We start from the raw sequence: 56,707 nt of genomic DNA on the forward strand, positions 1-56,707 counted from the left end.
CGAGGGGGCCGAACTGGTCGCGGGTTCGTGGTGGCCCGAGGATTACAGCGGGCCGCCCTTGCTGTCGTTTGACGCCGAACTCGCCGCGGGCTACGGGCTGGAGATCGGCGATACGCTGACCGTCAACATCCTCGGCCGCGAGATCACCGCCGAGATCGCCAACCTGCGGCGGATCGACTGGACGACCATGGGCATCAACTTCACCCTGGTCTACGCGCCGGGCTTCCTCGAGAGCGCGCCCCACACGCACATTGCCACGGTCTATGCGGAGCGTACCGCCGAGTCGCCCCTGCGCGGTGCGGTCGCCCGGGCCTTTCCCAATGTCTCGGCGATCGGCGTGCGCGACGTGCTCGACGATGTGCTGGCCATTCTGGGCAGGATTGACGCAGCCATCGGCGGCATCGCCGCCCTGGCGCTGGTCGCGGGCGTGGTCGTGCTGGCCGAATCGATTGCCGCCGCCCAGCGTCGGCGGCTCTATGACTCCGTCGTGATGAAGGTCCTGGGCGCGAGCCGGGGACTGCTCGCCACCGTCTTCACCCTGGAACACCTGCTGCTCGGGTTCGCCACGTCAGCCCTCGCGCTCTGCGCCGGCACCGTGGCGGCCTGGGCGGTCGTGCGATACGTGCTCTTCACCGCCTGGACGATGCCATGGGGCCCCGTCCTGGCGATCGGTGCGCTCGCGATGACCGTCTCGCTCATCGCAGGCCTGGTTGCCAGCTGGCGGGCTCTTTCACCGCCTGCGGCCTCGGTTTTGCGTGCAGAATGAGCAAGAACCGTCATATTCTGCAGTTCGAATTGCCTTGACGGCGGGCAACTCGCCATCCACATAGATACCCGAACTGGTCCGGTCCAAGCTCGGCCAGAAGGCAAAACTAGAGAGGGTTCAGAACAATGGCGTTCGGGAACGTCGATCCGCGCACGGCAAGCCATACGCAATCCGGTGTCCTTTACGATGAGGGCCTGCGGAGCTATATGCTGCGCGTCTACAACTACATGGGCGTGGGCCTTGCGATCACGGGCATCCTGGCCTTCGTGACCGCGCAGCTTTCGGTCGTCACCAACGACGCCGGCCAGATCGTGGGTCTGACCTCGCTCGGCAACATGCTTTATGCGAGCCCGCTGAAGTGGGTCGTCATGCTGGCACCGCTCGCCATCGTGTTCGCTTTCGCGGCGACCGTGAACAGGATGTCCGCCGTCATGGCCCAGGGTGTCTTCTGGCTCTTCGCCGGCCTGATGGGCGTGTCGCTCTCGTCGATCCTGATCGTCTTCACCTCCGAGAGTGTGGCGCAGGTGTTCTTCATCACCGCCGCCACCTTCGGTGCGATGAGCCTCTTCGGCTACACGACCAGGCGGTCGCTCGCGAACTGGGGTTCGTTCCTGTTCATGGGCCTGATCGGCATCATCATCGCGATGATTGTCAACATCTTCATGCAGAGCGAGATGTTGCACTTCGTGATCTCGGTCATCGGCGTGCTCGTGTTCACCGGCCTGACGGCCTACGACACGCAGCGCATCAAGGAGAGCTACAGCGTCCACATGTCGGGCGAGATGGCGAGCAAGTCAGCCATACACGGCGCGCTGCGTCTCTATCTCGACTTCATCAACCTCTTCGTCATGCTGATCCAGCTTCTGGGCGTCGCCCGCGGCGAGTGATCGCAGACGAAGCATGATCCCGAAGGGCCCGGTGACAACACCGGGTCCTTTGTCTTGTCGGATCGCCCGCACGCATACGCATCGGAAATTCCTGGCGACGAGGATCGCGGCTGCGACGAAGGCAAGCCGTTGGATCGCCTCCTTGAGGACACCTCTCCAGCCTTCGAGCAGCCACAGGATGCAGGTTCTGATCGCCATCCGGCCGGCAGGGAACACACGATTGCCGGAGCGCGGCCTGTGCTCGTCGTCATTCCTGTGATCGTGCCTGTGATCTCGTGCATGAGACGCTTTCGAAGCCTGACAACACCGCTCGGGTCGGCTACAAGCGCGCCCGTTACGTCGAGTTGGAGTTCCTGTGTCGCATGATTTTCTGCGGATGTCGGCCATGCCCTGGCGCATAGCGGCCGCCGCGCTCGTGGGCTGCGGCGTGACAGCCGCCGGTCTGATCGCCGTGCAGCGCTCCCTGATCTACCAGAGTGGCCGGGAAGCGCCCGAGATCGAACGCTCGGCCATTCCGGGCTTCCGGGAGGTCACCGTCACGACCGCCGACGGTCTCGATCTCATTGCCTGGTATCTCGGGGCGTCCGACGGCAAGCCGGTCATCGTCATGTTCCACGGGAACGCCGGTCACATCGGTCATCGCACGGGCAAGCTGGCGGCCCTGGCCGAGGCCGGTCACGGCCTCTTCCTCATGGAGTATCGGGGCTACGGCGGCAATCCCGGCAAGCCCGACGAAGACGGCCTCTATGCCGACGGACGGGCCGCACTCGACTGGCTGGCGGCAGAGGGCATCGCGGGTGACGGGATCGTCGTTTACGGCGAATCGCTCGGCACCGGCGTCGCTGTGGCCATGGCGGCCGAACACGACATTGCCGCCCTGGTTCTGGAGGCTCCCTTCGATTCCCTCGCCAGCGTGGCCGGCCATCATTACTGGTTCGTGCCGTTTGCCGGCCATGCGGTGTTCGACCGTTATGCCTCCGACGAAAAGATCGCCGGGATCGGTGCACCGGTTCTGATGATGCACGGCACGAAGGATCCGACGATCCCGCTCAAGTTCGCCGAGGCGCTCCATGAGGCGGCGGTCGAACCCAGGGAGCTCTGGATCGCGCCCGAAGCCGGACACAACGATCTCTACGATCATGGTGCCGCCGAGGTTGTTCTCGACTTCCTCGGCACCCATGTGGGGAACAACCCCGCAAACTGAGCCCTGCGTCTCGTGCTCCGGACCAGCCTTGCCACACCGCGCCAACGCATCCTCGCCATTGTCGAGGACCGGCGCTTCACGCGCACGATCACCGTGCTGATCATGATCAACGCGATCCTGCTGGGGCTGGAGACGGTGCCTTCGGTGATGACCCCCTGGGGTTGGCTGATCGTCGGGCTCGACACCGTGATCCTTGCCATCTTCGTGTTCGAGATTGCGCTGCGCATGATTGCCCACGGCAAGGTCTTCTGGCGCGATCCCTGGAGCCTCTTCGACACCGCCGTGGTCGCCGTCGCGCTCGTGCCTTCGGGCGGATCGCTCTCGGTCCTGCGCGCCCTGAGGATCCTGCGTGTGCTGCGTCTGATCTCCGTCGTGCCGCGCTTGCGGAAGGTGGTCGAGACGCTGATGCGCTCGCTGCCGGGCATGGGCTCGATCGCCCTGTTGCTCGTCATGCTGTTCTATGTCTTCGCGGTGATGGCCACCAAGCTCTTCGGCCAGAACTTCCCCGAGTGGTTCGGCTCGATCGGTCAGTCGATGTACTCGCTCTTCCAGATCATGACGCTGGAGAGCTGGTCGATGGGCATCGTGCGCCCGGTCATGGCGGTTCACCCCATGGCCTGGGCCTTCTTCGTGCCCTTCATCCTGGTCGTCAGCTTCGCTGTGCTGAACCTCTTCATCGCCGTCGTTGTCGACTCGATGCAGCAGGTTCACCAGGAAGAGCAGGACAGCCTGATCAAGAGCGCCGAGGAGATTGCCCAGCGCGAGCGCGCCGCCCTGCACGACGACATCCGCACCCTGCGCGAGGAAATCAGCCACTTGCGCGCCGACCTCGACCGCAGGGACGATCGCGCCGCCCGCTCCAGCGGGTCATACCGGGCAGGACCCGCAAGGCCGCCGATCCGGGTGCCCGGGAGCCCCGAACCTGACGGTTGAGGTCCCGGCTCGCGCTTCGCTTGGCCGGGCTGACACGATCCCGGGTCTAGGAACCCGCTCGCCACGCGGCCAGCGCCCGGTCGAAGCGGTCGCGGTTTTCGGCCGTGTAGGCGACGTAGTCGACATCAAGGTCGGAATGGACCTCCTGAACCATCGACCACATGGCCTCGCGCAAGAGCGAGGCACACATCATCGCACCCAGGCGGCGGCGATCCGCTTCGGTCACCTCGCGGTCCAGCAGCAGCGCCATCAGCCGGTCGCACGGGCCTGCATCGAGCTGGTTGTTCGAGGCCAGGTTGGCGATGTCGAAGAGCGGCGTGTCGTAGCCCGCATACTCCCAGTCGACCAGCCACAGGCGGCTGCCGTCGTCGATGAAGTTCGCGGGCAGAAGATCGTTGTGGCAGAGCGCCAGTTCGACCGGCCCGAGCGCCGTCTCGAGTTCATCGGCGATCGCCATCAGCCCGGGCACATCGTCCTTCAGGCGATGGTCGTCGTCGATCATGCGATGGCCGTAGTCACGCACGACATGAAACACCCAGAAGAGCGGTGCCCGGCCACGCAGGTGCCGCGCGCCCTCATCATGCAGCCGGCGCAGCAAATCGGTGATGCGTTCGAGGTTCGCGTGTTCCCGAACGTCGTCTTCGCCGAAGGTCTTGCCGTCGATCCAGTCCAGAACCAGGGCACCCCTGGCGGTGAATACCACGGCGGGCGCCACGCCGACCGCCTGGGCCGCGCGGCTGCACGCGGTCTCGTATGTTCGGCGGATGCCATGGACGGGAATGTTCCCGCCGATGCGGACCATGTAGCTCCTGTCGGCATCGTCGATGCGGAAATTCGTGTTGGTGATGCCGCCCGGGACCGGTTGCGGATCGACCGGCCCGCTCCAGCACGGCAGGGCGGCGGCCTTTGCGGCGGCGTCATCAATCGACATGGAGGCGGCTCCCGACGGTTTCAGATGCCCAATCTAGTCCGCCGCCGCAAGCCTTCAAGCGCCCGGGAACTCTGCTATAACAGCCTCGACTTCTGCGTTGGCGGACATCCATGGCGTTGCTGGCTCCCACGAACGAATGTTAGAAGCAATCTCAAGGCCCATATGGAGAAGGGCCGTCACGAACAACCTTTGAGGAAGGGCATGTCATGAGTGACGACGTGAAAATGTGGGGTGAGGAGGCGTACTTCGGCATCGGCTACGAGTACGATCCGCAGTTTTTCCTGACCGACAGGCAGAAAGGGATTCAGAAGGACCTGATCGAGCTGTGCCGCACGACGCTGAGCGTCAACGCGATCGAGTCCGACAAGGGTTACATCTTCCCGCGCAAGAACTTCGAGGCGCTGGCATCCAGGGGTCTGCTCGGCCTCTTCGTTCCCGAAGAGCTCGGCGGCATGGGCGAGAACCATGTCTGCATGGCGATGGTCGTCGAGACCGTCGCGCGCTACGGCTGCCCGTCGACCGCCATGTGCCTGACCATGCACTACGGCGCCTGCTCGGCGGCGCTGTTCCGCTACCACGACAATCCCGCGATCCAGGACATCATGCGCCGGATCGACAGGGACTGCCTGATCGGCACCCTGAGCTACTCCGACCCCGAGACCGGTTCGCACTTCTGGTATCCGATCTCGTCGGGTGCCGAGGAAACCGAAGACGGCTGGAAGGTCATGAAGAAGGCCTCGTGGACGACCTCGGGCGGCTTCGCCGACTGGTACGTTGTGCAGACCACGAGCCCCGGCTTCGGCGGTGACTTCTCCGATCTCTCGGTCTGGCTGATCATGGCCGACGAGGTGCAGGCCGATGTGGCCGGCTGGGATGGCATGGGTATGCGCGGCAACCAGTCCGGCGCGCTTCTGGTCGACAACGTCACCATTCCTAGGAACCGCATGGTCGGTCCGAAGGGCGACGGCGCGGTCTCGAACGACGAGACGGTCGACCCGTTTTTCCTGATCAACTCGTCCTGCGCCTGGAACGGCATCGGCATGGCGATGATCGATCTCGCCAAGCGCCACACCACCCGCAAGCGCCACGTCGACGTCGGTCTTCGGGTTTGTGACTACCCGACCATCCAGGACTATATCGGCGAAGCGATCATCGGCACCAATGCCAGCCGCATGAACGTCTTCGGCATGGCCAGGGCTCTCGATGAGCTGACCGACAACTGCGACTGGTCGATGCACAGCGATCTGGAGGCTGTGCCGCGTTCGGCGCTGCTGAACCAGCTCTGGCAGATCAAGTTCCAGGCGGCCAAGCAGGTCCACGAGACCTCCGACAAGATGCTGCACGCCTGCGGCGGCACTGCCTACAAGGCGGGCCTGGGCATGGAGCGCCTGCTGCGTGACGCCAAGGCCGGCTGGGTCATGGGCCCGACAAACGAGGTGCTGCGCCAGTTCGTCGGCAAACACGCGCTGCTCGGCTTCGACTCGCTCGACTACTGGAATACCGCGATCAACCACCGTTCGATCGATAACGAGGTCAGGAAGATGTCGCCCGACGAGAAGCGCGCCCTGGCCGACCGCCTGCTCTCGGAGGCCACCGCGACCGCCGCCGAGTAAGGCGTCCGACAGATATTCACAGATATTCACAGATATTCAGGGGCCGGTTCGAAAGGGCCGGCCCTCTTTACTTTGGGGGATTATAGGGAATAGTGCCATTTTCTTGTTGTCCCCGGCCCGAACTCGTCATAGGGTAGTGCCAATAGAGGACGAGCGATGAGCAACAAAGCATCGGGCAAAGCCTACCGCAAGGGCATCAGCCTCAAGAAGCTGGGCAAGATGTTTCCGGACGACGACAAGGCGCGGGAGTGGCTCGAAAAGCAGATATGGCCGGACGGGCCGCACTGTCCGCATTGCGGGTCGTTCAATGTCCAGTGCGGGATCGCGCACAAGACGATGACGCATCGCTGCCGGGACTGCCCGAACCGGCCGCGTTTCAGCCTCAAGATGGGGACCATCATGCAGGCGTCGAACCTTGGCTATCGGGATTGGGCCATCGCCATCTACCTTCTGACGACGAACCTCAAGAGCGTGTCGGCCATGAAGCTGCACCGCGACTTGGAAATCTCCTATACCAGCGCATGGCATTTGGCGCACAGGCTTCGGGAAGCGTTCGCGGGCGACGCCGCCGCGCCCTTCCACGGCCCCGCCGAGACGGATGAGACCTACATGGGCGGGAAGCGGAAGAATATGAGCAAGGCAAAGCGGGCCGAGCTCAAGGAGGAAGGCGCGGGCCGGGGAACGGTGGGGAAGACCATCGTGGCCGGCGTGAAGGACCGAGAGACAGGCCAGATTGTCGCCCGTAAGGTTCCGGGAACGGACAAGCCTACGCTGCAAGCCTTCGTGCGGGAGAATGTCGAGGAAGGCGCGACGTTCTACACCGATGAGCATGGCGCTTACACCGGAATGCCGGAATACGACCACGAGGCCGTGAACCACAGCGTCGGGGAATATGTCCGCGACATGGCACACACGAACGGCATTGCGTCGTTCTGGTCGATGCTGAAGCGGGGTTATCAGGGAACCTTCCACCACTTCAGCGAAAAGCACATGGACCGCTACATCGGGGAGTTTGCGGGGCGGCACAATATCCGCGAGGCGGACACCGAAGACATGATGGCGGCCATTGCCCGGCAGGGTGTCGGCAAGCGGCGGCGCTACGCGGACTTGATCGCATGATGCTGGCAACGGCGGAAACACCCCTGTTTGACGAGCTTGCACCATCCACTACCGTTCTGAACGGAGACTGCCGCGAAGCCCTGAAAAGTGTCGCAGAGTCTTCTATTCAGTGTTGTGTCACGTCTCCCCCTTATTGGGGGTTGCGGGACTATGAACACGAGGCGCAAATCGGATCGGAAGATTCGCCGGTCGAGTATATTGAAAACCTTGTTGAGGTGTTTCAAGAAGTTCGGCGAGTGCTGCGGGATGACGGTCTGGTATGGCTTAATCTCGGGGACGGATACGCTCGCAACGGCGGCACGGGTAAGCACGGCCCGAATGCCATAGTTGGCAACACGCGCAAGATGATCCAGCGCCGGAATTGCAAGGTTCCGCCAGTCTGGGGCCTTAAGCCGCTCGACCTGATGGGCCTTCCCTGGCGGGTTGCTTTTGCGCTACAGGAAGACGGCTGGTTCTTGCGCTCGCATATTACATGGGTAAAGACTGCGCCTATGCCGGAGAGTGTTAAAAACCGGCCTACACGCTCGACCGAAGACATTTTTCTGCTGTCAGCTTCCCCCAAATATTTCTACAACTCGAATGGCGTCCGACAGGATTCCGGCGCTAACCTTCGGAACTGTTGGGTCATCGGCCCTGACGGCAATAGTGCGGGTCATCCGGCTGCGTTTCCGCGCGAACTTGCGCGGCGGTGCATATTGCTTGGTTCCCGAATCGGGGATACCGTTTTAGACCCTTTTGGAGGATGCGGAACAGCAGGGGTTGTCGCCAAAAGCTTAAGTCGCGATTCCGTTCTGGTGGAAATCTCGAAAAAGTGGAGCGACGTAATCGAGAGCCAGGTCAATGGCTCGTAAGGACGGCTCGAAGGCGCGCATCCTCAACTACTTTCTGGCCAATCCCGGAAAGGTTCTACAGTCGCAGGACATTCAGGAAGCAAGCGGCGGCGCGGTCGAATGGGCGCGGCGCTTGCGCGAATTGCGCTCGGCAGGCTGGCGCATTCTCACCACGAATGACCGAGCAGGCTTGAAGCCTGGCGAATACATCCTGGAAGACCCGACACCGCCGCCGCAATATCGCTTTGAGTGCCCTATATCTAAGCGGCTGCGTGCGGAGGTCTTTGAGCGAAACGGGATGACCTGCCAGATGTGTGGGATCGGTGCTGGCGATTTGACGGAAGACGGCCGCAAAGCCCGGTTGCATGTCGGCCATATCAAAGACCGCTCACACGGCGGCAGGGACGAATTGTCCAACCTTCGCGCTTTGTGCAGCGACTGCAATCAGGGGGCGAAGAACCTTGTCCAGGAGCCGCCTAGCTGGACTTGGCTGCTGGGCCAGTTGCGGCGAGCAACACAGGATGACCAGCGGGCGGCGCTCGACTGGCTCAAACGTAAATTCGGGGAGGACTGACCATGACCATCGAGCGCCGCAAGGTGCGGTTGCGGCCGCACGGCTACCAGCCGACGAAGGCCGAGCTTGAGGCCGACATGAGCATCCGCCGCGCGGACGACTCGCGCCCGACGCCGGAGGAAGTCGCCCGCGTCGCGCTGGCGCAAGTCAGGATTGTCGAGGAGTCGCGAGATTAGCAGCCACCTTGGCACTATTCTCTATAATCTCCTTTTTTGCGCGTGACTCATCTTTGCGCGTGACTCGGCGATCTCCCGGCTTCACTGCGTCACTGGCCGGGGATGAGCGTCTGTCTGCAAGAAGGGGCCTCAGGATGGCCGCATCCCGGATCGCAATCGGAGCCCCGGATCATATTGCAGATGTACCGGGGCCAGCCACGTGCTCGGGCAGAACCATCGCCGAGGCCGTCATCCACGCCGCCCCCGCTGCCCACATGCGCATGATCGGCGAGGCCGAGGCCGCACGCAGCTGACGGCAGACCCCTTGCGGCCTCGTCGGTTCAATCCTAGAAGTCGCGACGGGACACAACATCTGCTTGCAGGGGACATACGCGGCACATGGGAGAGTTACTGAGTCTGGCCGGCGATAACATCCTGTCGCCGCCGATCCTGTTCTTCGCTCTCGGGTTCGTCGCCGCCCTTCTTCGTTCCGATCTCGCCATCCCGGAAACCATCGGCAAGACGATCGCGCTCTATCTGATGTTCGCGATCGGCTTCAAGGGCGGGGCATCGCTCGCGACCGAAGGCCTCGATGTTCTCGCGCTCTGGGCCGCCCTGCTCGGCATCGCCATGAGCTTCGTCATCCCGATCGTCAGCTTCCGCTTGCTGCGCATGGTCTCGCGTCTGACACGTGTCGATGCGGCTGCGGTCTCTGCCCACTACGGTTCGGTCAGTGTCGTGACCTTCGTGACCGCGGCGAACTTCCTGGATATCGAGAACATTCCCTACGAAGCCTGGATCATCGCCGTTCTGGCGTTGATGGAAACACCCGCGATCGTGACCGGCCTGGCATTGGCCCGCGAGCGCGGCAAGCACGGCGGCCAGGCGCTGTTCTCGACCGAGGTGCTGCGCGAGGTCCTGCTGAACGGCAGCATCGTCATGCTGCTGGGTGCCTTCGCGATCGGCTGGGCGACCGGCGAACAGGGCCTCACCGATGTCGCGCCCTTCATCGTCGATCCCTTCAAGGGTGTGCTCTGCCTCTTCCTGCTCGACATGGGGCTGGTCGCCGCGCGCCAGCTCCACAAGGCCGAGGGCATGGGTCCGTCGACGGTCGCCTTCGGTCTCTACATGCCAATCGTCGGCGGCCTGTTTGGGCTGCTGGGCGCCTGGGCCATCGGCCTTTCGCTCGGCGGCACCACGCTGATCGCTGTGCTGGGTGCCAGCGCCTCCTACATCGCGGTGCCCGCCGCCCTGCGCATGACCCTGCCCCAGGCCAACGCAGCGATCTACCTGACGATGTCGCTCGGCATCACATTCCCGTTCAACGTCCTGATCGGGATCCCGCTTTACCTTGCTGCGGCGGAGTATCTCTACGGCGTGGTCTGACGCGCGTCACGATCGCGGTCGCTCCTTCTTCGGATCGTAGAACGGGAACGGCACGACCGTTGCGGGGATGCGCTTGAGGTGACCGTCCATCTTGCCGACCTCGACCTCGGTACCGACCTCCGCATGGGTCACGTCCATGCGGCAGAGCGCGATGTTCTTCCCGAGGATCGGCGAGATCGTGCCCGATGTGATGACACCGACCTGGGCGCGACCGATGCGCACGCAGTCGCCGTGGGCGGCGGGCTCGCCACCCTCGACCTCAAGGCCGACCAGCGTCTTCTGCGGGCTTGCCTTGCGCCGCTCCAGCGCCGCGCGGCCGATGAAGTCCTCGTCGGTCGACTTGAGCGCCACAGTGAAGCCGATGCCGGCCTCATAGGGGTCGGTCTGGTCGTCGAACTCGTGGCCCGCGAAGATCAGGCCCGCCTCGATACGCAGCATGTCGAGCGCGTCGAGCCCGAGCGGCACGATTCCGCAAGGCGCACCCGCCTCGAAGACAGCATCCCAGACCTGTTCGGCATGTCTGGGATGACACCAGACCTCATAGCCCAGCTCACCGGTGTAGCCGGTGCGCGAGACGACCAGAGGGATGCCGTTGTGATCACCGATGCGGCCGATGGTCGAACGGAACCAGTCGATCTCGTCGAGCGCCGGGCGTGCGGACGCGGTCCAGACGATATCCTTCAGGACGTCGCGGCTCTTCGGCCCCTGGACCGAGATGTTGTGGAGCTGGTCGGTCGAGTTGCGCACCAGGGCACGCAGGCCCCATTCGCGAGCCTTCTGGCGCAGCCATTCGGCACCATGGTCGGAGCCGCCGATCCAGCGATAACCGGTCTCCGACAGACGGAACAGCGTGCCGTCGTCGATCATGCCACCGTGCTCGTAACACATGGCGGAATAGACGACCTCGAGATCGCTGAGGCGCCGGACATTGCGCGTCAGCGTGCGCTGCATCAGCTCGGTCGCATCGGGACCGTTGATCTCGACTTTTCTGAGGGCCGAGAGATCCATCGCGATGACACCCTCGCGGGCCGCCCAGTACTCTTCGATCGCACCGTGCCTGGTGTAGCTCGTCGGCAACCAGTAGCCGTTGTAGTCGGTGATGTTGCGGGTCAGTGCAGAGGTCCGGGAATGGAACCCGGTCTCCTTGGTCGGCTGGGGATCGGAATCGGGCATGGCTCGGAACGCAATCGATGTCTTGAAGACGTTTTCGGGGCGGTAAACGCGGACCAGGATGTCGGTCGGGTTCCAGCCGTTGGCCGGATCGAGCGCGTCGCCGCAGGCGGAGCTGACACAGACCATATCCTGCATGGCGCGGCTCAGGACATAGTCTCCCGGGCGTGACCAGGGCTCCTCCAGGTAGATCTGGTTCCGGTCGTCGACCCGGGTATTGTAGAAGTAGTTCATCGCCCGCCAGCCGGCTCGCGGCCTGATGCCCCAGGAAGCGAGCGCCATGTTGAAGTTGTCCGTGCAGTTCGGATGGCCGGGATAACCGGCCTCGTCGTAGTAGCGCGACGTGCAGGCGTAGTTGAAAGCGTCGTGCCGACCGACCGTGTCCTGGATGAACTCGATGGACGGCTGCAGCGCACGGTCGAAGAGCTTCGCGTTCAACCCGGGCTTCGTGTAGAGCGTGCCGGTCAGCGTCCGGGTCGCGGTGGGGTCGAGATCGTACTCCTCGCCCTTGTCGAGCCCCTTCAGCGCAATCGCCTGGTAGTCGGTGCACTCGCGGCCCGCGACATCGATGATCTGGATGTATTCGCCCTTGTAGACCTCGTAGGCGTGCGCCGTGGCCGGCTTGATCAGATATTCGTAACGCACGTCGGCGAGCGGCTCGGGAATGGTCTTCTCGGCCGCGACCCCAGGGTCGATCCGGGTGATGAAGAACTCCAGCCCGGTTGGCGGGTTCTGGTCGGAGACCTCCATGTCCCCGCCGGGCGCCGCGACCACCATGACGCCGTCCCGCTCGACCGTGAAGCCGGTCTCCTCATGGGCCGGGGTCTCGGCGTTGAAGCGCCTGATCGACCGCTCGAACCGGGCCGGCAGGCCCCTGGCCTTCAGCGCCGCGAGCAGGCTCCCGGCATTCTCGCCACCCTGCGCCAGCGTTGTGCGCAGGCCTTCGGCGGGTCCGTCGCCGGTCTGGCCGAGAATGCCCGGTTCCTCGCGACCGTCAGCGCTCATCGCGACGACCTCGCAGACCTGGCCGCCCTCGCGGTTCACGATGCGCACGGTGTCGCCCGCGAAGATCCTGACGACGACCGAACCGCCGCCATCCATGCTGTAGCGTTCGACACCCGGCGGCAGCATCGCAAAGCCCCGGTTCAGGATCCGGGGACGGCCGCGCACAGGCTCTTCGAGGGGAAGCGTTCCAATCGTCGCCCCAGTCATGGCCCCAGTCATGGCCCCAATCGTCGCCCCAGTCATTACTATAGCCACCTCCTTGGCTGGCCGCACCTTAGAACCGGTCGCTACATCTGACAATCGCGCAACCTGGCCGCAGAACCTGCCCGCCCCGATAAGGAATCCTGACGGCCCCCCAGAATTTATCGTTTGCCGGTTCCGTCATCATGCGCTATCGCATGGTCCGAAAGCGCCGATTTGATCCTCAGCTTGCGGGCGCTCCAGAAATACGGCTAAAGCGATGGGCGCGTTGCCCATCACACGGATCGGGCGGCTTTTTGTGCCCGCGATCCGGCCGGATGACCCGCAGGCAGGCCCGGGACGGTGCCCCGACGAAACGGAGATGCGCCATGTTCCAGACCCGCCCCGGACCCCTGAGCCTTGCCGATCGTCATGACCTCTCGTTACGACCTCTGCGGTGTTTGTGCCCGCACGGGCCGCGCGATGGCCATGGGCGATATGGATATGTGTGATCGCGCGGGGAGGGTCTGACATGCTCCCCATTCAGCTCGATTCGGCGCGCCTGTCATTCGCCGTGGTGGGCCGTGGTGCCGCCGCCGCGCGCAAGGTCGAAACACTGCGGAACGCGGGAGCCCGCGATCTCACGGTCTATGCCGACCGCGCCAATGATGCCCTGACCCGCGCGGCCGGTGACGATCTCGTCCGCCACCTTCCGGGCAACGCGGAGTTGGCCCGCGCCCATGTCGCGATCTCGGCCGGTCTGGCACCTGACGAGGAGGTTGCCCTGGCCGAGCGATGCCGCGCCCTGCGCGTGCTGGTCAACATCGAGGATCGCCCGGAGTACTGCGACTGCCACCTGCCTGCCGTCGTGCGTCGGGGCGACCTGACCCTCGCGATCTCGACCAACGGAAAGGCACCGGGGCTGTCGGGCCTTCTGCGGCGTCATCTCGAAGCCCTGTTCGGTCCGGAATGGGGCGGGCGCATCGACGAGGTTGCCGAGGCGCGCAGGCGCTGGCGTGCCCAGGGTGCCGACATGGCTGCTGTCAGGCAGCGGCTGTGCCGCTTCGTGGAGGAACGGCAATGGCTGACCTGAACGGCTGGCACCACCGCCGCAGCCGGTTCGGGTCTGGCCCGCATGGCGCAGCCTTCCATCGCAGCCCTGAACCCACTGGACCTTGAACCCACTGGACCTTGAACCCACTGGACAAGAGCGCGCGCCGCAGTGGCGAGACCGATGACCTCCGGATCCCGATGACCGAGCTTTCCCTGGCCCACGGCCTGGCCTTCGACGACCTCTACGACCGCGACGGACTCGTGCGCCTCGACCGGCTTTTCGTCGACGCGCTCAGGGACCGCGACACGGCCCTCTTCAATCGCCTGATGACCGGGCGTGCCGATCCGACGGCGCTCGACGACAGGGACCACTCCGATCTGCTGACCGAACTCGGCCCCTTTGTCGAGGACTTCGTGGCCGGGCTCTTCGGCGTGACGGCGGAGGTCGCCGGGCACCGTGCCGAGCGGGATCGGCTCGATCCGATCTACAAATGCAAGCTGATCTTCGTGCGCCGTCGGGCCGCCAGGGCCTTCAGGCCCGATGAACTGGCGGCGGCCGACGGCACGGCCCTGCGCCGCGAGGTCGAGTCGCTGATCGGCGGGACGCTGAATGAACTCTCCTTCGCCCGCGCCGTCATGGCCTGGCTGGAGGACGAGGAGGCCAACGCCGACAGGCTCGACAGCGCGGCCCGCTTCGCCGCCTGGGCGACGCTCACGGCCGCCGGCCAGGAGCGCTATCGCAAGAGCCCGCTCTTCCATCTGCCGGGCAAGGTCGATCCCGCGAATCTGGTCGCCCTCGATACGGTGGTCATCGACGGTGTCACCATGCTGCGGGCGCACGATGAGCACCTGCGCCTGCGCGAGGGCTTCGGCCTGACCGACAACGGCATGGATCTGGAGCGCGCGCTCGACCACGCCAACTACTGCATCTTCTGTCACAACCAGGGCAAGGACAGCTGCTCGAAGGGCCTCAGGGAGAAAGACGGCAACGCCTTCAGGGTCTCGGCCCACGGCGTCACGCTGGCGGGATGTCCGCTCGACGAGAAGATCGGTGAGATGAACATGCTGAAGGCGCAGGGCCACGGCCTTGCCGCGCTCGCTGTCGCCATGGTCGACAACCCGCTCTGCGCCGCCACGGGCCACCGCATCTGCAACGACTGCATGAAGGCGTGCATCTACCAGCGCCAGGATCCGGTCGACATCCCGCAGATCGAGACCCGCACGCTGAAGGACATTCTGGCGCTGCCCTGGGGCTTCGAGATCTACAGCCTGCTGTCGCGCTGGAATCCGCTGAACCTCGACCGGCCTCTGCCGCGGCCCGCCACCGGGCGGCGCGTGCTGGTGGTCGGGACGGGGCCGGCCGGCTTCAACCTCTCGCACCATCTGATCAACGACGGCCACACGGTGGTCGCGGTCGACGGGCTCAGGATCGAGCCGCTCGACCCCGGGATCTCCGGCATCGACATCATGGGCCAGCGCCAGGCCTTTGCCCCGATCCGCGACGTCGAGGCGCTTTACGAAGCGCTCGACGACCGGGTCATGGCCGGTTTCGGCGGCGTTGCCGAATATGGCATCACCGTGCGCTGGGACAAGAACTTCCTGAAGCTCATCCGGCTGCAGATCGAACGTCGCCGGAGTTTCCGCATGTACGGCGGCGTACGCTTCGGTGGTACGCTGACGATCGAGGATGCCTTCGGCTACGGTTTCGATCACATCGCTCACTGTGCCGGTGCCGGACGGCCAACCTGTATCGACATGCCCAACGCCCTCGCCCGTGGTGTGCGCATGGCCTCCGACTTCCTGATGGCGCTCCAGCTGACCGGTGCGGCGCGCGCGGTCTCGGTCGCCAATCTGCAGCTCCGCCTGCCGGCGGTCGTGATCGGCGGCGGCCTCACGGCGATCGACACGGCCACCGAGGCGCTGGCCTACTACCCCGTCCAGGTCGAGAAGTTCCTCAGCCGTTACGAAACGCTCTCCGCCGAAATCGGAGAGGACGCCGTTCGCGCGGGCTGGAACGCCGAGGAGACGGAAATCGGCGACACGTTCCTCGAACACGCCCGTGCCCTTCGTGTCGAACGTACCGCCGCGCGGAACGGGAATCGCGAACCTCGCATTCTCGACCTGCTCGACGGCTGGGGCGGCGTCACCATGGCCTACAGGCGCGATCTCGTCGATGCGCCGAGCTACCGCCTCAACCACGAGGAGGTCGCGCTCGCCATGGAGGAGGGCATCCGGATTGCGCCGGGCCTGTCGCCCGTGGCGATCGACACCGACACACGCGGCCATACCGAAGCGATCCGCATGACCGATGGCGCGGGCGCAGAACACGTTCTTCCCGCACGCGCCGTTCTGGTCGCCGCAGGCACGCAGCCGAACACGGTGCTCGCGCGCGAGGATCCCGATCGTCTCGGCCTCGACGGCAGGTTCTTCCAGGCCCTCGATCTCGACGGCAACCCGGTCTCGCCCGAGCGGCTGGCCAAGCCGGTCGACACGCATGTCCTGATGCATCGCGCCGCCGACGGTCGGGCCGTGAGTTTCCACGGCGATCTCCACCCCAGCTTTGCCGGCAACGTCGTGAAGGCCATGGGCGGCACCAGGCGAGCCTACCCGGTCATCTCGCAGGTGCTCAGGCGGCTGGGGCCCCACGATGCCGTCTCCGACGACTCCTTCTTCAACCGGCTCGACGGTCGGCTGCTCGCCACCGTTGTCGCGGTCGAGCGGCTGACGCCGACCATCGTCGAGGTGGTGATCGAGGCACCGGCTGCCGCGCGCGCCTTCCGCCCCGGCCAGTTCTACCGCCTGCAGAACCACGAGCGCTTCGCACCCAGGGGAGCCGACGGCACGCTGCTCTCCATGGAACCGCTGGCCATGACCGGCGCGGCGATCCCGGTCGAGGGTGCGCAGGTCTCCGTGATCGGCCTCGAGATGGGCGGGTCGTCGGACCTCATGGCGCATCTGCATCCCGGCGAACCCGTCATCCTGATGGGTCCCACCGGCACGCCGACCGTGATTCCGTCGGACGAGACCGTTCTGCTGATCGGCGGCGGCCTCGGCAACGCCGTGCTGTTCTCGATCGGCAAGGCCATGCGCGAGGCAGGCTCCCGCGTGCTTTATGCCGCGGGCTACAGGCAGCTTGAGGACCGCTACAAGGTCGGGGAGATCGAGGCCGCATCCGACACGACGATCTGGGCCTGCGACGAGGCACCCGGCTTCACGCCGGGCCGTCCGGGCGACCATGCCATCGTCGCCAACATCGTCGAGGCCCTTGTGGCCTATCAGGAGGGCCGGCTGGGCGACAGGACGATCGACCTCCCGGACGTCGACCGTATCGTCTGCATCGGCTCCGACAGGATGATGGCCGCGGTGAAGTCAGCCCGCTTCGGCGTTCTGAAACCCTGGCTCAAGCCCGACCACATCGCGATCGGCTCCATCAACAGCCCCATGCAGTGCATGATGAAGGAGATTTGCGCCCAGTGCCTGCAGCCCCGGGTCGACCCCGGGACCGGCGAACGCCGGCCCCCGGTCTTCTCCTGCTTCAACCAGGATCAGGCGATGGACAAGGTCGACTTCGGCGGGTTGGGCGACCGGCTGGCGCAGAACGGCGTGCAGGAAAAACTTGCCGCGCTCTGGATCGACCGCACCCTGCGCGGCCTGGCCCTGCGCGACGCCGCGAAGGACGGTGCCTGCGGCGCGAACGGGCTCAGCCAGAAAAAATGAGCGCTGCAGAGAATATGGCTTGACACCCGCGCCTCGATTGGCCATACGCCCCAGTGTCAAAAACCCAGCGGGGGGTTAACCATGAACAAGTTGTCAAGCGTTGTTGCAAGTGTGCTCCTGATTGCAGGTGTTTCCGCCTGGGCTCAGGAGAGTACGACCGATCCCGCACCGCGCGTTGAAATCCAGCACGGTGCAGATGGTCGGGCAGCTACTCGGGAAACCGGTCGGAATGTAACCATCACCTCGCCCGTATATCGTCAGCAAGTCACCAACTTCGGCAGGATCGATACCGCCGTCGGTGCTGGCACTCTCGCAGCCCCGCAGGATCTCTCGGCCATGAGAGGCAGCATGACGGGATACGTGAGGATGAACTGGCACGCGGGCGGATTCGTCGCCGCCGATCGCGATATCATTGGCCATCTTCTGGTCGATGCCGATTTCAGTGCCGGTACGGTCACGACGTTTGCCGGCAATTTTCGTCAGTTCCGACGTTCCGGCGATCAGCCTGTGATCGGTGGCTGGAATGACCGTGGCAGGATTTACGGCACCCTTTCGGGTGGCGGAACCATCTCCCGAACGACAATTGCAAGCAAGCTGCAAGGTATTCTCGATGACGGTGGAGACAGGAACGTCGTCGTCAATGTCGGCATGTCAGGTCAGGTTTACGACAACGACGGTGCAACCCTGGTGCACGGGGACGTTACGGGACAGTATGACTTAACCAAACGTAACCGCCGCACAGGGGATAGCCGTGGCCCTGGACGGTACATAGAAAACGTGAGCGGTGAGTTTTTCGCCACCGCGAAGAGAAACGGTCGCGGGCCCGGTCTGGCCCTCGTCGCCGACAGGGGACCTAGGGTAAAGGCAACCATCGACCTGAGCAGGGACAGGTATCTCAGGCAAATCGGTAACTTCGCTTTGATCGATGCCGCCGTCGAATCTGGCCGTCTTGAAGCCCCGAGGTCTCTCCCGGCCGGGAGGGGCATCCTGACGGGTTATATGAGGACGGACTACTTTGCATCGTCGGAAGACGACATCTTGCCTGCCACCAGAAACTATCTCGTTGGCCGTCTCCTGGTGGGCGCCAATTTCGATGACGGTACGGTCAGGACATTTGCGGGCAATTTCCGCGAGTTTGTCGCCGGCAACCCCAGGGATCAACTGACCAGCCTGGACATTTCCCAAAGTGGTCTCGACACCAATTCTGACCACTGGCAGCAATACGTTTGGTCGGGCAGAGGTGAGGCGAAGAATGGCTGGAACGGTCGTGGCAGGATCTACGGGACCCTTTCCGGTGATGGAACCATCACTGCAACCGGGATTGCCAGCACCCTGGATGGCAAACTCAGTGACGGCAGAGTTGGTGACATAACCGTCGATGCCAACATGGCAGGCGGGGTTTACAGCAACGGCAACAAAATCCTGGTGCACGGAGATGTTACAGGAACCTACACGCCTGCGACCGAGAACAGCCTTAGAGGCAAAAAGAAGGCCTCAGGCAGAACAAACGTCAGGATCGCCAATGGAGCAGCGCCAGCACCTCTCACTCTCGGTGATGGCGACGGTGAGTTTTTCGCCATCCAGAATTACGACGTACTGCGGATTCTGAACGGTCTCAAAATCCCGTCCGGTACAGGTTCGACAATCAGGCCGCTCGCACATATCCGGCAAATCGACAATATGGGTTTCATCGATGCCGCTGTCGAGCATGGCCATCTTGAAGTCCCGGTTGCTCTCCCGGAGGGGGAAGGCACATTGACGGGATATGTCAAGGCTGACAATGCTTTCTCGGATCGCCGTGTCATTGGCAATCTCACGATCGATGCCGATTTCGGTGCAGGTACGGTCACGACATCTGCCCAGAATTTCCGCGACCCTCGCGGCGACGTGTCGGGAGGATTTCTTACGGGTACCGGAACGATCACGGCAACCGAGATCAACAGCGGCCTGAATGGTAAGATCTTCCTCGGGGCGTTGGGAGACCCCGACCGGAGGTCTACTACAGTCGACGGGACCATGGCAGGTAACGTGTACGATCACGCCGGGTCGTTGCTGGTACACGGAGACCTGACAGGAAACTTCAGGGAGGGCCCACGTCGCGGCCCTGATATCGAAGGCGGGGCGTTCTACGCTATCCAGAACGATCCCCAGAACTGAAGTGCGTTAAGGACGATTTCAGGCGGCATGGCCGCCTGAAATCCTCTGTGTCTCCCGATTCTGTGTCTCCCGATGCAGAGCGGATTGCCGCACCCGGCTGGAATCCCATCAGGTTCCAGCCGGGTGCAGTCCGTTCTGGCCCCCCGATGTTCTGGCCCCCCGATGTTCTGGCCCCCCAATGTCCTAGTCTGACAGGGATCGCAGAGGCAGGCCGCTGCTGCCCGCGCGCCGCGACGCCCGATGAAAAGACGCCTGACGACAAGCCGCCCGTCAGGGAGCCGACTCCCTGTTCGCTTGTAACCGGTGACATGTCGCAATGCTGTGGGTGGTCACAAACGTGACGTCTGGATCCAGGTGGATGCGCAGGCTTTTGACATTGTTCCCTCCCCGGAAGCAGCCCGGTCGCATCCGGCGACCGCTGGCATGGCACGCGAGGGCAGGGGAAGAGTCATGACGAATTCGCTTGCATCGGGATGGACGCGCCGCGGGGCGCTGGCCCTGGCTGCCGGCAGCATGGCTGCGGGCCTGCCGTGGCCTGCCCGATCCCAGGACATGACCTTCTTCCGTATTGCCACGGGCGGAACCGCCGGCACCTACTATCCCGTCGGCGCGCTGATCGCGAATGTCATCTCCAACCCGCCGGGCTCGCGCGCTTGCGAGGACGGCGGCAGTTGCGGCGTACCGGGTCTGGTGGCCACCGCACAGTCGTCCGAGGGGTCGGTCGCCAACATCGAAGCGATCGTATCCGGTCAGGTCGAATCGGGCTTCTGCCAGTCCGATGTCGTGTTCTGGGTCTACAACGGCACCGGCATCTTCGAGGGTGCCGCACCGAAGCGGAACCTGCGACTGATCGGCAGTCTCTATCCCGAGGTTGTCCAGATCGTCGTGCGCCACGATTCCGGCATCCGGTCGATCCCGGATATGGCCGGCAGGCGTATCTCGCTCGGTGCCGAGGGCTCGGGAACGCTGGTCGACGCGCGCATCATCCTCGACTACTTCGGGCTCTCCGACAGCGATATCGGGGCGGAGTACGTCAAGCACGGTCCCTCGGTGACCATGCTGCGCGAGGGCGACCTCGACGGCTTCTTCGTGATCGCGGGTTATCCCACCAATTCGGTGTTCGATCTCGTCCAGGACGGGATCGCCGAGGTCCTGCCGATCCCGTCCGGGGACGCCCTGCAGATCCTGATCGGCCATCCGTTCTTTTCGCTCTCGGCGATTCCGGAGGGCACCTATCCCGGCCAGGGTCACGCTTCGACACTGGCGATCGGCGCGCAGTGGATCGTCTCGCCCGATGTGCCCGACGATCTGGTCTATGGCATCGCGGCCGCACTGTGGCACGGGAACAGCCGGGCCCTGCTCGATTCCGGTCATCCCGCGGCCCGCCAGCTCAAGCTGGAAAATGCCCTGCTCGGCGCTTCGATCCCGCTCCATCCCGGGGCGCGTGCGTACTACGAAGAGGCCGGCCTCGATCTTGCGGACGTGCCGCTGCCGGTCGAAGGCGACGACATCGCCTGACACCTGAATTCTCTCGCCCGCCCGGCACCGTCGCGCGCTTCGGACCGGGGACACCGACACCTGCGCGACGCCCTTCGCCCACGTCTTCGCTCACGTCTTCGCCCGGATCTTCGCTCAGGTCGCGCTCGAGGCCGACCACAACGGGTGCGCATTTGCCGCGGCCATCAGGGTCTTCGTGTAGTCGGTCTGCGGTGCGTCGAAAATGGCGTCACTGGTGCCGCTCTCGACGACCTTGCCGTCCTTCATGACCATCACGTGGTGGCTCATGGCGCGGACCACGCGCAGGTCGTGGCTGATGAAGAGATAGGCGAGATCGTGATCCTTCTGGAGCTGGCGCAGCAACGCGACGATCTGGGCCTGCACCGACATGTCGAGCGCACTGGTCGGCTCGTCGAGCACGACGAAACGGGGGCGCAGCACCATGGCGCGGGCAATGGCGATGCGCTGGCGCTGACCGCCGGAGAACTCGTGCGGATAGCGGTCCATCATGGCGGGTTCCAGCCCGACCTCCTCCATCGCTTCGCCCACCAGTGTCCGGCGCCCGGCGTCGTTCCCGCCCATGCCGTGAACCCTCAGCCCTTCGCCGACGATATCCCTGATCGCCATGCGCGGGCTGAGCGAGCCATAGGGATCCTGGAAGACGACCTGGAGTTCCCGTCGCAGGGGGCGCAGATCGCTGAAATCGAGACCCTGCAGCGGCCGGCCGTCGAACGCGATACCCCCGTCGCTCGAAATCAGGCGCAGAATCGCCATGCCGAGCGTTGTCTTGCCGGAGCCCGACTCGCCGACGACGCCGACGGTCTCGCGCGGGCGCACGGAGAGGTCGATGCCATCGACCGCCTTCACATGGCCCTGCGTGTGACGCAGCACGCCGCGCCGGATCGGGAACCAGACCCTGAGATCGTCGGTTTCGACCAGCGTGCCGCTTCCTTCGGGCACGGGATCGGGCCTGCCGCGTGGCTCCGAGGCGATCAGGTGTCTGGTGTATTCATGCCGCGGGTTTTCGAAGACGGTCGCGACATCGCCCTGCTCGACAATGAGCCCGTCGTTCATCACGCACACCCGGTCGGCGAAGCGCTGCACGATCGTGAGGTTGTGGGTGATGAAGAGGATCGCCATGCCCATGCGTGCCTGGAGCGCCTTCAGGAGTTTCAGGATCTGGGCCTGCACGGTGACATCGAGTGCGGTGGTCGGCTCGTCCGCGATCAGCAGATCGGGTTCGTTGGCGAGCGCCATGGCGATCATCACACGCTGACGCTGGCCGCCCGAGAGTGTGTGCGGATAGTCGCGCAGGCGGTGCCTGAGATTGCCCAGGCCAACGAGCTCCAGCAGTTCACGCACCCGCTGCCGTGCCTGACCGCGCGCCATGCTCTTGTGCAGGATGAGCGACTCGGCGATCTGCCTCTCGATGCTGTGGAGCGGATTGAGCGAGGTCATCGGCTCCTGGAAGATCATCGAGACCCGGTTGCCGCGCACGCTGCGCAGCGTCTTCTCGTCCGCACCGATCATCTCATGGCCGTCGAACGCGATGGACCCCCTCGGGTGGCTTGCCATCGGCTGCGGCAGGAGCTGGAGCACCGAAAGCGCGATTGCCGATTTGCCGGACCCGGACTCACCGACGAGCGCCAGCGTCTCGCCTCTTTCGATTCCGAAGCTGACGCCACGCACCGCATCCAGGTGGCGGCCTTCGACGGTGAAGCGAATGGCGAGATCGTTGACCTCGAGCAGGGTCATGATGGCATCTTCCTCGGATCGAAAGCGTCGCGCACCGCCTCGCCGATGAAGGTCAGCAGCGAAAGCATCGCGGCCAGAACGACAAAGGCCGAAAGGCCGAGCCAGGGCGCCTGGAGATTGTTGCGGCCCTGGTTCAGCAACTCGCCCAGCGACGGCGATCCCGGAGGCATGCCGAGTCCGAGAAAATCGAGGCCGGTGAGGGTCGTGACGGAGCCGTTGAGGATGAAGGGCAGGAACGTCAGCGTGGAGACCATGGCGTTCGGCAGGACATGACGCACCATGATGACACGATCGGTGACGCCGAGCGCGCGGGCGGCCCGGACGTAATCGAAGTTGCGTGTGCGCAGGAACTCCGCACGCACCAGCCCGACCAGTGCGGTCCATGAGAACAGCACCATCAGGCCCAGAAGCGTCCAGAAGCTCGGTACGATCACGCTGGCGAGGATGATCAGGATGTAGAGCACCGGAATGCCGCTCCAGACCTCGAGCGCGCGCTGTGCCAGAAGATCGATCCAGCCGCCATAATAGCCCTGTACGGCACCCGCGGCGATGCCGATGACCGATGCGCAGAAGGTCAGGGCGAGGCCGAACAGCACCGAGATGCGGAAGCCGTAGATCAGCCGGGCCAGCACATCGCGGCCCTGATCGTCGGTGCCGAGCCAGTTGTCGGCCGACGGCGGTGACGGCGCGGGTGTCGGCAGATCGTAGTTGATGGTCTGGTAGCTGAACGGGATCGGCGGCCAGACGATCCAGCCGTCTTTCCCGGCGATGAGCTCCTGAACGAAGGGGTCGCGATAGTCGGCTTCGGTCTCGAAGTCGCCGTCGAACGCGGTCTCCGGATAGGCGACGAACACCGGGATATGGGGCGCGCCGTCGTACCAGACGAAGAGCGGCTTGTCGTTGGCGATGATCTCGGCCGGCAGGGTCAGGGCGAACAGGGCGACGAAGACCCGGAACGACCAGTAGCCCCGCCGGTTGCCCCGGAAGTTGGTCAACCGCCGCCGGTTCATCGGGTCGAGAGTGCGCAACAGGGCCATCAGCCGACGTTCCGGCTCTCGAAATCGATCCGCGGATCGACGACGACATACATGAGGTCCCCGATGAGGTTCATCAGCAGCCCCAGCAGGGTGAAGACGTAGAGGGTCGCGAACATCACCGGGTAGTCGCGATTGATCGCGGCCTCGTAGCCCAGCAGCCCCAGGCCATCGAGCGAGAAGATGATCTCGATGAACAGGGCACCGGTGAACAGGATGCCGACGATAGCACCCGGGAAACCGGCGATGATGATCAGCATCCCGTTGCGGAAAATGTGGCCGTAGAGCACGCGACGCCCGGTCAGACCCTTGGCGCGGGCGGTGACGACATACTGGCTGCGGATCTGATCGAGGAAGGAGTTCTTCGTCAGCATCGTCAGCGTCGCGAAGCCGCCGATTGCCAGCGCCGTCAGGGGCAGTGCCAGGTGCCAGAAGTAGTCACCGATCTGCTGCCACGTCGTCATGTCGTCGAAGCCCGGTGACGTCAGGCCGCGCAGCGGGAAGATTTTCCAGTAGGAGCCGCCGGCGAACAGCACGACCAGAAGGATCGCGAACAGGAAGCCGGGAATGGCGTAGCCCAGGACGATGGCACCGCTGGTCCAGACATCGAACCGGCTGCCGTCCCTTTGCGCCTTGGCGATGCCGAGCGGGATCGAGACAAGATAGACGATCAGCGTGGTCCAGAGCCCGAGCGATATCGAGACCGGCAGCTTGTCGATCACGAGATCGACCACGGCCTGATCCCGAAAGGCGCTGTCGCCGAAGTCGAGGGAGAGATAGTTTCCCATCATGAGCAGGAACCGTTCGACCGGCGGCTTGTCGAGGCCGTACATCCGTTCGAGTTCTTCGACGAACCCGTCGGGCAGGCCCTGCGCGCCGCGATAGAGGCTGCGGCCCTCGCCGCTGGTGTTCGAACCGGAACGGGACGCGAGCTCGGACGTGCTGCCGCTGACCCGCGCTGTCGCCCCGACATCAGCACCCTGCATCTGCGCCATGATCCGTTCGACCGGACCGCCCGGCACGAACTGGACGATCGCGAAGTTGATCGTCATGATCGCGAACAGCGTCGGCACGATGAACAGCAGTCGACGGACGATATAGGCGAGCATGATCGAAGAACTCCGGCGCGTATGACGACGAGCCGCTCTAGCCGTCTTCTTCCTCAAGCAGGGCGTCGAGTTCGGCCTGCTCCTCGGCGTCGATCCACCAGGTGAAGAAGACGATGCCGTCGTCGGGGATCGTCTCGGGATGGGCAAACTTGTCCCAGTAGGCCACGCGGTCATGGCGGCTGTGCCAGTTGGGAACGACATAATGGCCCGCGCGCAGCACGCGGTCGAGCGCCCGCGCTGCCGTCACCAGCGCGTCCCGGGTGTCGGAGAAGATGAGCGTCTCCACCAGGGCATCGACCGCCGGATCCCTGATGCCGATCAGGTTGCGGCTGCCTTCGATCCCGGCGGCCTCGGAAGTCCAGTATTCGCGCTGCTCGTTGCCCGGCGAACGGGACTGCCCGAAACTCGCGACGGCCATGTCGAAGTCGAAGGTCTCCAGGCGACGCTCGTACTGCGCGGCGTCGACGATGCGGATATCGACGCGCACGCCGAGGCGTTCCAGGTTGCGCGCAAAGGGCTGGACGATGCGCTCGAAGGCCGGCTGCACGAGGAGGATCTCGAAGGCCATGGCGTCGCCCTCCGGCCCGACCAGGACGCCGTCCTGCACGGTCCAGCCGGCGTCCTCAAGCAGCGCCTTGGCCTCGCGCAACTGGCTCCGGATGTTGCCGCTGCCGTCTGTGACGGACGGCATGGCGGGCTCGCCGAAGACCTCTGCGGGAAGCCGGTCGCGGAAGGGTTCGAGCAGCGCCAGTTCTGCCTCGCTCGGCATCCCCACGGCGGCGAGATCGGAGTTCGAGAAGTAGCTCGTGGTGCGAGCGTACTGGCCGTAGAACAGGTTCCTGTTCGACCATTCGAAGTCGAAGGCATGGCCCAGCGCCCGGCGCACGCGGGGATCGGCGAAGATCGCCCGGCGCGTGTTGAAGACGAAGGCCTGCATGCCGGTCGGGCGCTGGTGATGAAGTTCTTCCCTGACGATCAGACCGTTGTCGAAATCGGGTCCGTTGTAGGCCGTGGCCCAGCGCTTCGAGTTGTTCTCGATGCGGAAGTCGTACTGGTTGGCCTTGAACGCTTCGAGAGCGATGTCGAAGTCGAGATACTCGTCGTAGCGCACGGTGTCGAAATTGTTGAAACCGACGTTCACAGGGATATCGGCACCCCAGTAGTCCTCGACCCGCTCGTAGGTCACCGACCGTCCGGGATCGACGTCGATCACCCGATAGGGCCCGCTGCCGAGCGGCGGTTCCAGTGTCGTTTCGTTGAACACGCGGTCGGCCCACCAGTGTTTCGGCAGCACCTGCATCTGGCCCATGATCAGCGGCAGTTCCCGATTGCCCGGGGCGTCGAAATCGAAGCGCACCCAGCCGCCGCCGCCGTCGGTCGCGCCGACGACATTGGCGTAATAGGCAGCGTAGTAGGGATGGCCCTCGGTGGTCAGGGTCTCGAAGGTCCAGATCACATCCTCGACCGTGACCGGCATGCCGTCATGCCAGCGCGCTTCCGGGCGCAGCTTGAAGGCGACCCACGAGCGGTCCTCCGGCATGAGAATCTCCCCGGCCAGCAGGCCGTATTCGGAAAACGTTTCGTCAGACGCACTCTTCAGAAGGGTATCGTAGACTTGGCCCAGGCCCGGTGCCGCCTGGCCCTTGAGCGTGAAACCGTTCAGCGTGTCGAAACCGCCGAACGACCACATCCTGACGTCGCCGCCCTTGGGCGCATCGGGGTTGACATAGTCGAAGTGCGGGAAGTCGGCGGGATACTTGAGGTCGCCATAGATCGAGATGCCGTGGCCCCCCCGGATCTGTTCGTCCCGGATCTGTTCGTCGTATATCTGTTCGTCCTGTGCGGTCGCAGGCACGACAAGCAGCAGGCCGGCGAAAAGGGCGGTCAGGGCACGCATCGTCAATTCCTTTGGAAGAGCGGGGAGTTCGGGATCCTATCGTAGCGATTGCGGCGTTTTGTGCCACCGGCCGGGGCAAAAGATGGCGGAAGCGGTCACAGTCATGTCATCGGTCACGCGACAGCAGAGCCAGAGCCGGCTCCGGCATCGCGGGATCGCCCACCGGTGCCGCCGATGTCATCTGCCGCATCGCCTGCGACGAACAAGGATCCTGAGGTCAGACATGGCACGCACACCCGCGCGTCACCACCTTGAGGACCATCGAGCCGGGCACCATCGAGCCAGGGACTATTGAGCCAGGCACCATTCAGAAGGAACAACCGGGCATGACCGTGTTCACCACGCTCCGCCACACCGCGCCTGCCCTCGCCGCTGTCACCGTTCCGGCGCTGCCCGCCGCGGCGTCCGGTGACACCTGCGACAAGGCCTTTGAGGCGTACAATGAGGCATACAATGGTTCCGCGGAGCGTCTGAACGACGCCTGCGCCGCACTGACGGAATAGCGCCGATGGTCGATGACAGGGAGCCCAGGGGGCCAATCAACAGGTCGGTGCCGCCGGGTGACAACAGGGAACGGCTGGTCTGCAACGACTGCGGTTTCATCCTCTACGCCAACCCCAAGGTGGTGGTGGGCAGTGTCGCGCAGTGGGACGGCAGAATTCTCCTGGGTCGGCGCGCCATCGAGCCGCGCAGCGGTTTCTGGACCCTGCCCGCCGGTTACCTCGAGAACGGCGAGACGACCGAGCGGGGCGCCTTGCGCGAGGCGCGCGAGGAGACCGGTGCCGACCTGCGGCTTGATCGCCTGCTCGCCGTTTACAACATCCCGCGCATCGGCCAGGTGCAGGTGATCTATGCCGCGAGCCTGCTGTCACCGGAGATCGCCGCCCGGCAGGAAACGCTTGAGGTCGGGCTCTTCGCCTGGGACGACGTGCCATGGCAGGAGCTCGCCTTCCCGTCGGTCCACTGGGCGCTCAACCACTGGCGCGAGGCGCAGGACACCGGCGACATGACCGCCCGCACCAATCCGCCGGGCGACCTGGGCGAATTTGCCGCTTGACCCTCCTTGTCGTTTCGTGTTGTACTAGGGCTCTGGATAGTCTATATGAGGCGACACTAGAAACGGCAACTTAGGAGTATACCGATGCCAGCACTTCACGATTATCGGCTGTTCATAAGCCATGCTTGGACATATGGCGGAGCATATGACCGCATGATTTCCTTTCTTGATAATGCTAACAACTTCAAGTACAGCAACTACTCGGTACCCGTCAATAAGGCGTTCGAAGGAATGTCAAAACTCAGCTAGAGGAGCAGCTCAGACGTCAAATCAGGCCGGTTGAAGTCGTGATAATATTATCTGGCATGTATGTTTCTTACAGTGACTGGATTCAGTTTGAAATCGACTTTGCTGAATATCTCGGCAAACCGATCCTGGGCGTGCGGCCATGGAGTTCGTCAAGGATCCCCTCAGCGGTAACCCGTGCTGCGGATGAGATTGTGCGCTGGAACACCAGTTCTATCGTTGATGCTATAAGGAGGCTGGCGCGATGACAAAGATCACATATCCAGCCATTTATGAAGCTGCCGATAAAGGGTCGAAGTCGGCACAATCTTGGTACTTAACTCTGGTAAGATTTGAGTATTTGTTTCTGATTATCTTGGCCATACTTTCAATGGAGCTGTTTAACTCCGAATTGTATTATTTCGGCTTTGTTATGGTCCTGCTTACATCATTGGCAATTTTGTTCTGGATGTGGTTTCGAAAGCCCGAACAAGCATGGTACCGCTGCCGAGCTCTTGCCGAATCAATAAAGACCATAAGCTGGCGATACATGATGCGGTCAGAGCCATTCGAGGATGCTCAGAGCGTTAGCGTGCCACGATCTGAACTGCGGAATATACTCAAAGGCTTGCTGTACAATAACGAGAACCTCGGAGAACATATTATTCAGCGAGACGATCAGCTCGATCAAGTTACCCATGAAATGGACACTGTACGAGAGTCTGAACTCGAAAGACGCAAGCACATATACTTGGAAGAGAGAATTAAAGAACAGCGCCTTTGGTATACAAAGAAAGCTTCCAGTAACAAAAAGTCATACAAATGCTGGATGTGTTTTTGTGTGTTGATTTACGTCGCTGCTTTCTTCCTAATCATCTTGCGCGCTATGTACTGGGATGAAAGCTGGCAAATCTGGCCGTTGGAGCCTCTTATTGTAATCGCATCTGCGATTGTCGGATGGATTCAGATCAAGAAGTTCAACGAACTGACCGCAGCCTATACTTTGACTGCACACGAAATTGGATTCCTCCAAGCTGGAATAAGCGAAATTAACAATGAGAAAGAACTGTCAGATTTTGTGAATGAGGCTGAGCTCGCGTTCTCGAGAGAACATACCCAGTGGAAGGCCCGACAATCTAGCTAGCGTTGCCGGGCGCTACTGAACCTCGTCGATCCTGTCGACGATATGAGCGACGATGCCGTAGTCCCTGGCTTCCTCCGGACCCATCCAGTAGTTGCGGTCCGTGTCCTTCGCGACGCGTTCGATCGGCTGGCCGGTCTCTTCGGCAATGATGCGGTTGAGCCGGTCGCGCATCTTGAGGATTTCCCTGGCCTCGATGTCGATCTCGGTCGCCTTGCCGCCGATGCCGCCCATCGGCTGGTGCAGCAGAAAGCGCGTGTTGGGCGTGCAGTAGCGGTTGTCCTTCTCGGCCGAGAGATAGATGTGGGCGCCGGCGCTGGCGACCCATCCCGTGCCGATCGCCTTCACCGGGGCCGAAACGAAGCGGATCGTGTCGTGGATCGCATCACCCGATTCCACGTGGCCGCCGGGCGAGCTGATCATCAGCCTGATCGGCTTGTCGCTTTCCTCGCTCATGGCGATCAGCTGGCCGCAGGTCTCGCGTGCGGCCTTCTCGTCGATCTCCCCGAACAACAGGATCATGCGCGATTCGAAGAGGATCCTGGCCGCCGGACGGCTCCGGGGCTCCTTCTTCCCGGCCTTTTCGTCCTTGCCGTCGTCATCGTCGTCGTCGTCGGCAGCGTGGGGCAGGTCGAAATCGATCATCGGGGTGTCCTGATTGCGGCGAAATCTCAAGGCCCCACATAGGAGCCGCGCCAGCCGAATGCAAGCTGACTCAGGCGTCCTCAAGCTCCGCAAGCGGCAGGGAGACGCCGATCATGCAGTCGCGGGTGACGATGGAGGCGAGTGCGTCTTCGTCCCACCCCCCGGTGCCGGCGGGTCGGGCGGGCAGGACCATGTAGCGCATGTCGGCAGTGGAATCGTGGACCCGGATTTCGACGCTGTCGGGCAGATCGGTGCCGAACTCGGCCAGCACCTTGCGCGGTTCGACCGCGACGCGGGAGCGGTAGGCGCGTGCCTTGTACCAGGCCGGCGGGATGCCCAGGACGTAGCGCGGATAGCAGGAGCACAGCGTGCAGACGATGACGTTGTGGAGATTGCCGGTGTTCTCGACGACGATGAGTCGCGTCGGGCCGATCTCGAGGCCGAGCTCCCGCACCGCCGCACTGCCGTCGGCCAACAGACGTTGCTTGTAGGCCGGATCGGTCCAGGCGCGCGCAACGACCCGGGCACCACCGGTCGGCGAGATGGCATCCATGCGCTCGATCGCTCGGCGCTCGTCCTCGGCGCTGTAGACGCCCTTTTCGACCAGAAGTTCGCGCATGGCGCGGACCAGCAGCATGTGTTCGGTCTGACCGCCGGCGTCGTCGTCGGGCTGGAATGGGTGAGAATGCGCGTGGTCGCGGGTCTCGCTCATGACGCCTGCTCCAGCCAGTTCTCGTAGACTTCGACCTCGACCGTGTCGGCCGCGACCTCCGCGCGCGTGCCCCACAGGTGGCCCATGGTGAAGCGCACCCGGTAGAGCGGCTGGTCGGGCTTGCCGTCGCCGCCATGGCCCAGGGTCTCGGGGTTGCCGAATGTGCCGCAGATGCGCTCGACCACGCCGGTGCGGCCCTTGATGTAGTCGGGTGCGCGGTGGTGATGGCGCGGGTAGCGACGGACCACCGTGACCCGATCGCCGGGCGCGAAGCGCGGCCCGCTCATGATGCGGTCTCGCGCAGGGCGGCGATGCGCGCGGCGATCTCGTCCTCGGTGACGATGCCTTTCTCGACCATGACGGTGCGGATCGATTCGATCCAGCGCTCGTAGTAGCTCATGCGGTCGTAGGCATCGGGCGGCAGGCTTTCGATACCGCGGCGCAGCTCGTCGACACGCATCGCGCCACGCTGCGGGTCGGCCAGCAGGATGAGCATGGCATCGACCTGCTTTTCCCAGTGGGCCAGCGCATGTTCGTGGCGCTCGATCTCACCGGCCTCGCGGCCCGCGAGATCGTGATGGGGACGATAGGGTTCTTCAGTCATGGCAGGATCATGGCCCTTGCTACAGGATGCAGCAAGCAGCGCTTGCGCCGGCTATGGCGCGGGCCGGTCGAGCCCCATGAGCGAGCGGGCGAAGTCGTTGGCGTCGAAGGGCCGAAGGTCTTCGGCACCTTCGCCGACGCCAATGGCGTGGATCGGCAGGCCGAACCTGTCGGCCAGGCCGACAATGACGCCGCCGCGGGCCGAGCCGTCGAGCTTGGTCACGATCAGCCCGCTGACGTCGCACATGCCCCGGAAGGCTTCGACCTGGGCGTTGGCGTTCTGGCCCGTGGTGGCGTCGAGCACGAGGATGCGGTCGTGCGGCGCGGTTTCGTCGAGCTTGCCGAGCACACGCACGATCTTCTGCAGCTCGGCCATCAGGTCGTCCTTGTTGTGGAGCCGGCCTGCCGTGTCGATCAGCAGGATATCGGCGCCGTCCTCGCGCGCGGTCTCCAGTGCGCCATAGGCCAGGCCGGCCGCATCGCCGCCCTGCTTGCCCGCGACCACCGTGCAACCCGTGCGGCTGCCCCAGATCCGGAGCTGCTCGATCGCGGCGGCACGGAAGGTGTCGCCCGCGGCGAGCACGACCGTCTTGCCGTCGTCGACATGGTGCCTGGCGAGCTTGCCGATCGTTGTCGTCTTGCCCACACCGTTGACGCCCATGACCAGAACGACATGCGGTTTGTGCGCCGGATCGGGATTGAGCGGAACGGCGAGCGGTTCGAGGATCGTCGCGATGTGTTCGGCAAGGTCGCCGCGCACCTCCTCGTCGGTGACTTCCCTGTCGAAGCGCTTGCGCGCGAGCTCCGCCGACAAAGTCGCGGCCGTCGCGACGCCCAGGTCGGCGGCGATCAGCGCCTCTTCCAGTTCCTCGATCGCCTCGTCATCCAGCTTGCGTTTCGTGAAGATCGAGCCGATCGACTGCGTCAGGCGGTCAGACGAACGGTTGAGGCCCGCCCGCAGCCTCGAGAACCAGCCACCCTCGCTCATCGGGCCGCCTCGGCCAGCAGGGTCGTGCCGTCGCGTCCGGCGATGGTGAGACGGGCGAGCGTGCCGGCGGCAAGCCCGGTCGGTGTCGTGACCGGTGCGAAGTGTTCGCTGTGGCCGCGCCCCTCCGCTTCGACCAGGACATCGGCACCCTGTCCGATCCTGCCGTCGAGGAACGCGGCGACCGCACGGTCGCCCGCATCGCGCAGGCGTGCGGCGCGTTCCTTGCGCAGGGCCTTGTCGACCCCGGGCATCCGGGCAGCGGGCGTGCCGGGCCGTTCCGAATAGGGGAAGACGTGCAGCCACGTCAGGCCGCAGTCGGCGACATGCTGCAGGGTGTTTTCGAACATGGCGTCGGTTTCGGTCGGGAAACCGGCGATCAGGTCGGCACCGAAGACGGTTCCCGGCCTCAATGCGCGCACGGTCTCGCAGAACGCCACGGCCTCCGCGGGCCTGTGGCGCCGCTTCATGCGCTTGAGCACCATGGCATCGCCCGCCTGCAGGCTGAGATGGAGATGCGGCATCAGGCGCTCCTCCTCGGCAATGGCGCGCATCAGGGCCTCGTCGGTCTCGGCGATGTCCAGGCTGGTGACGCGCAGGCGGGGCAGTCCGGGCACCAGCTTCAGGATGCGGCGCACGAGATCGCCGAGGGTCGGGTTGCCCGGCAGGTCGTCACCCCATGAGGTGATGTCGACTCCGGTCAGTACGACCTCGCGATAGCCTGCTTCGACCAGGCCCCGGATTTCCTGCACCACCGCGCCGGCGGGCACGCTGCGGCTCGGCCCGCGGCCATGGGGGATGATGCAGAAGGTGCAGCGATGGTCGCAGCCGTTCTGGACCTGCACGAAGCTGCGCACCCGGTCCTCGAAGCCGTTCGGCATATGGGCGGCGGTCTCGCGCACCTCGGCGATGTCGTTGACGCTGATCCGCCCGGTCGCCGGTGCGCTCCAGGTCTCGGCCTGGAGCTTCTCGATGTTGCCCACCACCCGGTCGAGCTCCGGCAGAGCGGCCCAGGCTGCGGGGTCGATCTGCACCGCGCAGCCGGTCGCCACGATCGTGGCGTCGGGGTGTTCGCGGCGTGCGCGGCGGATCGCCTGGCGCGCCTGGCGTTCCGCCTCGGCGGTCACGGCACAGGTGTTGACGACGATCGTGTCATGATCGTCGGCGTCTTTCAGATGGCCGCGGATAACCCCGGTCTCATAGGCGTTGAGGCGGCAGCCGAAGGTCAGGACATCGCCCATCTCGATTCGTCCTCAATCCGCCAGATAGGGTGCCAGTGTGCCCTCGTAGGCCAGGGTGGCCGGTCCGGCCATCAGGACGTGACCGTCGTCGCGCCACTGCATGGTGAGATCGCCACCGGGCAGCGTGACGGTGACGGCGCGTTCCGTCAGGCCGCGCCTGACGCCCGCGACGGCAATGGCGCAGGCGGCCGAACCGCAGGCCAGCGTCGCGCCGGCGCTGCGTTCCCAGACCCGGGCCCGGACGCGGGTCGGGCTTTCGACCGTGCAGAAGCTGATGTTGGCGCGTTCGGGCAGCATCGCGCTGTGCTCCAGCGCAGCGCCGGTGACCGCAAGATCGACCGCGTCGCAATCGTCGACGAAAAGCACCGCATGGGGATTGCCCATGTTGACGCAGACGGCGGGTTCCGGCGCTTCGGGACCCAGATCGACATGAAGCGTGTCGTTCTCGGTCGCCAGCGGGATCTCGCGCCAGCCGAGCCTGGCCTTGCCCATGTCGACATCCACCATGCCGGTGCCGTTCATCTGGCTCGGCAGCACACCCGCCACGGTCTCGACGTCGATGGCGTTGCGCCCGGTCTCGTCCATGACCAGACGGGCGACGCAGCGCGTGGCATTGCCGCAGGCCTCGGCCTCGCTGCCGTCCGGGTTCCAGATACGCATGAAGACGTCGCCACCGGCACTGGGCTCGATCCGGACAAGCTGATCGCAACCCACGCCCAAGCGTCGGTCCGCGATCGTGCGGATCGCGCCCGGTGTCAGCGGGATGTCACGGCTCCTGGCATCGACGATGACAAAGTCGTTGCCCAGCCCGTGCATCTTGAGAAAAGCGAGGCCGTTCATGGCGCGCTGTCCCGGATCATCACGGATTATCACGGATCATCACGAATTATATAGGCCCGCACCGTGCAGCCGTCCAACCTGTCAGAACTCGCAGATGTCGCCAATCTCGGCCCAACGCCGTAACGCGGCATCGTGTCGGTTGCCCCATCCGGACGACCGTGGTCTTGTCCGTGTCCCCACGAAGGGCCCCGTCATGACCACGCTCAACCGTCTTCCCATTCTGGAACGCCGCCGCATTCAGGCCGAGGTGATCAAGCCGATCTATGAGTCGCTCAAGACGGAGGTCGGTGAGGAGACCGCCAAGCGCATCATCGGCAAGGCGATCATCGAAGCGGCGATCGACGAGGGGAAACGTTTTGCCGCCGACCACGGCAGTTCCGGTGGGATCGACGGTTTCGCCTCGTTCCAGCATCTGTGGGACGCCGACGGTGCGCTTGAGAGCGAGGTGACAAAACACACCGAAGACGAGTACGTCTACAAGGTGACGCGCTGCCGCTACGCCGAGATGTATCACGCGATGGGCGTGGGCGAGATCGGCTTCCAGCTTTCGTGCAACCGGGATGCGACCTTCGTGGAGGGCTACGACCCCCGCATCAAGCTGACACGCACGCAGACGATCATGCAGGGGGCCGACTACTGCGACTTTCATTACCGGATGACGGGAGAGGACTCGTGAGTTTGAGACGTGTGGCTTGTCCGGGTGCGTCGCTGCTGCCGGGTGCCTGCAGCACTGGCGATGCGCCGGGCCGTGGGATCCGGCGGCCTCGGCAGCCGCATCCTGTCGGTCTGCGGTGAGGGCGGTGCGTCGGTTTCTTTCACGATGCGTAGGTCGCGCGGAAGGGATGGCGCGCACCTTGACCTGTATCAGGCAGCGCGATAGGGCAAAACGTCATGGAGGCACCATATCGTGAACTCCTCGACGCCAGGCTGCGCTCCGGACATACCGCCTCATGTTCGATAATCTCTCCGACCGCCTCGAGGGCATCTTCGACAGGCTCAAGCGCAAGGGTGCGCTGAAGGACGAGGACGTCAGCGCCGCCCTGCGCGAGGTTCGCGTCGCACTGCTCGAAGCCGATGTCGCGCTGCCGGTGGTGAAGGACTTCGTCAACGCGGTCAGGGAACGCGCGATCGGCCAGGCGTTGATGCGCGGCGTCAATCCCGGCCAGCAGGTGGTCAAGATCGTTCACGATCACCTGGTCGAGACGCTGGGTGCGGAGGCCACTGCGCTCAATCTCCAGGGCAACCCGCCGATTGCGATCATGATGGTCGGTCTGCAGGGCTCTGGCAAGACGACCTCGACGGCCAAGATCGGCCGCTGGCTGCAGGGCCAGGCGGGTGGCAAGAAGGTCCTGATGGCCTCGCTCGATGTGCGCCGCCCGGCCGCTCAGAAGCAGCTGGCGGTGCTGGGCGAGCAGACCAACGTCCCGGTGCTCGACGTGATCATGGGCGAACTGCCCGTGCAGATCGCGCGTCGCGCGATGGACCGGGCGCGCAAGACCGGAGTCGATGTGGTCCTGCTCGACACGGCCGGCCGGCTCGCGATCGATGAAGAGCTCATGGCCGAAGTGGCCGAGGTCGGCAAGGCGGCGCAACCGCAGGAGACCCTGCTCGTCACCGACGCGATGACCGGCCAGGACGCGGTCAACGTCGCCAGCGCTTTCAAGGAGAAGGTCGGCGTCACCGGCATCGTCATGACCCGGGTCGACGGTGACGCGCGCGGCGGTGCCGCGCTTTCGATGCGCGCGGTCACCGGCTGCCCGATCAAGCTGCTGGGCACGGGCGAGAAGCTCGACGCGCTCGAGGCCTTCCACCCCGACCGCATCGCGGGCCGCATCCTGGGTATGGGCGATGTCGTCAGTCTGGTCGAAAAGGCCGCCGAGACGATCGAGCAGGAGGATGCCGAGCGCTTCCAGCGGAAGTTCGCCAGGGGCCAGAAGTTCGACCTCGACGATATGTGGGCCCAGCTCAAGCAGCTCAGAAAGATGGGCGGCATGGGCGGTTTGCTGGGTCTGCTGCCCGGCGTCGGCAAGGCCAGGAAGCAGATGGCGGCCGCCAGGGTCGACGACAGCATGCTCAAGCGGCAGGAAGCGATCCTGTCGTCGATGACGCCCAGGGAACGCGCCGACCCCCGCATCGTCCACGCCAGCCGCAAGAAGCGTATTGCCGCCGGCTCCGGCACCCAGGTGCAGGAGATCAACAAGCTCCTGAAGCAGTTCCAGGAGATGAACGGGATGATGAAAAAGGTCCGCAAGATGGGCAAGAAGGGCCAGCTCCCGCCCGGCATGGAGATGCCCGGCATGGGCGGTCCCGGTGCCGGCGACATGCCCAGCGAAGCCGATCTTCGGAAAATGGCCCAGGGTCTGAAACTGCCGCCCGGCATGAAGTTCTAGGGGCTGCCGCTTTCCCGTTGTGTCATCCCGGACACCGCCCGAGGGGCCGCCGATGCGGAATACCGGCTCTCGTTACACACGTCCGGCAAGGCGAGGCGTCATGAGCGCCGTCACGATGACCGTTCTCATCGCCCATCCCCGTCGCCGTCGAGCACGACGAATTCTTCCCGGCCCGCATGGTGATGCCGCTTGGCACTGCCGCCCGGCCCGGGCTCGGCCCGGATCGGATGCCACATCAGGTCGGTGTTCTCGCCCTCGATGGCGGGACAGGGCTGCCAGTCGCATGTCTTCCGGTTGACGACGATACGGCCGTCGACATTCCACTCAGGCGTCATGACGCCTTGCTCCGGTTCTCGGCCATCAGGCAGGCCATTTCGAACATCAGGTTGGCAACGTTCACAAAGGTGATGCCGATCGGGTCGTGCGGCGGCGAGACCTCGCAGATGTCGCCGCCCACGGCGTTGATGCCGCGGAAACTGCGCAGGATCACCTGCATGTCGCGCATGGCGATCCCGCCGGGCTCGGGCACACCGGTGCCCGGGCAGTCGCGCGGGTCGAGCCCGTCGATGTCGATCGTGAGATAGCAGGGCTGGTCGCCGATCACCTCGAGCGCCAGTTTGATGAACGCCTCGCGCCCCATCGTTTCGTATTCGTCCATCGGCACCATGGTGATGCCGACTTCGTTGCCGTAGCCGATGTCGTCGTCGCCGTAGCGGGTGCCTCTGAGACCCACCTGGATCGTACGCCTGGGATCGATCAGACCTTCCTCGACGGCGCGGCGCACGAAGGTGGCGTGGTTGATCTTCGTGCCCATGAAGTCGTCGAAGGTGTCGGCGTGGGCATCGACATGAAAGAGACCGAGCGGGCGGTCCCTGGCAATGGCACGCAGGATCGGCAGTGGCACGGTGTGGTCGCCACCGACCGACAGCGGCCATGCGCCCGCCGCATGGACCTCTTCATAGAAGCCCTGGATCATGTCGCAGCTTTCCTCGACCTTCATCGGGTGGCTCGGTGCGTCCCCGACATCGGCGATGTTGCAGAGCCGGAAGGGTGCCACCTTGGTGGCCGGGTTCACCGCGCGAATCAGGCGGCTCGCCTCGCGGGTCACAGCCGGCCCGTGGCGTGCGCCCGGGCGGTAGGTCGCGCCGAGATCGAAAGGCACGCCGGCAAGTGCGATGTCGATATCGGGGCCGATCGGATGGCGCCGGGAGCGCATGAACGTGGCCGGTTCCTGGTAGCGCGGCGTAACGCCCGAATCGAACGGCTTGAAATCACCCGGACCCGACATGCAGTTCTCTCCCTTGTCGTCGCGATTGCACGTGTCTGGTAGCCTGGCAGTCGGTGGCTGGCAACGCCCGGAACCCCGTTGATTCCGGGCTTGCCAAACGGCTTTGCGGGCACTATGGAGCGTGCCCCATATCCCAAGGTTTCAAGACGCGCTGCCGTCGGCGGCGACCGCCCCCGAAAAATTCAGACGGGACGGTGCCGAAGCAGGCACGTGACACGAAGGACTGACTGTCGATGTCGTTGAAGATTCGCCTGTCTCGTGGCGGGGCCAAGAAACGCCCCATGTACCGCATCGTCGTCGCCGATTCGCGTTCCGCGCGTGACGGCCGCTTTATCGAGCGCATCGGCCTCTACCAGCCTCTGCTGCCGGCCGATCATCCCGAGCGTCTCACCATGGATCTGAATCGGGCGAAGCACTGGCTCAGCCAGGGCGCGACGCCTACCGACAGGGTGGCCATTTTCCTGGCCAATGCCGAGATCATTCCGATGCCCGAGCGCACCAGGGGTTCGGGCAAGCAGAAGGCTCGCGAGGCCGAAGCGGCCGCGAAGGCCGCCGAGGAAGCTGCTGAAGCTGCCGAGGCGGAGGCTGCGGCCGCTGCTGAGGCCGCCGAGGCCGAAGGCGATGCCGCTGTGGAAGGCGGTGAGGGCGATGCCGAGGAGAACGCCTCCTGAGGCGTCGACGGCGGACCCGAAGGACTGGATCTGCCTTGCCATAGTCGGGGCACCCAAGGGCGTCCGTGGTGCCATGCACCTGACCTGCTTCAACGAGAACCCGGCCGAGATTGCGTCGTTCAACCCGCTCCATGCCGGCCCGAACGGCAGACCCCTTGATGTGTGCGTGATCGCAACGCCGAAACCGGGCCAGGTCGTCGTCAGGATCGACGGCACGGCCGACCGTGATGCGGCAGCGGCCATGAACGGCACCAGGCTCTACGTTCCGCGCAGCAGGATGCCGGACACCGCTGAAGACGAGTTCTACCACCACGACCTGATTGGCCTCCGGGTCGATCACGCCGACGGCCGCGAACTGGGAACGGTGAAGGCTCTCTTCGACCATGGGGCAGGCGACGTGATCGAGATCCTGGATACGGCAAGGCGCGATTCGTTTCTGATGCCGTTCACCCGCGAGAACGTGCCGGTGGTCGACCTTGATGGCGGACGAATCGTGATCGATCCACCCGCGGGGGTGCTCGACGATGCCTGAATCGGCAGCGAATCCGTGGTCCGTGACGGTGCTGACGCTGTTTCCGGAGATGTTTCCGGGACCGCTGGGCGCATCGCTGCCGGGAAAAGCGCTGGAATCGGGTCTGTGGGCGCTGGAAACGGTGGACATTCGGGATTTTGCCGGTAATAAGCACCGCACCGTTGATGACGCTCCCTTCGGCGGCGGGCCCGGCATGGTTATGCGGCCCGACGTTCTGGCCAGGGCCATTGATGCCACGGCCACCGGAGGTGAGGACGAAGCGCTGATCCATCTCTCGCCACGCGGCGCCCCGCTGAACCAGGCGCGCGTGCGTGATCTTTGTGCGCTACGCCGTCTGGTGCTTGTGTGCGGCCGCTTCGAGGGCGTGGACGAGCGTGTGATCCAGGCGCGGGGGCTCGAAGAAGTCTCGATCGGCGACTATATCCTCTCGGGCGGCGAACCGGCGGCGGTCGTGCTCATCGACGCCTGCGTCCGGCTCTTGCCGGGGGTTGTCGGTGCGCCCGACGGATTGGCGGACGAGAGTTTCGAGACCGGTCTGCTCGAGTATCCGCACTACACGCGGCCCAATCCCTGGGACGGGCGCGAGGTGCCGGATGTGCTTCTGTCGGGACACCACGAGCGGGTGCGGCAATGGCGGCACGAGCAGGCCGAACGGATAACCCGGAAGCGCAGGCCCGATCTCTGGCGGCGCTACCGACGTGCAAGGACGGTGGACGACGAGTAACGGCTGCATGCCGGCGGAGGACGCAACGATGAACATTCTCGAGAAGATCGAGCAGCAGCAGATCGAACAGCTCACGGCTGAGAAGACCATTCCGGACTTCGGCCCCGGCGACACGGTGCGTGTCGCGGTGCGCGTGGTGGAAGGCACCCGCGAGCGTATTCAGAACTACGAGGGCGTGTGCATCGCGCGGAAGAACCGGGGTCTGAACTCCTCGTTCACCGTGCGCAAGCTCTCCTATGGCGAAGGTGTCGAGCAGGTCTTTCCGCTCTATTCGTTGCGCATTGCCGAGATCAAGGTCGTGCGCCGCGGCGACGTGCGTCGGGCCAAGCTCTATTACCTGCGTGGCCGGACCGGCAAGGCGGCCCGTATCGCCGAGAAGCGCGACGACCGCGGCCGCAAGGCTGAAGCCTGAGCTCCTTTGCGGGACCGTGTGCCCCCCACCGGGGGCGGTGAGGACGCCAGTCCCGTTCGCGGTCCGGGACCCGGATGGGAACTGACATGACCACGCCCAAGACGCTCTACGACAAGATCTGGGAGAGCCATGTCGTCGCCGACAACGGCGACGGCACCGTGCTGCTCTACATCGACCGCCATCTCGTGCATGAGGTGACGAGCCCGCAGGCCTTCGATGGCCTGCGCACGGCCGGGCGCTCTGTGCGGCGTCCTGGCGCGACGCTGGCCGTCGCTGACCACAACGTGCCCACGACCGACCGCAGCAAGGGTATCGATGACGAGGAAAGTCGCATTCAGGTCGAGACCCTGACGGCGAACTGCGAGGAGTTCGGCATCGAACTCTACGACATGAACGACCCGCGCCAGGGCATCGTTCACATCGTCGGACCCGAGCAGGGCTTCACCCAGCCGGGCATGACCATCGTCTGCGGCGACAGCCACACCGCGACACACGGCGCCTTCGGCGCGCTCGCGTTCGGTATTGGCACGTCCGAGGTCGAGCACGTGCTCGCCACGCAGACGCTGGTTCAGCATCGCTCGAAGAACATGCGTGTCACCGTCGACGGTGGCCTGCCGCTCGGCGTCACCGCCAAGGACGTGGTGCTCGCGATCATCGGGACTATCGGCACGGCCGGCGGCACGGGCCATGTCATCGAGTTCGCCGGATCGGCCGTGCGCGGCCTGACCATGGAAGGCCGCATGACGGTCTGCAACATGGCGATCGAAGGCGGTGCCCGCGCCGGCCTGATCGCGCCCGACGAGACCACGATCGCCTATCTGAACGACCGGCCGATGGCGCCTCGGGGCGACGACTGGGACAAGGCGGTCGCATGGTGGCGTTCGTTGCCGTCCGACCCCGGTGCCACCTACGACCGCGAGGTCGAATTGCTGGCCTCCGACATCGAGCCGCAGGTGACCTGGGGCACCAGCCCGGAAAACGTGCTGCCGATCTCGGGATCCGTACCCGATCCCGCAAACGCGCGCGACAAGGACCATCGTGCGGCGATTGAACGTTCGATGGCCTACATGGGCCTGGAGCCCGGCACGCGGCTGACCGACATCCCGATCGACCGCGTCTTCATCGGCTCCTGCACCAATGGACGCATTGAGGACCTGCGGGCCGTGGCGCAGGTGGCCGAGGGCCGCAAGGTGGCCGACGGCCTCCATGCCATGGTGGTTCCCGGTTCCGGCCTCGTGAAGAAGCAGGCTGAGGAGGAAGGCATCGACCGCATCCTGATCGAGGCCGGCTTCGACTGGCGCGAGCCCGGCTGTTCCATGTGTCTCGCCATGAACGCCGACAAGCTCAGCCCCGGCGAGCGCTGCGCCTCGACCTCGAACCGCAACTTCGAAGGCCGTCAGGGTCGTGGCGGCAGAACCCATCTGGTGAGCCCGGCCATGGCCGCGGCCGCCGCGATCAGGGGTACGCTGACCGACGTGCGCCAGATGGCCGACTAAGAGGAGGCTGCGATGAAAAAGTTCACCCGCCTCGACGGCATTGCCGCGCCGCTGCCGATGATCAACGTCGACACCGACATGATCATCCCGAAGCAGTATCTGAAGACGATCAAGCGCACCGGCCTCGGCACGCATCTGTTCGATGAGATGCGCTACAACGACGACGGCAGCGAAAAGCCGGACTTTGTGCTGAACCGCGAGCCCTATCGCTCGGCCGAAATCCTGATTACCGAAGACAACTTCGGCTGCGGCTCGAGCCGCGAGCACGCGCCCTGGGCCCTGGCCGATTTTGGTATCCGCTGCATCATTGCGCCGAGCTATGCCGACATTTTCTTCAACAACTGCGTCAACAACGGGATCCTGGCAATCGAGCTGCCGAACGCCCTGGTGCACGAGCTGCTGAAGGAAGCCGGGGAGAGCGGCCCCAACGCACGCTTCTCTGTCGATCTTCATGCCCAGACCATCACGCGTACCGACGGTTCGACCAGCGCCTTCGACATCGAGCCCGAGCGCAAGCATCGCCTGCTGGAGGGGCTCGACCCCATCGGCTTGAGCCTGCAGAAGGAGGCGGACATCTCCGCCTATGAAGCGAAGACGGGCGAGGATCGTCCGTGGCTCTGAGTCGTCGGCATATCAAGGGCTGGCGGCACTACCAGAAGCACGGGAAGCGCAACCGAAGCGGAAACGCGGGGACTGCGATGAACGCCAACAAGAAGCTCCTCATGTTGCCTGGCGACGGGATCGGTCCCGAGGTCACGGCAGTCGTCGGTCGCGTGATCGCGTGGTTCGGCAAGCGCCGTGAGCTCAGTTTCGACGTCGAGGAGGGCCTGATCGGTGGCGCGAGCTACGACGTGCACGGCACGCCGCTGACCGATGAGACACTGGAGCAGGCCAAGGCCGCCGATGCGGTCCTGCTGGGTGCGGTCGGTGGTCCGAGGTGGGACGACATCGATTTTTCGCTCAAGCCCGAGCGCGGCCTGCTGAGGATTCGCAAGGAGATGGGGCTCTTCGCCAATCTCCGTCCCGCGGTTGTGTTTCCGGCACTGGCCGAGGCCTCGACGCTCAAGACCGAGATCGTCTCAGGCCTCGACATCATGATCGTGCGCGAACTCACCGGCGGCATCTATTTCGGCGAGCCGCGCGGCATTGAGGACCTGGGCAACGGCGAACGCAGGGGTTTCAACACGCTGGTCTACACGACCTCGGAGATTCGCCGTGTCGGCCGTGTCGCTTTCAATCTCGCGTGCAAGCGCCAGGGGCGGCTGTGCTCGATCGACAAGGCCAACGTCATGGAATCGACCGTGCTGTGGCGCGAGGAGATGACGAGGCTGGGCGCCGAGGAGTTCCCCGACGTCGAGCTCTCGCACATGTATGTCGATAACGCGGCCATGCAGCTCGTGCGCGACCCGAAGCAGTTCGACGTCATCGTCACCACCAACATGTTCGGCGACATCCTGTCCGATTGCGCGGCCATGCTGACGGGTTCGCTCGGTATGCTGCCCTCGGCTTCGCTGGGTGCCGGGCAGGGCGGTTTGATCCCCGCTCTCTACGAGCCGGTCCACGGTTCCGCGCCCGATATCGCCGGCAAGGACCTCGCCAACCCGCTCGCCACCCTGTCGAGCTTCTCGATGATGCTGCGCTACAGCTTCGATCTTCAGGAGGATGCGGACCTGATCGACAACGCCGTCGCCAACATCCTGGCGAGCGGTCTGCGCACAGCCGACATCATGCAGGACGGCAAGGCCAGGGTCTCGACCAGCACCATGTCGGACGCGCTGATCCGCGAACTGGACAAGCAGGCCGCGTGAGCGTAGAGAACGCGCCATCATGATTCGTGCAGCCAAAATGATCACGGCACACCGCCCGGCAAAGGCCGGCGCGGATACAACCGGCTGCACGAAAACCACCACCGCCACGATCAAGGCAGGCTGACCCCGCGGCCCGTTCAGCCTGACGAACGTGTTTGAACCGAGGGGCCGCAAGGCCCTTTTTTGTTGTCCTTGTGAGAGCCGTCGGAGAGCCCATATCAGCGGTACCGACGGGTATGGAGAAGACGATGGGTTACAAGGTTGCGGTCGTCGGCGCTTCGGGCGCCGTGGGTGGCGAGATGCTGTCGATCCTTGCCGAGCGAAACTTCCCGGCCGACGAGGTCGTCGCGCTCGCGTCGTCGCGTTCGATCGGGCGCGAGGTGTCCTATGGCGATGCCACCCTCAGATGCCAGGACCTTGAGACCTACGACTTCAAGGGCACCGACATTGCGCTGTTTTCTCCCGGTGCGAAGGTTTCCGACATCCACGCCCCGCGTGCCGCGGCAGCCGATTGCATCGTGATCGACAACACATCGCGCTTCCGCTACGACGAAGACATCCCGCTCGTCGTGCCCGAGGTGAATCCGCATCACCTGGAGATGTTCGAGAACCGCTACATCATCTCGAACCCCAACTGCTCGACGATCCAGATGCTCGTTGCGCTCAAGCCCCTGCACGATCTCGCGACGATCAGGCGCGTCATCGTGGCGACCTATCAGGCCACGGGCGGGGCCGGCAAAAAGGGTATGGACGAGCTATACGAGCAGACCAAGAAGAAGTTCTGGAACGAGAGCTACGAGCCCGATGTCTTCCAGAAGGAAATCGCCTTCAACTGCATCCCCCATATCGATGTCTTCATGGACGACGGCTCGACCAGGGAGGAGTGGAAGATGGTGACGGAGACGAAGAAGATTCTCGATCCCGCCATCGCCGTGCACGCGACCTGCGTGCGTGTCCCGGTCTTCGTCGGCCATGCCGAGGCGATCAACATCGAGTTCGAGAACCCGCTCTCGGAAGACGACGCTCGCGAGCAGCTCATGGACTCCGACGGCGTCATCGTCTTCGACGAGCGCGAGGCCGGTGGCTACGTCACCCAGAAGGACTGCGCCGGCGAGGACGCCGTCTACGTCAGCCGCCTGCGTCAGGACCCGACGGTTGAGCACGGCCTCGCCCTGTGGGTCGTCTCCGACAACCTGCGCAAGGGTGCGGCGCTGAACGCCGTCCAGATCGCCGAGGAAATGGACCGCTGCCACCTCCAGGGCGCGCTCGACAGGGCGCGCTGATCAGACGATCGGTTCGATCGCGACAGGTTCGCTCGGCCGCTCGATCTCGCTCCGCGCCGCCACCAGCGCCAGTTCCGGCAGGCCGAGTTCGACTGTGCGGCGCATGACCCCGTGGGTTGCGCTGATTGCGTGCGCCAGGGCGTCGGGCAGGGGTGCGCCCTTCAGCGTCGCTGCGGTGAAGATGGCAGCGACGAGGTCGCCGGCGCCGTCGACCGGCACGTCGAGGCGGCCGACGGCGGTCTGCCAGGCACCCGTCGGATCGACGGCGACGACGGGGATGGTGTCGGGGAAGCCGGCACGGGCTTCCAGCGATGTGACGACCACCGTCTTCGGGCCCATCTCCTGCACTTCTCGGGCGGCCTGCAGTGCCTCCGGGATCGTGCCGATGGTGCGGCCTACCATGAACTCGAGCTCCATGTGGTTGGGGAAGAGGATATCGGCCTGGGGCACGATGTGATCCCTGAGATACTCCGGCACGCCGGGCTGCACGAAGAACCCGTCCTCGTTGCCCATCACGGGATCGCAGGCATAGAGCGCATCCGGGTTCGCGGCACGCAACGTATCAAGGGCATGGATTACCACCGCGCCCAGTTCAGCGCCGCCGATGAATCCTGTCAGCATGGCCTGGCAGTCGTCGAGGCCGCGTGCGGCGACGCCGTCGACCAGGTCGCGGATCCAGTCGAGGTCCAGCGCACGGCCCGTGAACTCCTTCCAGCCCAGGTGGTTGGAGAAGACGACGGTCGGAATTGCGTCGACCTCGTAGCCCAGGAGCTGGAGCGGCAGAGTCGCGGCGTTGAGCCCGACGTGGCCGCGCGCGACATGCGACTGAATGGTGAGAATGTCCATGAGCCTTCGGCCCTCCTGCGGTTGCCCGCTCCGGGGCCGCGACTATAGTACGGCCGCAAAACGACACGACAGGGGATGCTTCATGCCGCGCACGATCCGGCCACGACGCAGCGTGCTCTACATGCCGGGCTCGAACGCCCGGGCGCTGCAGAAGGCCAGGACGCTCAATGCCGACGGTCTGATCTTCGACCTTGAGGACGCCGTGGCGCCGGACGCCAAGGAACATGCGCGCCAGCAGGTCTGCCTGGCCGTGAAGGGCGGCGGCTACGGCGAACGCGAGATCGTCATCCGCGTCAACGGCATGGCGACGCCCTGGGGCCGCGACGACATCGTCCAGGCCTGCCGTTCGGGCGCCCACGCGCTTCTGCTGCCCAAGGTCGAGGGCGCGGGTTACATCCGCGAGGTGCTCTCGATCATGGACGTTGCCGGTGCACCGGAGAACATGGCCGTCTGGTGCATGATGGAAACGCCGCTCGCCATGCTCCATGCCGAGCGCATCGCCGCCGCGAGCCCGCGCATCGGTGCCCTGGTCATGGGCACGTCGGACCTCACCAAGGATCTCACCGCCCAGCACACCCGCGATCGCCTGCCGATGATCACCAGCCTGGGCATCTGCATGCTCGCCGCGCGCGCCTTCAACATCTCGATCCTGGATGGGGTCCACCTCGACCTCGGCGACATGGATGGGTTCGAGGAGATCTGCCACCAGGGCCACAACATGGGCTTCGACGGCAAGACTCTGATTCATCCCAGGCAGATCGCCGCCGCCAATGACGTGTTCGGTCCGACCGATGACGAGGTCGTACGGTCGCGCCGGATCATCGATGCGCACACCGAGGCAGCCGAGCAAGGCAAGGGCGTGGTCGTCGTTGACGGCAAGCTGATCGAGAACCTGCATGTCGCCGAAGCCAAGCGCATTCTGCAGCTGGCCGAAGCGATCGAACGTGTGCAGGCCGCAGGATGAGCGCAAAGCCTGGCAACTTCTTCGAGGACTTCGAGGTCGGCGACACGCTGACCCACGCCACACCGCGCACGGTGACCACGGGTGACGTCGCGCTCTACACGGCGCTGACCGGGTCCCGCTTCGCCCTCCACTCGGCCGACACCTTCGCCCGGGCCTGCGGCCTGCCGCAAAGCCCGATCGACGACGTCCTGGTCTTCCACATCGTCTTCGGCAAGACCGTGCCCGACGTCTCGCTCAACGCCATCGCCAACCTGGGTTATGCCGACGGCCGCTTCGGCGTGCCGGCCTATCCCGGCGATACGCTCAAGACAGTGTCGAAGGTGCTGGGCAAGCGCGAGCTTTCAAACGGCAAGGCCGGTGTCATCTGGGTTTGCTCGACCGGCACGAACCAGCGCGACGAGACCGTGCTGGAGTACGTCCGCTGGGTCATGGTCAACAAGGCGAACCCCGCCAGCGCTGCGCCGGAACCGCAGGTGCCCGACCTGCCGGAAGCCGTCGATGCCGCCACGCTCAACGTTCCCGCCAATCTCGATTGCTCCGGCTACGATCGCACCGCGGCCGGGGATGCGCGCGGCTGGGGCGACATCTCGGTCGGAGAGCGGATCGACCATGTCGACGGCATGGCGATTGAGGAAGCCGAGCACCAGATGGCGACCCGGCTCTACCAGAACACAGCCAAGGTCCATTTCGACCGGCACCGGGCGTCGGAGACCCGCTTCGGCAAACGCATCATCTACGGCGGCCATATCATCAGCCTGGCGCGCGCACTGAGCTTCAACGGGTTGGCAAACGTCTTCCGCATTGTCGGGTTGAACGGCGGGCGCCACACAGCTCCGACCTTCGCCGGCGATACGGTCTACGCCTGGTCGGAAATCCTCGAAAAGGCCGAGATTTCCGGACGGAACGACTTGGGTGCCGTCCGCATCCGCACGGTGGCGACCAGGAATCATCCCTGCGACGACCTTCCAGATACCGGTGAGGGCGGCAGGGACCACCCCGACAAGGTTCTGGACCTCGACTATTGGGGGCTGATGCCGCGGGGCTGACCTTCTGCCGAAGGTGTCGTTGACCCTGACAGGACAGACCGCCTAAATTCGGGTAGTCTGGTTGCAGTGCAGTATTGAGCCGGTCGGCGCCCGCGTCCGTATCAGGCTCTGCAAGGAGAGACGTTCATGGCCGAGACGCACGACAGGCCTTTGTCGCCCCATCTGCAGGTCTACAGGCCGCAAATCACCTCGGTTCTGTCGATCTCACACCGCGCAACGGGCATCGTCCTGTCGCTCGGTGCAGTGTTTCTTGTGCTGTGGCTGATGGCCGCGGCCGCCGGGCCCGAGTGGTACGGCATCGTGCAGGCCTGGGCGGGATCGTGGCCGGGTTATCTCTTCCTCTTCGCCTTCTCGCTTTGCCTCGTCTACCACCTGCTCAACGGCATTCGGCACCTGTTCTGGGATGCCGGGCACGGCTTCGAACTCGAGACCGTGACACGGACCGGCTGGGCGGTGATGCTGGGGACGGTCCTGCTGACAACGGTCATCTGGATATTCGGCCTGACCGCGCTCGGGGAGTTGTGAGCATGTCCAACCGCAAACTCGGCCCCTCCAAGTCGGGTACCTCACACTGGTGGCATCAGCGCCTGACCGCGATTGCACTGATCCCGCTCGTGATCTTCCTCGTCGGGCTGCTGCCCAATCTGGCCGACGCGACCCATCGCGAGTTCGTCGCACTGATGCAGATTCCCTTCACGCCGATCGCGCTCGTCCTGCTGATCATCGCCGGCATCTATCACATGAAGCTCGGGCTGCAGGTCGTTATCGAGGACTACGTCCACAACGAGCCGGTCAAGGTCGGCCTCATCATCGCCCTGACGCTGGGATCCATCTTCCTGGCCGTCGCCGGAACCGTTTCCATCATCATGCTGGCTTCCTGAGTCAAGGGACGTTTGTGCCATGAACGCCACGCCCGCCTACACCATCATCGACCACAGCTACGACGTCATCGTCGTGGGCGCGGGCGGCGCGGGTCTGCGCGCCACGCTGGGCCTGGCCGAAGCCGGTCTTCACACCGCCTGCATCACCAAGGTGTTCCCCACCCGCAGCCACACCGTGGCGGCGCAGGGCGGCATTTCGGCCGCGCTCGGCAACATGGGTGACGACGACTGGCGCTATCACATGTACGATACCGTCAAGGGTTCCGACTGGCTCGGCGACCAGGACGCGATCGAGTACATGTGCAAGGAGGCGCCGGCCGCGGTCATCGAACTGGAGCATTACGGTGTGCCGTTCTCGCGTACGCCCGAGGGCAAGATCTATCAGCGCGCCTTCGGCGGCATGACCACCGAATACGGCAAGGGCACGGCCCAGCGCACCTGTGCTGCGGCCGACCGGACGGGCCACGCCATTCTGCACACGCTCTATCAGCAATCTCTGCGCAACCAGGCACAGTTTTTCCTGGAGTACTTCGCGCTTGACCTCATCATGGACGACGAGGGTGCCTGTCGCGGTGTCATGACATGGTGCCTGGAAGACGGCACGATCCACCGCTTCAACGCGCAGACGACAATCCTGGCGACCGGCGGTTACGGGCGCTGCTACTTCTCCTGCACCTCGGCGCATACCTGCACAGGCGACGGCAACGGCATGGTTCTGCGCGCCGGTCTGCCGCTCCAGGACATGGAGTTCGTGCAGTTCCACCCCACCGGCATCTATGGTGCCGGCGTCCTGATCACCGAGGGCGTGCGCGGCGAGGGCGGTTATCTCGTCAACTCCGAAGGCGAACGTTTCATGGAACGCTACGCGCCGTCGGCCAAGGATCTCGCCAGCCGCGATGTCGTGTCGCGCTCGATGACCATGGAAATCCGGGACGGCCGCGGCGTGGGCGACGGCAAGGACCACATCTTCCTCAAGCTTGACCATCTCGATCCCGGGATCATCGGGCAGCGTCTGCCGGGCATCTCCGAGAGCGCCAGGATCTTCGCCGGCGTCGACGTCACGAAGGAGCCGATCCCGGTACTGCCGACGGTGCACTACAACATGGGTGGCATCCCGGCGAACTATCACGGCGAGGTCGTGACCCTTCGCGACGGCGATCCCGATGCGGTTGTCCCGGGCCTGATGGCGTCCGGCGAGGCGGCCTGCGTCTCGGTTCACGGTGCCAACCGCCTGGGCTCCAACTCATTGCTCGATCTCGTCGTCTTCGGGCGCGCCGCTGCGATCCGTGCGGCCAGGGTGGTCGAACCCGGTGCGGCCAAGCGCGACCTGCCGAAGGATGCGGGCGAAGCTACGCTGGCCCGGCTCGACAGGCTACGTCACGCCAGCGGCGGCACGCCGACGGCGCGTATCCGCGACGACATGCAGCGCGCGATGCAGACCGACGCGGCGGTCTTCCGTACCCAGGAGACACTGGAGGAAGGCTGCAAGAAGATGAGCGATGTCTTCGCCAGCTTCAAAGACGTCGGCGTGTCGGATCGCTCGATGATCTGGAACACCGATCTTCTGGAGACCTGGGAGCTCGAGAACCTGCTGCGCCAGGCGGTCGTCACGATCAACTGCGCCGAGAACCGCAAGGAAAGCCGCGGCGCGCACGCCCGTGAGGACTTCACCGAGCGCGACGACGAGAACTGGATGAAACACACGATCTGCTGGCTCGATGAAGACGGCAAGCATGTGATCGACTATCGCCCGGTTCACATGAACACGCTGACCAACGACGTCGAGCCGATCCCGCCCAAGGCGCGGGTCTACTGATAGGGAGACAAGCAATGCGGTGTCTGACACCTGGCGTGCTTCTGGCCGGTCTTCTGGCTCTGGTGCCGGTTCACGCCGAGGCCAACGAAGGCTGGCGCGAGTCTCACCTGACGCTGGCCGAGGCTCTCAAGGAGGGCTACCAAGTGGTAGGGGGCGCAGGCAGCTTCGATTTCTACGGAGCCGGAGGTAGCCTCAGAGTAATGGGCACCTTAACGCTGCAACTGAACCATGTGCTTCTTATGTGCTGGGCTAATCTAAAGTCCAACTGCCAACAGCTCAACACCCAGTAACGGACTGCTGATCCATGGCCGAGTTTCGACTGCCGAAGAACTCCGCGATCCGCAAAGGCAAGGCCCATCCCGTGCCTGAAGGCGCCAGGCGCCGGACCCGGTTCAAGGTCTACCGCTACGATCCCGACAGCGGCGAGAATCCGCGCCTCGATACCTTCGAGGTGGACCGCGACAAGTGCGGGCCGATGGTTCTTGACGCGCTGATCAAGATCAAGAACGAGACCGATCCCTCGCTCACCTTCCGGCGTTCCTGCCGCGAGGGCATCTGCGGCTCGTGTGCGATGAATATCGACGGCACGAACACCCTGGCCTGTACCAAGCCGATCGACGAGGTGAAGGGCGAGGTGAAGATCTATCCGCTGCCCCACATGGGCGTGGTGAAGGATCTGGTGCCTGATCTCAACAAGGCCTACGAGCAGCTCGCCTCGGTCAAGCCGTGGATGCGGAGGGACACGCCAGCGTCGCCCGACAAGGAGCGCCTGCAGAGCCCCGAGGAGCGCGAGAAGCTCGACGGGCTCTACGAGTGCATCCTGTGTTTCTGCTGCCAGACGAGCTGTCCGAGCTACTGGTGGAACTCCGATCGATACCTCGGTCCGGCCGTGCTGTTGCAGGCCTATCGCTGGCTCGCCGACAGCCGCGACGAGGCGACCAACGAGCGGCTCGACGAACTCGAGGATCCCTTCAAGCTCTACCGCTGCCACACGATCATGAACTGCGCCAAGGCCTGCCCGAAACACCTCAATCCGGCGAAGGCCATCGCCGAAACCAAGAAGATGATGGTCCAGCGCCAGGGCTGATCGGCACCGAAAACAGAAAGGGCCGGACAGGAGACACCCTGTCCGGCCCTTTTGTTTGGCGCTGTGGCCAGACCATCGGGCCGAAGATCGAGCCGGTGACGATTGCGCCGCCGATACCGATGGCCATGTATGTGGGGGACACGACTGCCGTATTCTGCGGCGATCGCGCGGCCTGTGCCGCGCGCCCTCGGTCTCGTGATCAGTGGCCATCGCCTGCGGGTGCAAAGACTTCGATGGGTGCTGGCACGCCCTTCAGCGCCTGGCTGCCGAGCGATTGCCAGGGCTGCTCGAGCAGTTCGACAAAGGCTGCGCTGCCAAGCAGCGACCGCTGCAGCACCTTGGTCAATCCTTCGATGCGCGCCACCTGGTTGGCGGCCGGGCCGATCGCTGTGAACTGCAGGCGCTGCGGCACACCGATGTTGCCGTAGGTCAGCTCACCGGCGTGGAGCGCAATGCCGCAGGATACCGGCTGATGGCCTTCGCCGGCACGGCACACATTGAGCGCGTCGAGCCGTTCAATGGCCTGGAGCGCCGAACGTTCGGCCGCCGCGGCTGCAGCGCGTCCGGTTCCCATCTGCTGGCAGGGAAAGAGCGCCAGAACGGCATCGCCGATCAGCAGCAGCACCTCTCCACCGTTGTCGATGACGGGACTCGCGGTCGCTTCGAAAACGTCGTTGAGCACCGCCATGTACTCGCCGGGCGCCATATCCTCGGCCAGGCGCGTCGAGTTGCGCATGTCGCTGTACCAGATCACCGCGCGCACGGTTTCTGTGTCGCCGCGCTGGATGTGGCCGCCGAGCACCTTGTCGCCGGGATCGTTGCCGAGATAGGCATTCAACAGGTTGCGCGAGACCTCGCCCTTGATGCGCACCTTGCAGGCGACGGCAAGGCGGGTCTTGATCCGGCGGATCGCCCGAACGTCGGCTTCGCTGAAACCGCCGGGCCGGTCGGTCAGCCACGACATCAACATGCCGTCGGCGATCTCCCGGTCGATATCGGGTCGGCTGAAGTTGACGTGGACGGCGAGATAGTCGGTCGAGCCCTGGTCGACGAAATCCTTGAGAACGGGGAAGTCGAAGAGCGCGTCGGGGCCTTCCAGCTTGCGCCGGAGGAACGGCACCTCATTGTCGAGCATGTGGAAGAACGGACTCTCGCGGAACACGCGTGTGCCCGTGGCGCCGTGCGGCATCTCGTAGGTGCCGATGCCCTTTCCGTTGTGCCAGGTCAGCCAGATCGCCTCGAACAGCGGATGCAGCGTCCGGTAGCCGACCATCGCACGGGTCAGGGGTACGCCCGCCGCCCGCATGCGTCGGCAGCAGCCTTCGACGAGCTCGGTCATCGGCGTGTCGGCCAGCGCCTGTTCCATCAGCCAGTCGGCGACCACGTCGATCAGCGCGGCATCGAGACTGGGATTTCGCAACGGTTCGGACATCACACTCATCGGCGGAATATGGGACGGCGGAGCTGACGCACCAAGCCGTCTTGTGTTCGGATTCGCGAACGCCACACCGATTACACAAATGTAGCACGGCTTTCGGCCTGGAATGTTTTTGAGGATGTTTTTGACGATTTCGTCTTCATCGTCTGTGACAAGGTGGCGGGTGAGGTCTGCCCGGGCCAGCCGATCTCGGCTCACTGGGTTATCGACGATCCTGCGTTCGTCAAAGCAGTGACGAGAGGATCCGCAAGGCCTTTCTTGATGCCTGTCTGGTGCTTGAAGCGCGCATCACGCTGTTCACGGTTCCACCGATGGGAGCGCTCGATCGCCTGACCCTGAACAGGCGTTTGGACGAGATCGGTCGGAACCACGACTCGGCCGTCTGACCGACGCCAGAATCTCCTTGCGAATCGCGGGCCGGGCTGGTTGGTTAGCCACCCGTTTCCAACCCGTGACGTGACCGGCGGCGCCGGCGCCGCAGGGGAGATTTTCGATGGCTGATAAGCTCCATCACTATATCGGCGGCCAGAAGATTGCCGGAAACTCCGAGCGTTTCGGCGATGTCACCAACCCTGCGACCGGAGAGGTGATCCGCCAGGTACCGCTCGCGAGCGTCGACGAGGTGCGCGAGGCCATCCATGTCGCTGCCAGGGCGCAGCCCGGCTGGGCCGCGGTGACCCCGCAGAACCGTGCGCGTGTGATGTTCCGCTTCAAGGCGCTGATCGAAGAGCACATGAACGAGCTGGCCGAGCTCGCCTCGATGGAGCACGGCAAGACCCTCTCGGATGCGGTGGGTTCGGTCACCCGCGGTCTCGAGGTGGTGGAGTTTGCCTGCGGCATCGCCCAGATGCTGAAGGGCGAGTTCAGCGAAAACGTCGGTACGGGCATCGACAGCTACGCCTTGCGCGCACCGCTGGGTGTGGTCGCCGGCATCACGCCGTTCAACTTCCCGGCCATGGTGCCGATGTGGATGTTCCCGATGGCGATTGCCTGCGGCAACTCCTTCATTCTCAAGCCGTCGGAGAAGGTGCCGTCCTGCTCCCTGCGTCTGGCCGAGCTGCTTGAGGAGGCCGGGGCTCATCCGGGCGTCCTGAACGTAGTCAACGGCGACAAGGAAGCGGTCGACGTTCTGCTGACCGATCCGCTCATCCAGGCGGTCAGCTTCGTGGGTTCCACGCCGATCGCCGAACACGTCTATCAGACCGGTGCGGCGAACGGTAAGCGTGTCCAGGCCCTGGGCGGCGCGAAGAACCACATGGTCATCATGCCCGACGCCGATCTCGATCAGGCGGGCGATGCGCTGATGGGCGCGGCCTTCGGCTCGGCCGGCGAGCGCTGCATGGCGGTATCCGTCGCCGTGGCAGTCGGCGACAAGGTGGGTGACGCGCTGATCGAGCGCCTGAAGCCCCGTGTCGAAAGCTTGCGGATCGGTCCCTACAATGATTCCGACGCGGACATGGGCCCGCTGGTGAGCCGCCCGCATTATGAGAAGGTGAAGGGCTATATCGATATCGGCGTCGAGGAAGGTGCCAATCTCGTGGTCGATGGCCGCGGCTTCTCGCTCCAGGGCTACGAGAACGGCAACTTCATCGGTGGCTCGATCTTCGACCGCGTCACCACCGACATGCGGATCTACCAGGAAGAGATCTTCGGCCCGGTCCTTTCGATCGTGCGCACCAACGACTATGAAGAAGCGCTCGGTATGGTGAACCACCATGAATACGGCAACGGCACCGCGATCTTCACCCGCGACGGCGATGCGGCGCGCGACTTCACGGCGCGGGCCCGCATCGGCATGGTCGGCGTCAACGTGCCGATCCCGGTGCCGGTCGCCTATCACAGCTTCGGCGGCTGGAAGCGCTCGCTCTTCGGCGACCACCACATGCACGGCCCCGAAGGTGTCCGCTTCTACACCCGGCTCAAGACCGTGACCGAGCGCTGGCCCTCGGGCATCCGCCAGGGTGCCGAGTTCGTCATGCCGGTCCTGAAGTAACAACAACGACACGGGAGGAAATCATCATGGCCCGCAACAGGATTGCCCTCATCGGCGCCGGACAGATCGGTGGAACCCTGGCCCATCTCGTCAGCCTCAAGGAGCTGGGCGATGTCGTCATCTTCGACATCGTCGAGGGCGTGCCCCAGGGCAAGGCGCTGGATCTTCTGCAGTCGAGTGCGGTCGAGGACTTCGACTCCGCGCTGTCGGGTGCCAACGACTACAGCGCCATCGCGGGTGCCGACGTCGTGATCGTCACCGCAGGCGTGCCGCGCAAGCCCGGCATGAGCCGCGACGATCTCATCGGCATCAACGCCAGGGTGATCAGCCAGGTCGGCGCGGGCATTGCCGAACACGCGCCCGACGCCTTCGTCATCTGCATCACCAACCCGCTCGACGTGATGGTCTATCATCTGCAGCGCGCCTCGGGCCTGCCGGCCAACATGGTGGTCGGCATGGCGGGCGTGCTCGACTCCTCGCGTTTCTGCACCTTCCTCGCCGAAGAGATGAACGTCTCGATCGAAGATGTCACGGCGATGGTCATGGGTGGACACGGCGACACCATGGTGCCGCTGGTGCGCTATTCCTCGGTCGGTGGCATTCCGCTGCCCGATCTCGTGAAGATGGGCTGGATGACCCAGGAGCGGCTGGATTCGATTGTCCAGCGTACGCGCGACGGCGGTGCCGAGATCGTCGGCCTGCTCAAGACCGGCTCGGCCTTCTATGCGCCGGCCTCTTCGGCCATCGCCATGGCCGAGGCCTATCTCAAGGACAAGAAGCGCGTGCTGCCCTGCGCGGCGCAGTGCACTGGCCAGTACGGCCTGAACGGGCTCTACGTCGGCGTGCCGGTGGTGATCGGCGCGGGGGGTGTCGAGCGCATCGTCGAGCTTGAGCTGAACGCCGACGAGCAGGCGATGTTGGATCACTCGGTCGATGCCGTGAAGGGTCTTGTCGCCGCGCTTGATGGTGTGCTGGCCAACGCCGAAGGCTCGGGTAGCAGCCAGGACAGCGCCCGGAAAAATTGTTGACGTGCGGTGCCGTATGGTGTTGACGTGCAACGTCGGATGCCGCAACGTGATGTCCGAATCGGGAAACCGGGCCACGGGCACATGGCTGAAGAACCAGTCCATGACTGAAGAATCCACGACTGAAGACCTGATGGGAGGAACATCGACATGAACAGACTTCTGAACCTTGCGGCAGGCATGATCCTGATCGCAGCGGCTTCCGCGTTCAGTTCGTCCGGTTCGGCGAGTGATGCGGATGATGGCGTCCCCAGCGCAGCAGCAGTAACGCTGGATGGTGCCGGAGCCCCCGTTTCCTCTTTCACCCTTAAATCCAGATTTGCTCGAAATGCATTTGCCGTAGGCAATGATAAAGTAATCTCCGAGAGGGGATTTCGCAGGCTGAACAGGGATTTGAGTTCGATCGATGCCGCTGTCGCAGCGGGCAGTCTCGAAGCCCCGGATGCTCTCCCGGATGCGAAAGGTGTCTTGCAGGGATATTACAGGATGGACGATCCTGTCGCCGAAGACCGTGATCGTGACATCGTCGGCAATCTCAGGGTCTACGCCGATTTCGGTGCAGGCAGGGTCACGACAGCTGTAAACG

At 64.4% G+C, this 56,707-nt stretch carries 54 protein-coding genes and 1 pseudogene (2 of these 55 cut by a window edge); 38 read left to right on the top strand and 17 right to left on the bottom strand.

The features are described 5' to 3' along the window. The 4 genes from GDA49_00920 to GDA49_00935 all read left to right on the top strand — a co-directional run. Positions 1-766, top strand: the 3' end of a protein-coding gene (locus GDA49_00920; protein MBC6438982.1) for an FtsX-like permease family protein. 1,745 nt of this gene lie to the left of the window's left edge; the window shows 766 of its 2,511 coding nt (coding positions 1,746-2,511); its start codon lies beyond the left edge, outside the window; it ends in the stop codon at positions 764-766. A gap of 125 nt (positions 767-891) precedes the next feature. Further along, entirely contained in the window at positions 892-1,653 is a 762-nt protein-coding gene (locus GDA49_00925) for a Bax inhibitor-1/YccA family protein (GenBank protein ID MBC6438983.1), read from the top strand. 385 nt (positions 1,654-2,038) lie between these two features. Continuing rightward, positions 2,039-2,857: an alpha/beta hydrolase gene (locus tag GDA49_00930; protein MBC6438984.1), complete on the top strand. Its 819-nt coding sequence runs from the start codon at positions 2,039-2,041 to the stop codon at positions 2,855-2,857. A 102-nt stretch (positions 2,858-2,959) separates the two neighbouring features. Continuing rightward, on the top strand, positions 2,960-3,790 hold the full coding sequence (locus GDA49_00935; GenBank protein MBC6438985.1) for an ion transporter: 831 nt from the start codon (positions 2,960-2,962) through the stop codon (positions 3,788-3,790). A 46-nt stretch (positions 3,791-3,836) separates the two neighbouring features. Here GDA49_00935 and GDA49_00940 read toward each other — a convergent pair whose 3' ends face one another. Then, entirely contained in the window at positions 3,837-4,721 is an 885-nt protein-coding gene (locus GDA49_00940; GenBank protein MBC6438986.1) for a phosphotransferase, read from the bottom strand. Positions 4,722-4,927: 206 nt separating this feature from the next. Between GDA49_00940 and GDA49_00945 the strand changes: the two genes are divergently transcribed. The 6 genes from GDA49_00945 to GDA49_00970 all read left to right on the top strand — a co-directional run bounded on the left by GDA49_00945 (position 4,928) and on the right by GDA49_00970 (position 10,398). Then, the gene (locus GDA49_00945; GenBank protein MBC6438987.1) at positions 4,928-6,334 is read left to right on the top strand and encodes an acyl-CoA/acyl-ACP dehydrogenase; all 1,407 of its coding nucleotides are present in this window, start codon (positions 4,928-4,930) and stop codon (positions 6,332-6,334) included. A 156-nt stretch (positions 6,335-6,490) separates the two neighbouring features. After that, complete coding sequence (locus tag GDA49_00950) at positions 6,491-7,453, top strand: IS1595 family transposase (protein ID MBC6438988.1); 963 nt, start codon at positions 6,491-6,493, stop codon at positions 7,451-7,453. Then, entirely contained in the window at positions 7,453-8,304 is an 852-nt protein-coding gene (locus GDA49_00955) for a site-specific DNA-methyltransferase (protein MBC6438989.1), read from the top strand. Before GDA49_00950 ends, GDA49_00955 begins: the two co-directional genes overlap by 1 nt. Then, the gene (locus GDA49_00960; GenBank protein MBC6438990.1) at positions 8,294-8,857 is read left to right on the top strand and encodes an HNH endonuclease; all 564 of its coding nucleotides are present in this window, start codon (positions 8,294-8,296) and stop codon (positions 8,855-8,857) included. The genes GDA49_00955 and GDA49_00960 overlap by 11 nt, the downstream gene beginning before the upstream one ends. A 2-nt stretch (positions 8,858-8,859) precedes the next feature. Next, entirely contained in the window at positions 8,860-9,033 is a 174-nt protein-coding gene (locus tag GDA49_00965) for a hypothetical protein (protein ID MBC6438991.1), read from the top strand. 378 nt (positions 9,034-9,411) lie between these two features. Then, complete coding sequence (locus GDA49_00970) at positions 9,412-10,398, top strand: sodium-dependent bicarbonate transport family permease (GenBank protein MBC6438992.1); 987 nt, start codon at positions 9,412-9,414, stop codon at positions 10,396-10,398. Between the two features lie 6 nt (positions 10,399-10,404). On the opposite strand, the gene GDA49_00975 is transcribed toward GDA49_00970, so the two are convergent. After that, positions 10,405-12,699 carry a DUF1989 domain-containing protein gene (locus GDA49_00975; protein ID MBC6438993.1) on the bottom strand — a complete coding sequence of 765 codons (2,295 nt, stop codon included), beginning with the start codon at positions 12,697-12,699 and terminating at the stop codon, positions 10,405-10,407. A gap of 586 nt (positions 12,700-13,285) precedes the next feature. Here GDA49_00975 and GDA49_00980 point away from each other — a divergent pair. From GDA49_00980 to GDA49_00995, 4 genes are all read left to right on the top strand, one after another. Further along, positions 13,286-13,846 carry a siroheme synthase gene (locus GDA49_00980; GenBank protein ID MBC6438994.1) on the top strand — a complete coding sequence of 187 codons (561 nt, stop codon included), beginning with the start codon at positions 13,286-13,288 and terminating at the stop codon, positions 13,844-13,846. A gap of 158 nt (positions 13,847-14,004) precedes the next feature. After that, a complete protein-coding gene (locus GDA49_00985; protein MBC6438995.1) occupies positions 14,005-17,523 on the top strand; it encodes an FAD-dependent oxidoreductase in 3,519 nt (1,172 codons plus the stop codon). A gap of 81 nt (positions 17,524-17,604) precedes the next feature. Further along, a complete protein-coding gene (locus GDA49_00990; protein ID MBC6438996.1) occupies positions 17,605-19,680 on the top strand; it encodes a hypothetical protein in 2,076 nt (691 codons plus the stop codon). 450 nt (positions 19,681-20,130) lie between these two features. After that, positions 20,131-21,198, top strand: coding sequence for a TAXI family TRAP transporter solute-binding subunit (locus tag GDA49_00995; protein ID MBC6438997.1), 1,068 nt, complete (start codon positions 20,131-20,133; stop codon positions 21,196-21,198). A 114-nt stretch (positions 21,199-21,312) separates the two neighbouring features. On the opposite strand, the gene GDA49_01000 is transcribed toward GDA49_00995, so the two are convergent. From GDA49_01000 to GDA49_01015, 4 genes are read right to left on the bottom strand one after another with little or no spacing between them, the layout of a single operon-like run. Next, positions 21,313-22,932: an ABC transporter ATP-binding protein gene (locus GDA49_01000; protein MBC6438998.1), complete on the bottom strand. Its 1,620-nt coding sequence runs from the start codon at positions 22,930-22,932 to the stop codon at positions 21,313-21,315. Beyond that, a complete protein-coding gene (locus GDA49_01005; protein ID MBC6438999.1) occupies positions 22,929-23,969 on the bottom strand; it encodes an ABC transporter permease in 1,041 nt (346 codons plus the stop codon). The genes GDA49_01000 and GDA49_01005 overlap by 4 nt, the downstream gene beginning before the upstream one ends. Then, positions 23,969-25,075 carry a microcin C ABC transporter permease YejB gene (locus GDA49_01010; GenBank protein ID MBC6439000.1) on the bottom strand — a complete coding sequence of 369 codons (1,107 nt, stop codon included), beginning with the start codon at positions 25,073-25,075 and terminating at the stop codon, positions 23,969-23,971. Before GDA49_01010 ends, GDA49_01005 begins: the two co-directional genes overlap by 1 nt. A gap of 37 nt (positions 25,076-25,112) precedes the next feature. Continuing rightward, a complete protein-coding gene (locus GDA49_01015; GenBank protein MBC6439001.1) occupies positions 25,113-26,972 on the bottom strand; it encodes an ABC transporter substrate-binding protein in 1,860 nt (619 codons plus the stop codon). A 326-nt stretch (positions 26,973-27,298) separates the two neighbouring features. Between GDA49_01015 and GDA49_01020 the strand changes: the two genes are divergently transcribed. The 4 genes and pseudogenes from GDA49_01020 to GDA49_01035 all read left to right on the top strand — a co-directional run bounded on the left by GDA49_01020 (position 27,299) and on the right by GDA49_01035 (position 29,398). Next, positions 27,299-27,475 (top strand): hypothetical protein, encoded by a 177-nt coding sequence (locus tag GDA49_01020; protein ID MBC6439002.1) that lies wholly within the window; start codon positions 27,299-27,301, stop codon positions 27,473-27,475. A 5-nt stretch (positions 27,476-27,480) separates the two neighbouring features. Next, a complete protein-coding gene (locus GDA49_01025) occupies positions 27,481-28,029 on the top strand; it encodes an NUDIX hydrolase (protein MBC6439003.1) in 549 nt (182 codons plus the stop codon). Between the two features lie 84 nt (positions 28,030-28,113). Next, positions 28,114-28,523: pseudogene (locus tag GDA49_01030) on the top strand (TIR domain-containing protein). Further along, entirely contained in the window at positions 28,520-29,398 is an 879-nt protein-coding gene (locus tag GDA49_01035; GenBank protein MBC6439004.1) for a DUF4231 domain-containing protein, read from the top strand. Before GDA49_01030 ends, GDA49_01035 begins: the two are co-directional and overlap by 4 nt. 12 nt (positions 29,399-29,410) lie before the next feature. On the opposite strand, the gene GDA49_01040 is transcribed toward GDA49_01035, so the two are convergent. The 7 genes from GDA49_01040 to GDA49_01070 form a co-directional block, all read right to left on the bottom strand. Continuing rightward, positions 29,411-30,040 carry an ATP-dependent Clp protease proteolytic subunit gene (locus GDA49_01040; protein MBC6439005.1) on the bottom strand — a complete coding sequence of 210 codons (630 nt, stop codon included), beginning with the start codon at positions 30,038-30,040 and terminating at the stop codon, positions 29,411-29,413. A 70-nt stretch (positions 30,041-30,110) separates the two neighbouring features. Beyond that, positions 30,111-30,752, bottom strand: a complete 642-nt coding sequence (gene nthA / locus GDA49_01045) for a nitrile hydratase subunit alpha (GenBank protein ID MBC6439006.1) — start codon at positions 30,750-30,752, stop codon at positions 30,111-30,113. Continuing rightward, positions 30,749-31,039 carry a nitrile hydratase subunit beta gene (locus tag GDA49_01050; protein MBC6439007.1) on the bottom strand — a complete coding sequence of 97 codons (291 nt, stop codon included), beginning with the start codon at positions 31,037-31,039 and terminating at the stop codon, positions 30,749-30,751. The genes nthA and GDA49_01050 overlap by 4 nt, the downstream gene beginning before the upstream one ends. Beyond that, complete coding sequence (locus tag GDA49_01055) at positions 31,036-31,356, bottom strand: nitrile hydratase subunit beta (GenBank protein ID MBC6439008.1); 321 nt, start codon at positions 31,354-31,356, stop codon at positions 31,036-31,038. The genes GDA49_01050 and GDA49_01055 overlap by 4 nt, the downstream gene beginning before the upstream one ends. A 51-nt stretch (positions 31,357-31,407) precedes the next feature. Then, positions 31,408-32,343, bottom strand: a complete 936-nt coding sequence (gene ftsY, locus GDA49_01060) for a signal recognition particle-docking protein FtsY (protein ID MBC6439009.1) — start codon at positions 32,341-32,343, stop codon at positions 31,408-31,410. After that, the gene (mtaB, locus tag GDA49_01065; protein ID MBC6439010.1) at positions 32,340-33,581 is read right to left on the bottom strand and encodes a tRNA (N(6)-L-threonylcarbamoyladenosine(37)-C(2))-methylthiotransferase MtaB; all 1,242 of its coding nucleotides are present in this window, start codon (positions 33,579-33,581) and stop codon (positions 32,340-32,342) included. Before mtaB ends, ftsY begins: the two co-directional genes overlap by 4 nt. Before the next feature lie 12 nt (positions 33,582-33,593). After that, positions 33,594-34,421, bottom strand: a complete 828-nt coding sequence (locus GDA49_01070) for a diaminopimelate epimerase (GenBank protein ID MBC6439011.1) — start codon at positions 34,419-34,421, stop codon at positions 33,594-33,596. 193 nt (positions 34,422-34,614) lie between these two features. Between GDA49_01070 and GDA49_01075 the strand changes: the two genes are divergently transcribed. After that, entirely contained in the window at positions 34,615-35,097 is a 483-nt protein-coding gene (locus GDA49_01075) for an L-2-amino-thiazoline-4-carboxylic acid hydrolase (protein ID MBC6439012.1), read from the top strand. Between the two features lie 274 nt (positions 35,098-35,371). After that, positions 35,372-36,811 carry a signal recognition particle protein gene (gene ffh / locus GDA49_01080; GenBank protein MBC6439013.1) on the top strand — a complete coding sequence of 480 codons (1,440 nt, stop codon included), beginning with the start codon at positions 35,372-35,374 and terminating at the stop codon, positions 36,809-36,811. A gap of 125 nt (positions 36,812-36,936) precedes the next feature. Here the strand turns inward: ffh and GDA49_01085 are convergent, their stop codons facing one another. After that, positions 36,937-37,146, bottom strand: coding sequence for a hypothetical protein (locus GDA49_01085; protein MBC6439014.1), 210 nt, complete (start codon positions 37,144-37,146; stop codon positions 36,937-36,939). Continuing rightward, complete coding sequence (locus GDA49_01090) at positions 37,143-38,099, bottom strand: agmatinase (protein MBC6439015.1); 957 nt, start codon at positions 38,097-38,099, stop codon at positions 37,143-37,145. Before GDA49_01090 ends, GDA49_01085 begins: the two co-directional genes overlap by 4 nt. Before the next feature lie 233 nt (positions 38,100-38,332). Here GDA49_01090 and rpsP point away from each other — a divergent pair, with 233 nt between their 5' ends. The 8 genes from rpsP (at position 38,333) to GDA49_01130 (ending at position 45,025) form a co-directional block, all read left to right on the top strand. After that, positions 38,333-38,770 (top strand): 30S ribosomal protein S16, encoded by a 438-nt coding sequence (gene rpsP, locus GDA49_01095; protein ID MBC6439016.1) that lies wholly within the window; start codon positions 38,333-38,335, stop codon positions 38,768-38,770. Beyond that, positions 38,748-39,302, top strand: coding sequence for a 16S rRNA processing protein RimM (rimM, locus tag GDA49_01100; GenBank protein ID MBC6439017.1), 555 nt, complete (start codon positions 38,748-38,750; stop codon positions 39,300-39,302). The genes rpsP and rimM overlap by 23 nt, the downstream gene beginning before the upstream one ends. Then, positions 39,295-40,026, top strand: coding sequence for a tRNA (guanosine(37)-N1)-methyltransferase TrmD (trmD, locus tag GDA49_01105; protein MBC6439018.1), 732 nt, complete (start codon positions 39,295-39,297; stop codon positions 40,024-40,026). The genes rimM and trmD overlap by 8 nt, the downstream gene beginning before the upstream one ends. A 28-nt stretch (positions 40,027-40,054) precedes the next feature. Further along, positions 40,055-40,438: a 50S ribosomal protein L19 gene (gene rplS / locus GDA49_01110; protein ID MBC6439019.1), complete on the top strand. Its 384-nt coding sequence runs from the start codon at positions 40,055-40,057 to the stop codon at positions 40,436-40,438. A gap of 86 nt (positions 40,439-40,524) precedes the next feature. Then, positions 40,525-41,934, top strand: coding sequence for a 3-isopropylmalate dehydratase large subunit (leuC, locus tag GDA49_01115; protein MBC6439020.1), 1,410 nt, complete (start codon positions 40,525-40,527; stop codon positions 41,932-41,934). Positions 41,935-41,946: 12 nt separating this feature from the next. Further along, complete coding sequence (leuD, locus tag GDA49_01120) at positions 41,947-42,555, top strand: 3-isopropylmalate dehydratase small subunit (GenBank protein MBC6439021.1); 609 nt, start codon at positions 41,947-41,949, stop codon at positions 42,553-42,555. Positions 42,556-42,632: 77 nt separating this feature from the next. Continuing rightward, positions 42,633-43,742 carry a 3-isopropylmalate dehydrogenase gene (gene leuB / locus GDA49_01125; GenBank protein MBC6439022.1) on the top strand — a complete coding sequence of 370 codons (1,110 nt, stop codon included), beginning with the start codon at positions 42,633-42,635 and terminating at the stop codon, positions 43,740-43,742. Between the two features lie 248 nt (positions 43,743-43,990). Beyond that, positions 43,991-45,025, top strand: a complete 1,035-nt coding sequence (locus GDA49_01130) for an aspartate-semialdehyde dehydrogenase (protein MBC6439023.1) — start codon at positions 43,991-43,993, stop codon at positions 45,023-45,025. On the opposite strand, the gene pdxY is transcribed toward GDA49_01130, so the two are convergent. Further along, positions 45,026-45,871: a pyridoxal kinase gene (gene pdxY, locus GDA49_01135; protein MBC6439024.1), complete on the bottom strand. Its 846-nt coding sequence runs from the start codon at positions 45,869-45,871 to the stop codon at positions 45,026-45,028. An 82-nt stretch (positions 45,872-45,953) separates the two neighbouring features. Between pdxY and GDA49_01140 the strand changes: the two genes are divergently transcribed. The 7 genes from GDA49_01140 (at position 45,954) to GDA49_01170 (ending at position 51,665) form a co-directional block, all read left to right on the top strand. Next, on the top strand, positions 45,954-46,835 hold the full coding sequence (locus GDA49_01140) for a CoA ester lyase (protein ID MBC6439025.1): 882 nt from the start codon (positions 45,954-45,956) through the stop codon (positions 46,833-46,835). Beyond that, positions 46,832-47,881, top strand: a complete 1,050-nt coding sequence (locus GDA49_01145; GenBank protein MBC6439026.1) for a MaoC family dehydratase — start codon at positions 46,832-46,834, stop codon at positions 47,879-47,881. The genes GDA49_01140 and GDA49_01145 overlap by 4 nt, the downstream gene beginning before the upstream one ends. Positions 47,882-48,007: 126 nt before the next feature. Beyond that, positions 48,008-48,406: a succinate dehydrogenase, cytochrome b556 subunit gene (gene sdhC / locus GDA49_01150; GenBank protein MBC6439027.1), complete on the top strand. Its 399-nt coding sequence runs from the start codon at positions 48,008-48,010 to the stop codon at positions 48,404-48,406. 2 nt (positions 48,407-48,408) lie between these two features. Next, complete coding sequence (gene sdhD, locus GDA49_01155) at positions 48,409-48,762, top strand: succinate dehydrogenase, hydrophobic membrane anchor protein (protein ID MBC6439028.1); 354 nt, start codon at positions 48,409-48,411, stop codon at positions 48,760-48,762. Positions 48,763-48,781: 19 nt separating this feature from the next. Continuing rightward, on the top strand, positions 48,782-50,578 hold the full coding sequence (locus GDA49_01160; GenBank protein ID MBC6439029.1) for a succinate dehydrogenase flavoprotein subunit: 1,797 nt from the start codon (positions 48,782-48,784) through the stop codon (positions 50,576-50,578). Between the two features lie 14 nt (positions 50,579-50,592). Next, positions 50,593-50,868 carry a hypothetical protein gene (locus tag GDA49_01165; protein ID MBC6439030.1) on the top strand — a complete coding sequence of 92 codons (276 nt, stop codon included), beginning with the start codon at positions 50,593-50,595 and terminating at the stop codon, positions 50,866-50,868. A 14-nt stretch (positions 50,869-50,882) separates the two neighbouring features. Beyond that, complete coding sequence (locus GDA49_01170) at positions 50,883-51,665, top strand: succinate dehydrogenase iron-sulfur subunit (protein MBC6439031.1); 783 nt, start codon at positions 50,883-50,885, stop codon at positions 51,663-51,665. 199 nt (positions 51,666-51,864) lie between these two features. Here the strand turns inward: GDA49_01170 and GDA49_01175 are convergent, their stop codons facing one another. Beyond that, entirely contained in the window at positions 51,865-53,097 is a 1,233-nt protein-coding gene (locus GDA49_01175) for an adenylate/guanylate cyclase domain-containing protein (GenBank protein MBC6439032.1), read from the bottom strand. Between the two features lie 499 nt (positions 53,098-53,596). Between GDA49_01175 and GDA49_01180 the strand changes: the two genes are divergently transcribed. The 3 genes from GDA49_01180 to GDA49_01190 all read left to right on the top strand — a co-directional run. Then, positions 53,597-55,096 carry a CoA-acylating methylmalonate-semialdehyde dehydrogenase gene (locus tag GDA49_01180; protein MBC6439033.1) on the top strand — a complete coding sequence of 500 codons (1,500 nt, stop codon included), beginning with the start codon at positions 53,597-53,599 and terminating at the stop codon, positions 55,094-55,096. Positions 55,097-55,122: 26 nt separating this feature from the next. Then, positions 55,123-56,124 carry a malate dehydrogenase gene (gene mdh, locus GDA49_01185; GenBank protein ID MBC6439034.1) on the top strand — a complete coding sequence of 334 codons (1,002 nt, stop codon included), beginning with the start codon at positions 55,123-55,125 and terminating at the stop codon, positions 56,122-56,124. A 147-nt stretch (positions 56,125-56,271) separates the two neighbouring features. Next, positions 56,272-56,707: the 5' portion of a hypothetical protein gene (locus GDA49_01190; GenBank protein ID MBC6439035.1), read on the top strand. It continues 158 nt past the right edge of the window; only the first 436 of its 594 coding nucleotides appear in the window; it begins with the start codon at positions 56,272-56,274; the stop codon falls past the right edge of the window.

The organism is Rhodospirillales bacterium (genome assembly GCA_014323865.1).
Taxonomy (GTDB): Bacteria; Pseudomonadota; Alphaproteobacteria; order SP197; family SP197; genus SP197.

Coding starts and splice junctions, on each gene's coding strand:
- GDA49_00925 (MBC6438983.1), top strand. CDS start 892: ATGGCGTTCGGGAACGTCGATCCGCGCACGGCAAGCCATACGCAATCC.
- GDA49_00930 (MBC6438984.1), top strand. CDS start 2,039: ATGCCCTGGCGCATAGCGGCCGCCGCGCTCGTGGGCTGCGGCGTGACA.
- GDA49_00935 (MBC6438985.1), top strand. CDS start 2,960: ATGATCAACGCGATCCTGCTGGGGCTGGAGACGGTGCCTTCGGTGATG.
- GDA49_00940 (MBC6438986.1), bottom strand. CDS start 4,721: ATGTCGATTGATGACGCCGCCGCAAAGGCCGCCGCCCTGCCGTGCTGG.
- GDA49_00945 (MBC6438987.1), top strand. CDS start 4,928: ATGAGTGACGACGTGAAAATGTGGGGTGAGGAGGCGTACTTCGGCATC.
- GDA49_00950 (MBC6438988.1), top strand. CDS start 6,491: ATGAGCAACAAAGCATCGGGCAAAGCCTACCGCAAGGGCATCAGCCTC.
- GDA49_00955 (MBC6438989.1), top strand. CDS start 7,453: ATGCTGGCAACGGCGGAAACACCCCTGTTTGACGAGCTTGCACCATCC.
- GDA49_00960 (MBC6438990.1), top strand. CDS start 8,294: ATGGCTCGTAAGGACGGCTCGAAGGCGCGCATCCTCAACTACTTTCTG.
- GDA49_00965 (MBC6438991.1), top strand. CDS start 8,860: ATGACCATCGAGCGCCGCAAGGTGCGGTTGCGGCCGCACGGCTACCAG.
- GDA49_00970 (MBC6438992.1), top strand. CDS start 9,412: ATGGGAGAGTTACTGAGTCTGGCCGGCGATAACATCCTGTCGCCGCCG.
- GDA49_00975 (MBC6438993.1), bottom strand. CDS start 12,699: ATGCTGCCGCCGGGTGTCGAACGCTACAGCATGGATGGCGGCGGTTCG.
- GDA49_00980 (MBC6438994.1), top strand. CDS start 13,286: ATGCTCCCCATTCAGCTCGATTCGGCGCGCCTGTCATTCGCCGTGGTG.
- GDA49_00985 (MBC6438995.1), top strand. CDS start 14,005: ATGACCGAGCTTTCCCTGGCCCACGGCCTGGCCTTCGACGACCTCTAC.
- GDA49_00990 (MBC6438996.1), top strand. CDS start 17,605: ATGAACAAGTTGTCAAGCGTTGTTGCAAGTGTGCTCCTGATTGCAGGT.
- GDA49_00995 (MBC6438997.1), top strand. CDS start 20,131: ATGACGAATTCGCTTGCATCGGGATGGACGCGCCGCGGGGCGCTGGCC.
- GDA49_01000 (MBC6438998.1), bottom strand. CDS start 22,932: ATGACCCTGCTCGAGGTCAACGATCTCGCCATTCGCTTCACCGTCGAA.
- GDA49_01005 (MBC6438999.1), bottom strand. CDS start 23,969: ATGGCCCTGTTGCGCACTCTCGACCCGATGAACCGGCGGCGGTTGACC.
- GDA49_01010 (MBC6439000.1), bottom strand. CDS start 25,075: ATGCTCGCCTATATCGTCCGTCGACTGCTGTTCATCGTGCCGACGCTG.
- GDA49_01015 (MBC6439001.1), bottom strand. CDS start 26,972: ATGCGTGCCCTGACCGCCCTTTTCGCCGGCCTGCTGCTTGTCGTGCCT.
- GDA49_01020 (MBC6439002.1), top strand. CDS start 27,299: ATGACCGTGTTCACCACGCTCCGCCACACCGCGCCTGCCCTCGCCGCT.
- GDA49_01025 (MBC6439003.1), top strand. CDS start 27,481: ATGGTCGATGACAGGGAGCCCAGGGGGCCAATCAACAGGTCGGTGCCG.
- GDA49_01035 (MBC6439004.1), top strand. CDS start 28,520: ATGACAAAGATCACATATCCAGCCATTTATGAAGCTGCCGATAAAGGG.
- GDA49_01040 (MBC6439005.1), bottom strand. CDS start 30,040: ATGATCGATTTCGACCTGCCCCACGCTGCCGACGACGACGACGATGAC.
- nthA (MBC6439006.1), bottom strand. CDS start 30,752: ATGAGCGAGACCCGCGACCACGCGCATTCTCACCCATTCCAGCCCGAC.
- GDA49_01050 (MBC6439007.1), bottom strand. CDS start 31,039: ATGAGCGGGCCGCGCTTCGCGCCCGGCGATCGGGTCACGGTGGTCCGT.
- GDA49_01055 (MBC6439008.1), bottom strand. CDS start 31,356: ATGACTGAAGAACCCTATCGTCCCCATCACGATCTCGCGGGCCGCGAG.
- ftsY (MBC6439009.1), bottom strand. CDS start 32,343: ATGAGCGAGGGTGGCTGGTTCTCGAGGCTGCGGGCGGGCCTCAACCGT.
- mtaB (MBC6439010.1), bottom strand. CDS start 33,581: ATGGGCGATGTCCTGACCTTCGGCTGCCGCCTCAACGCCTATGAGACC.
- GDA49_01070 (MBC6439011.1), bottom strand. CDS start 34,421: ATGAACGGCCTCGCTTTTCTCAAGATGCACGGGCTGGGCAACGACTTT.
- GDA49_01075 (MBC6439012.1), top strand. CDS start 34,615: ATGACCACGCTCAACCGTCTTCCCATTCTGGAACGCCGCCGCATTCAG.
- ffh (MBC6439013.1), top strand. CDS start 35,372: ATGTTCGATAATCTCTCCGACCGCCTCGAGGGCATCTTCGACAGGCTC.
- GDA49_01085 (MBC6439014.1), bottom strand. CDS start 37,146: ATGACGCCTGAGTGGAATGTCGACGGCCGTATCGTCGTCAACCGGAAG.
- GDA49_01090 (MBC6439015.1), bottom strand. CDS start 38,099: ATGTCGGGTCCGGGTGATTTCAAGCCGTTCGATTCGGGCGTTACGCCG.
- rpsP (MBC6439016.1), top strand. CDS start 38,333: ATGTCGTTGAAGATTCGCCTGTCTCGTGGCGGGGCCAAGAAACGCCCC.
- rimM (MBC6439017.1), top strand. CDS start 38,748: ATGCCGAGGAGAACGCCTCCTGAGGCGTCGACGGCGGACCCGAAGGAC.
- trmD (MBC6439018.1), top strand. CDS start 39,295: ATGCCTGAATCGGCAGCGAATCCGTGGTCCGTGACGGTGCTGACGCTG.
- rplS (MBC6439019.1), top strand. CDS start 40,055: ATGAACATTCTCGAGAAGATCGAGCAGCAGCAGATCGAACAGCTCACG.
- leuC (MBC6439020.1), top strand. CDS start 40,525: ATGACCACGCCCAAGACGCTCTACGACAAGATCTGGGAGAGCCATGTC.
- leuD (MBC6439021.1), top strand. CDS start 41,947: ATGAAAAAGTTCACCCGCCTCGACGGCATTGCCGCGCCGCTGCCGATG.
- leuB (MBC6439022.1), top strand. CDS start 42,633: ATGAACGCCAACAAGAAGCTCCTCATGTTGCCTGGCGACGGGATCGGT.
- GDA49_01130 (MBC6439023.1), top strand. CDS start 43,991: ATGGGTTACAAGGTTGCGGTCGTCGGCGCTTCGGGCGCCGTGGGTGGC.
- pdxY (MBC6439024.1), bottom strand. CDS start 45,871: ATGGACATTCTCACCATTCAGTCGCATGTCGCGCGCGGCCACGTCGGG.
- GDA49_01140 (MBC6439025.1), top strand. CDS start 45,954: ATGCCGCGCACGATCCGGCCACGACGCAGCGTGCTCTACATGCCGGGC.
- GDA49_01145 (MBC6439026.1), top strand. CDS start 46,832: ATGAGCGCAAAGCCTGGCAACTTCTTCGAGGACTTCGAGGTCGGCGAC.
- sdhC (MBC6439027.1), top strand. CDS start 48,008: ATGGCCGAGACGCACGACAGGCCTTTGTCGCCCCATCTGCAGGTCTAC.
- sdhD (MBC6439028.1), top strand. CDS start 48,409: ATGTCCAACCGCAAACTCGGCCCCTCCAAGTCGGGTACCTCACACTGG.
- GDA49_01160 (MBC6439029.1), top strand. CDS start 48,782: ATGAACGCCACGCCCGCCTACACCATCATCGACCACAGCTACGACGTC.
- GDA49_01165 (MBC6439030.1), top strand. CDS start 50,593: ATGCGGTGTCTGACACCTGGCGTGCTTCTGGCCGGTCTTCTGGCTCTG.
- GDA49_01170 (MBC6439031.1), top strand. CDS start 50,883: ATGGCCGAGTTTCGACTGCCGAAGAACTCCGCGATCCGCAAAGGCAAG.
- GDA49_01175 (MBC6439032.1), bottom strand. CDS start 53,097: ATGTCCGAACCGTTGCGAAATCCCAGTCTCGATGCCGCGCTGATCGAC.
- GDA49_01180 (MBC6439033.1), top strand. CDS start 53,597: ATGGCTGATAAGCTCCATCACTATATCGGCGGCCAGAAGATTGCCGGA.
- mdh (MBC6439034.1), top strand. CDS start 55,123: ATGGCCCGCAACAGGATTGCCCTCATCGGCGCCGGACAGATCGGTGGA.